We start from the raw sequence: 57,671 nt of genomic DNA on the forward strand, positions 1-57,671 counted from the left end.
CGGATTGGGGCCGATTAGGCCACATTCGGAGTATTCAACACCGTCATTCCGGGGCGTGCGAAGCACGAACCCGGAATCTCGAGATTCCGGGCTCGATGCTGTCGCATCGCCCCGGAATGACGGGGCTAATAAGCTGGATTTTCGGCCATTTAGGCTATAATTGCCCCCCCCAGACCGGGCGCCGCATGGGCGCCGACCAACCCCGCATTCAGGTTCCACGAATCGCCAAGGATGAGGCCGCGTGCAAACGTTGAACGCCAATTTCGATCTCATCATTTTCGATTGCGACGGCGTGCTGGTCGACAGCGAGGTGATCTCGTGCCGCGTTCATGCCGAGGTGCTGACGCGTCACGGCTATCCGATCACCGCCGAGCAGGTGCGTCAGCGATTTCTCGGACGCACATCGCTCGATGCAACCACCGAAGTCGAGCGGGAACTCGGGCGGCCGTTGGCCGAAACGTACGAGCATGAACGGCAAACGACATTGTTTGCAGCGCTCGCGGAGGCGGTTGAACCAATTCCGCATCTTCACGAGACGCTCGACGCCATCGACCTGCGCAAATGCGTCGCCTCCAGTGCCGTGCACGAAAAGATTTTCACGAGCCTGTCACGGGTGAAACTGTACGAGCGCTTTGCCCCGCATATTTTTTCGGGATCGCAGGTGCGCAACGGCAAGCCGGCACCGGATCTGTTTTTGCTCGCGGCGGGGCAGATGAAAGTCCCGCCGGCGCGATGCCTCGTGATCGAGGACAGCGTGGCCGGCGTCACCGGGGGCGGGGCCGCCGGGATGATCGTGCTCGGGTTTCACGGCGGCAGCCATTGCCGTCCGGACACCGCAGATACGCTGCGCGCCGCAGGCGCCGCGGTCACTTTCGACGATATGCGGCAATTGCCCGATCTAATTGCGCGGATTGGGGCCGATTAGGCCACATTCGGAGTATTCAACACCGTCATTCCGGGGCGTGCGAAGCACGAACCCGGAATCTCGAGATTCCGGGCTCGATGCTGTCGCATCGCCCCGGAATGACGGGGCTAATAAGCTGGATTTTCGGCCATTTAGGCTATAATTGACCCCCAGACCGGGCGCCGCATGGGCGCCGACCAACCCAGCATTCAGGTTCCATGAAGCCGCCGCGCAAGCTGCATATCAAGTCATATGGCTGCCAGATGAACGTCTACGATGCGCAGCGCATGGTGGACACGCTGGCGGGCGAAGGCTTTGTCGAGACCGACAGCGCCGAGGATGCGGATCTCGTCATCCTCAACACCTGCCATATCCGCGAGAAGGCTTCCGAAAAGGTCTACTCCGAACTCGGGCGCTTGCGCGTCGCCAAGGATGAAGCCGCGCGCCAGGGACGCGAGATGCGCATCGCGGTCGCCGGCTGCGTCGCGCAGGCCGAGGGCGAGGAGATCATCCGCCGCGCGCCGACCGTGGACGTCGTGGTCGGCCCGCAGAGCTATCATCATCTGCCGCAGCTACTCGCCCGCGCCAAAAGCCATGGCCGCGCGCTGGAGACCGAATTCCCGGTCGAGGACAAGTTCGGCTTTCTGCCGCCGCCGAAGCCCGCGGCGATCCGCGCGCGCGGCATCTCGTCGTTTGTCACCGTGCAGGAAGGCTGCGACAAGTTCTGCACCTTCTGCGTGGTGCCTTACACGCGTGGTGCGGAAGTCTCCCGGCCAGTTGCAAAAATCATCGACGACGTGATGCGGCTCGCCGACAATGGCGTGCGCGAGATCACGCTGATCGGGCAGAACGTCAACGCCTATCACGGCGAAGGTCCGGACGGACGGACCTGGCCGCTTGGCAGGCTGCTCACTCGTCTCGCCGAAATCCCCGGTATCGTGCGCCTGCGTTATTCGACCAGCCATCCCCGCGACGTCGATGATTCGCTTCTGGAAGCGCATCGCGACCTGCCCGAACTGATGCCGTTCGTGCATCTGCCGGTACAATCCGGCTCCGACCGCATTCTGGCTGCCATGAACCGGAAGCATACCGCCGATGATTACCGCCGCGTCATCGACCGATTTCGCGAGAGCCGCCAAGATATTGCATTTTCATCGGATTTTATCGTCGGCTTCCCCGGCGAAACCGAGGGAGAATTTGCCGCCACCCTCGCGCTTGTCACGCAAATCGGATACGCTGGGGCTTATTCGTTCAAATATTCGCCGCGGCCCGGCACGCCGGCGGCGGACATGCAGGAGACGGTGTCAGCGGCAGAAATGGACGAGCGATTGGGGCGGCTTCAGGAATTGATCGACAGCCAGCAATCGGCCTTCAACAAGGCCATGATTGGCAAGACTGTCGATGTGCTGTTCGAACGCGCGGCCCGTAACCCCGGCCAGATCGTCGGCCGCACCGCCTATCTGCAGCCCGCGCATGTGATGGCATCACCGGATATCATCGGAAAAGTGCTGCCGGTCTCCATCGACAGCCTGGAGCGCTACAGCCTGCTCGGCGAACTCGCAGCACCCTCCGCGCGACCCTCTTTATCGACGCTTTCACCCATGACCGATTCTTCTCGAATAACAACGGGAGCCTGAACCCTTGCCCAAAAGCGCATCGGATTCACCTTCGCTTGCTCCCAGCCGCAAATTTGATCGCGACATGCAAATTCCGCCCGAAACCCAAGTCGTCATCGACTTCGACGACAATCGCGCCGCTTCCGCGCTGGTCGGCCCTTACGGGCAGAATCTCGCGCTGATCGAACGCCGGCTCGGCGTCGTCGTGGATTCGCGCGGCAATCACATCACCATCGCCGGATCGCGCGACGGCTGCGACGCGGCGCGGCGCGTCCTCGAGACGCTCTACGCCCAGGCGGTGCAGGGACAGGATCTGGCGCAGGGCGACGTCGAAGGCGCCATCCGTGCCGTGATCGCGCAGGGATCGCTGTTCGAATTCGACCCCAAGGCCGCCAAGACCGCGTTCGAGACCATCAATCTGCGCAAGCGCCCGGTGCGGGCGCGCACCGCCGCGCAGGATTCCTACATCCGCGCACTGAAGCGCAGCGAGATGGTGTTCGGCGTCGGCCCGGCCGGCACCGGCAAGACCTGGCTTGCGGTGGCGCATGCCGCGCAATTGTTCGAGCGCAAGGAAGTCGATCGCATCATCCTGACGCGACCCGCGGTCGAAGCCGGCGAACGGCTCGGCTTCCTGCCCGGCGACCTCCGCGAAAAAGTCGATCCCTATCTGCGGCCGATCTACGACGCGCTGTATGATCTGATGGATGCGCGCGTCGTCGAGCGCGCGCTGCAGGGCGGCGAAATCGAGATCGCGCCGCTCGCCTTCATGCGCGGCCGCACGCTGACCAACGCCGTCATCATCCTGGACGAGGCGCAGAACACCACCTCGATGCAGATGAAGATGTTTTTGACCCGGCTTGGCGAGAACAGCCGCATGATCATCACCGGCGATCCCTCGCAGGTCGACCTGCCGAATGGCCAGACCTCGGGACTTGCCGAGGCCGTCAAGCTGCTCGACGGCGTCGAGGGGATCGCGCAGGTGAAGTTCACCGCCGAAGACGTCATCCGCCATGAACTGGTGGCGCGGATCGTCGCCGCCTATGAGGGCTTGCCGCAAAAACCGGCGACCGGCAGATCCTGATGGCCAGACCTTTGGCTTTGGGCCCGCAGCAGGCGGGCCCGGGCCGCAACCTAAATGCTGGACTGCAAAACCCTGGAACGAAATTGTCTTCCGTCCACCCCGTAACCGAAGTCCTCGTGGTCGCCGATTGCTGGCAGACCGAGCCCGACGCCGAGGCGGTGATCCATCGCGCCATCAACGCCGCCGCCGAAATCGCCGATGCCGATGTCGGCGAAGCGGAACTGGCAGTCATGCTGACCGACGATTCCGGGATTCGAACCCTGAACAGCAATTGGCGCGGCATCGACAAGCCGACCAATGTGCTATCGTTTCCGGCGTTGCAGCCGACCGGTGCGGGAACGCCCGACGATGCACCGCGCATGCTCGGCGATATCGCCATCGCCTATGAGACGACGCGCAAAGAGGCCGACGACGAACAAAAACCGTTCGATCACCATCTCAGCCATCTTGCGGTGCACGGGTTCCTGCATCTGATCGGCTACGATCACGAAAAAGACGACGACGCCGAAGCCATGGAGGGTCTCGAGCAGGAGATCCTCGCGCAGCTCGGCATTCCGGATCCGTATGCGGATCGCGATCCCCATGCGGACCGGGAGCGGATGGACTGACATGCCGGACTCCGACCCTACCCACGACAATCCGCGCAACACGTCCAACCTTCCGGCCGTGGTGCAGGAAGGCGAGGTGCTGCGCCCGACAGCGGAGAACTGGCTGACCCGCGCGATCCGCACGCTGTTCGGCTGGAAGCCGGGATCGGTCCGCGCCGATCTGCAGGTCGTGCTCGATGCCTCGACGCCGGACGAGGTCGGCTTTTCCGCCATCGAGCGCACCATGTTGCGCAATATCCTCGGGCTGCACGAACGGCGCATCGCCGACGTGATGGTGCATCGCGCCGACATCGTCGCGGTCAAGCGCGACATCCCGCTCGGCGAATTGATGAGCCTGTTCGAGAGCGCGGCGCATTCGCGCCTCGTCGTCTACAACGAGACCCTCGACGACCCCGAGGGCATCGTGCACATCCGCGACCTCCTGGCGTTCATGACCGCGAAGGCGCGGGTCGGTGACACCACCAAGGCGAAGCGCAAGAAACCTTTCCCCGCGGGCCTCGATCTGCGCGCGGTCGACCTGGCGCAACCGCTGGCGGACGCCAACATCATCCGCAAGCTGCTCTACGTGCCGCCGTCGATGCGGGCGATCGACCTTCTGGCGCAGATGCAGGCCTCGCGCATCCATCTGGCGCTGGTGGTCGACGAATATGGCGGCACCGACGGGCTGGTGTCGATCGAGGACATCGTCGAGCAGATCGTCGGCGAAATCGACGACGAGCATGACAGCGACGAGCCGCCGGCGATCGTGCGGCAGGCGGATAATTCATTCATCGCCGATGCCCGTGCCAGCCTCGAGGACGCCCGTTCGGTGATCGGCGAGGACTTCATCACCGGCGAGGCCGGCGAAGAGGTCGCAACCCTTGGCGGCTATCTGGTGTCGCAGGTCGGCCGCCTGCCGGTACGCGGCGAGGTCATTTCAGGGCCCGGCACTTACGAGATCGAAGTGCTCGACGCCGATCCGCGACGGGTCAAGCGGCTGCGCATTGCGGTTCGCAAGGAACGGCCCGCCCCCCGCACGCAGCGCGAAAGCCGCCGCCGTGAAGCTGCGCCCGACACCAATGCGCCGCAGGCCAATGACAACGCGCCGCCATCGTCCAGCGATGGAGCCGGCTCGCAGTGATTCCCGCCAGCAAACTGCGCGCCGCCGGTCTTGCGATCATCCTGGCCTGGGGATGGAAGCGCGCCGTTCTTGCGCTGGTGGCCGGCGCATTGTCGGCACTGGCGATGGCGCCGTTCAATGCATGGCCGGTGCTGTTCCTGACCTTTCCGGTCGCGGTCTGGCTGATCGACGGCGCCGGTGCGGGGCGATGGCGCGGCGTGCCGGCGGCGGCGATGTCGGGCTTCTGGTTCGGACTCGGCTATTTCGTCGTTGGACTTTACTGGATCGGGTACGCCTTCCTGGTCGATGCGCCAACGTTCGCCTGGCTGATGCCGTTCGCCGTGCTGGGCCTGCCGGCCTATCTCGCGCTGTTCACCGCGGCAGGCTTTGCGCTGGCGCGCCTGCTCTGGACCCGCGACGCTTCGCGCCTGCTCGCGCTCGCGATCAGCCTGACGATAACAGAGTGGCTGCGCGGCCACCTGCTGTCGGGATTTCCCTGGAATTCGTTCGGCTACGCGCTGTCGGAGCCGCTGGCGCTGGCCCAGACGGCATCGCTGATCGGGCTGTGGGGGATGACGTTCCTCACGGTGGCGATCTTCGCAAGCCCGGCGGTCCTGATCGATGGCACCTCGCGGGGGCGAAAACCCTGGCTCGCGCCGGTGGCGGCGCTCGGCTTGCTCGCGGTCATGGCCGTGTTCGGCGCCGTCAGGCTGTCGATGCAGCCGACCGTGCTGGCAAAGGTCAAGCTGCGCATCATGCAGCCCAATCTGCAGCAGGACGTCAAATTCAATTACGCCGCCAAGGCGGAGGTGATGCAGAAATATCTGACACTGTCCGACCGGGCTTCGGGGCCGCAATCGACCGGCGTGAGCGATGCACAGATTTTGATCTGGCCGGAATCGGCGTTCCCGTTCTTTTTGACCCGCGAAGCCGATGCGATGGCGCAGATCGCCGACCTGCTGCCGAGGGGTACCGTGCTGATCACCGGCTCGGTGCGCGCGCCCGACCTCCCGCCCGGCGTGCGAATCACGCGCGCCTACAACTCGATATATGCGATCGACCACGACGGCAGCGTGCTGTCGGTTTATGACAAGCTGCATCTGGTGCCTTTCGGCGAATATCTGCCGTTTCAGGATTGGATGGAAAAACTCGGCTTCGTGCAGCTAACGAGAGTCCAGGGCGGCTTCATTCCGGGCACCAGCCGCCGCGCCATGGACATCCCGAACGCGCCGCGGGCGCTGCCCCTGATCTGCTACGAGGCAATATTTCCCGGCGATATAACGACACGCGACGATCGCCCGGGCTGGATCATCAACGTCACCAATGACGGCTGGTTCGGAATTTCGACCGGCCCCTATCAGCATCTGCAGCAGATGCGCATGCGCGCCGTCGAGGAAGGCCTGCCCGTTGTTCGTGCAGCAAATACAGGCATTTCAGCCGTGATCGACCCGTCGGGGCGTATTGTCGCACGACTTGGTCTCGGCATCGAAGGCGTCCTGGATGCCAACCTGCCATCGGCTTTGCCGCCGACGATTTATGCCCGTGTTAGAGACATTCCAACGGGCATGATTCTGGCTGTTGCGTTGCTGCTGGTCATCCGGCGCCGCTTTGCACGGCGAAAGTCCTGAGACTTGCATGTTGCTGGTTGTTGCTGTCGCGAAAAAAAGCGGCCCGCTCCAATCCACTAACTAGTTGACAGACCGACCGCGCAATTCGCATTCTGGGTTCCGCAACCAAAAACAAGAACCAGTCAGTTCATTGCTCAAATTGTCCGCAGTTCAACCCGATCCTCCGAGCAGGATTTGACGGTACCGGCGCCTGAGGCATAGTCCGCTTATGCCTCATTCCCCGGCGCGTAATCCCAGGAGTGTTGGAGATGTCCACCAAAGCGCCAGACCCTGTTGACAAATATGTCGGCAGCCGCGTTCGCATGCGACGCATCATGCTGGGCATGAGCCAGGAAAAACTCGGCGAGGCATTGGGCCTCACCTTCCAGCAGGTTCAGAAATACGAAAAGGGCACCAACCGGGTCGGCGCCAGCCGCCTGCAGCGGATCTCGGAAATCTTGCAGGTGCCGGTATCGTTTTTGTTCGACGGCGGGCCGAGCGGTGCCGTCAATGCCGACGGCTTCAGCGAATCCGGTTCGCCCGCCTACGTTTCCGACTTTCTCGCCACCTCCGAAGGCCTGGCGCTGACGCGGGCGTTCACGCGCATTACCGACGCCAAAATGCGCCGCAGTATCGTCGAACTGGTCGAACAGATCGCCGCGCGCGAAGGCCCCGACCAGCGCTGATATCAGCTGCCATAACCGGATGTTCCGATTGACGCGCCCGCCGGCGCGAGCGCATGACATTGGAGCGTTTTTGAGCGAAGTGGGAACAGTTCGCAAAGCAATCAAGTTTACGCAGATTGCGTAGACTTATCTGCGGTAGAAAACGCGTCAAAGCAAGAATCTAGAGTTTCGGTTCTGATCCAATCAGAACCGAAGCTCTAGCCGAATTCCATGAAGGCAAAGCGCTGATGACCGGAACCACCGCCAATCCGTTTGATCCCAGTTCGATCCTCGACGGCATCCGCCGCTGGGTCGAAATCGAGACGCCGACCGAGGTGCCCGCACAGGTCAACAAGCTCGCCGACCTCGTCACTGATGGCTACCGCGACCTGCCCGCGACCGTTGAGCGGATCGCAGGAAAAGACGGATGCGGCGATCATCTGGTCGCGCGTTCGTCATGGGGGCAGGACGCGCCGGGCATCCTGGTGCTGAGCCATCTCGATACCGTGCATCCGCTGGGATTCATCGAGCGGCTGCCGTTCAAGATCGAGGGCGACAGCGCCTTCGGTCCCGGCATTTATGACATGAAGGGCGGCGCCTATCTCGCCTACCATGCCTTTCGCCAGATTTGTGCCGACAGCGCGCGACCGCCGCTCGGCATCACCCAGATGTTCGTCTCCGATGAAGAAATCGGCAGCCCGACGTCGCGCGCACTGATCGAGGCCGAGGGGCGCAAGGCCAAGTATGTGCTGGTGACCGAGCCCGCCCGCGACGGCGGCAAAATCGTCACCGGACGCAAGGGCGTCGCGCGCTTCGAAGTCTTCATCAAGGGCGTGCCGTCGCATGCCGGCACGCGGCCAGAGGACGGCCGCAGCGCGATCCGCGAACTCGGCAACGTCATTCAGACGCTGGAGGCGATGAACGACCTCAAGCGTGGCGTGTCCGTCAATGTCGGCGTCGTCAGGGGCGGCACCAAGCCGAACGTGATCGCGGAGGAGGCCTATGCCGAGGTCGACATGCGCGTGCCCGGCATTGCCGAATCCGACGAGCTGGTGCCGAAGATCCTCGGCCTGAAATCACGCACCGAGGGCGTCAGCATCACCGTCACCGGCGAACTGAATCGCCCGCCTTACGAAAAGAGCAACGCCGGTGCGGCGCTTTATGAGCACGCCAAAACGCTGGCGGCCGAAATCGGTTTCGATCTCGTCGACACCTTCACCGGCGGCGGCAGCGACGGCAATTTCACCGCGCCCCACACGGCGACGCTCGACGGCCTCGGGGTCGACGGCAAGGGCGCGCATACGCATTACGAGCAGATGTACATCTCCTCGATCGAACCGAGGGCGCGGCTGCTGCACCGGCTGTACCAGACGCTGCGATGACGGTCTCACCCCGCGACATCGGCGATCACGACGCGCCGCCGGATGACGGCGCCGCCGCGCATGCGCACGGCTCGTTCTTCGGCCGCCGCAAGGGCCACAAGCTGCGCATCCATCAGGCCGACCTGATCGACAATCTGCTGCCGCATCTGGCGCTCGATATCAGCATGCCCGCGCCTGCGGGTCTCACCGACATCTTCGAGTCGAAGCCTGATGCCGTCAGGCTGGAAATCGGATTTGGCGGCGGCGAACATCTGATCGCCGAAGCGCAGGCCTTTCCCGATATCGGATTCATCGGCTGCGAGCCCTATGTCAACGGCATGGCGAAAATCCTGACGCAGATTGAAGCCCACAACATCGGCAATATCCGGCTCTACGCCGGCGACGCCGCCGAATTGCTGGCATGGGCGCCGCCGCGATCGATGGCGCGGATCGATCTGATCCATCCCGATCCCTGGCCGAAGCGCCGGCACTGGAAGCGGCGCTTCGTGCAGGATGCCACGGTGGCCGCGATGGCCCGCATCCTCAAGCCCGGGGCTGAATTTCGTTTCGTCAGCGACATCGACGATTATTGCGCGTGGACGCTGGCGCATCTGCTGCGTTCGCCGGATTTTTCCTGGATGGCGGAACGCGCCATCGACTGGCGCGAGCCGTGGGCCGGTTACACCATGACGCGCTACGGCCGGAAGGCCGAGCGTGAGGGACGTGTTGCGGCGTATCTGCGGTTTCGGCGGGTGGGATAATTCTTTCAGCCCTCATTCCGGGGCGCGCAAAGCGCGAACCCGGAATCTCGAGGTTCCGGGTTCGATGCTACGCATCGCCCCGGAACGACGGTCGCGACTCAAACCGTCGGGCGGGTTTTCCAGAAGCCGACGACGCGCTCGGCGGTCGTGGGCATCAGGCGCGCGAAATTCATGCGCGCGCTTTCGATATCGGCCGGCGACGGCGTCCGGTTCGGACCCAGCCGGAGCAGGATCAAAGCGCGCACGGTGGCCCATTCGAGGCCTACCGCCTTGCCGGCGATCAGGATCGGATCGTAGCGGTCGCCGGCAATCAGCCGGTCGAGGGTTGCGATCTTCACGCCGGTCATCGCCGCCAGCGCGGCGACGGATTCCTCGTATTTGTTTGCCTTGGCGAAGTTGAGCAGCGCGCTTTCAACCAGCTGACCATCGCGGTGCAGCGCGAGGATCGTGCGCTGTGCCGCCTCGAAGTCGCGGCCGCTGTCTGTTCGTTCGACAGCGCCGGAGATTTCGTTGATCGCCCGCTTGATCGCCACTTGCCGCGCTGGCTTGACGACTGTGAACAGGCGGCGGCGGACCACATCGATCGTTCCGGCCAGAAGGTCTTTCAGTTGTTCGCTGGAGAGATCGTCGCGCTGGCCGATCTTGAGCGTCAGCACGCCGTCCTGGCCGGCGCGCTTGATCAAGGTCGAATAGCCGTCCGACGAGAACGCCGCGCCGGCATTGCCCGCCGTGCGCCTGACGACATCACGGTCGCCGCGGCGCACGATGACATCGGTAAGATCAGGAGAGAGCGTCGGCCGATCCGACATCGCCAGCAGATGGCCCTGCCCCTTCACGCCAGCGATTTCGACCAAGATCTGTTCGTCGATGACAGGCGAGCGGCGCAGCAGCGGGCCCGCGATGGCAATTTCGTCCTCATGGGCGAGCTGCCCGACCAGCCCGCGCGGCGCGTTGACAAGCAGCGACAGCCGCTCGGCGAGCTCGGCTCGCGCGGCAAGGTCGGCATGGGGGACCAGGCTGCTCAATACGCCGTCGAACAGATCGACGTGATCGGCGCCGAAATTGGCAGCCCCCTGCAGGAATAATTCACTGATCCGGCGCGCCGCATCGGCGCGGCGCTTGGGATCGCCGCCCCTGACGATGTCGTCCAGTCCTGGGATCAGCGTTGTCGCTGGCGTCATAAACCTATCCAAACCGGCCGAATTGGCCTGGTTTTCGGCAATCTAGGTACCGTTCGTGAATGAAGGGTTAGGCTTTGGCCCGCTCGGACAGGACTCAAAATCTCCCTTAACGGGGCGTGCAAGGCCTTGCCGGATTGCGGGAAAACCGCTATATCCGCCGCAACTTATGGTTCTCATACGATCGCGTATTGAGAGTGGGCCCTTCGGGACCCGCTCTTTTTTATTACCTGAACGAGCCCAGCCCAGAAGGGCCTCACGGCACGGTTCAGGGAACCGGCCGGATCCGGGTTAGACCCGGCCTAACCTCATGTAAGTAAAGACGCTTTTGACCCTGGACATGACCGAGCCAACTGCTGTTTCAGAGGATCTTGACCTGCTCGCCGAGCCGCGGCTCGTGGTCGAGCCGGGCGTCGCCGCGCGGGTTTCCGCCGTAGCAGGGCCGGTATTGCAGGGCATGGGCTACCGGCTGGTGCGGATCAAGATTTCCGGCGAGGCCGGCTGCACGGTCCAGATCATGGCCGAACGGCCCGACGGCACCATGCAGATCGAGGATTGCGAGGCGATTTCGCGGGCATTGTCGCCGGTGCTCGACGTCGCCGATCCGATCGAGCGCGCCTACCGGCTGGAGATCTCATCGCCCGGCATCGATCGTCCGCTGGTGCGCCGTTCGGACTTCGAACGCTATGTCGGTCATCTCGTGAAGATCGAGATGGCGCTCGCCTATCAGGGCCGCAAGCGCTTTCGTGGTACGCTGCAGAGCGTCGAGGGCGACGCGGTGCGGCTTCATCGCGATGACATCCGCGCGAACGAAGATGCCGACGTGCTGCTGGTCATGGAAGACATCGCCGACGCCCGTCTGGTTCTCACCGACGAGCTGATCGCGGAATCGATGCGGCGCGGCAAGGCCGCCGAGCGCGAGCTGCGGCAGAATCTCGGGCTTGAGCCACCACCGCCGCCGCACGCCAAAAAAAGCGATCCGGCCAAGAGCAACAAGCCGAAGCCCAAGACACTCAACAAGCCGCTGAAGAAGCCGTTACCGAAGAATACCAAGAAACATCGCCTCGCCGCGCAAGGTTTGCCCGGCGGCGAATTCGATCCCACCGAAGGAGACTGAGCCATGGCAGCTGTCAGCGCCAATAAACTCGAACTGCTGCAGATCGCAGATGCGGTTGCCCGCGAAAAGTCGATCGACCGCGGCATCGTGATCGCGGCGATGGAAGACGCCATCGCGAAAGCGGCCCGCGCCCGCTACGGCAGCGAGACCGATGTTCACGCCGAGATCGACGCCAAGAAGGGCGAGCTCCGGCTGTCGCGCCACATGCTGGTCGTCGACGTGGTGGAGAATTCGTCGAACCAGATTTCGCTGGCCGATGCGCAGCGCGCCAATCCGGGCGCCCAGGTCGGCGACACCATCGCCGACACCCTGCCGCCGCTGGAATATGGCCGCATCGCCGCGCAATCCGCCAAGCAGGTGATCGTGCAGAAGGTGCGCGAGGCCGAGCGCGACCGGCAGTATCAGGAATTCAAGGACCGCATCGGCGACATCGTCAACGGTATCGTCAAGCGCGTCGAATATGGCAGCGTGATCGTCGATCTCGGCCGCGGTGAAGCCATCGTGCGCCGTGACGAGATGCTGCCGCGCGAAGTGTTCCGCAACGGCGACCGCGTCCGCGCCTATATCTTCGACGTCCGCCGAGAAACCCGCGGGCCGCAGATCTTCCTGTCCCGCACCCATCCGCAGTTCATGGCAAAACTGTTCGCGCAGGAAGTGCCGGAAATCTATGACGGTATCGTCGAGATCAAGGCGGTCGCCCGCGATCCCGGTTCGCGCGCCAAAATCGGCGTTATTTCGCGGGATTCCTCGGTCGATCCGGTCGGCGCCTGCGTCGGTATGCGCGGTTCGCGCGTGCAGGCGGTGGTGAACGAACTGCAGGGCGAGAAGATCGACATCATTCCGTGGTCGCCCGATATCGCGACCTTCGTCGTCAACGCGCTGGCGCCCGCCGAAGTCGCCAAGGTCGTGATCGACGAAGACCGCGAGCGTATCGAGGTCGTGGTGCCCGACACCAACAACCAGCTGTCGCTGGCGATCGGTCGCCGCGGACAGAATGTGCGGCTCGCTTCGCAGCTCACCGGCTGGGACATCGACATCCTCACCGAGCAGGAAGAATCGGAGCGCCGTCAGGCCGATTTCGAGAACTCGACGCGGGTGTTCATGGAAGCGCTGAATGTCGACGAAGTGGTCGGCCAGTTGCTGGCATCGGAAGGCTTCACCTCGGTCGAGGAACTCGCGCTGGTCGACGTCAAGGAGCTCGCCGGCATCGAGGGCTTCGACGAGGAGACCGCCAACGAACTGCAGAGCCGTGCAAAAGAATATCTGGAGCAGCTCGAGACCGAGCTGGAAAACAAACGCAAGGAACTCGGTGTGGATGACGCTTTGAAGACAGTACCCGGCGTGACCTCGAAGATGCTGGTCAAGTTCGGCGAGAATGACATCAAGTCGGTCGAGGATCTGGCCGGTTGCGCCACCGACGATCTGGTTGGCTGGACCGAGCGCAAGGAAGGCGCCGAGCCGACCAAGTTCCCCGGCATTCTCGACGCCAACGAAATCTCGCGCGACGATGCCGAGCGCATGATCATGCAGGCCCGCGTCATCGCCGGCTGGATCACCGAGGCCGACCTTGCCAAGCAGTCCGAGGCGGCGGAAGCCACCGAAGACCAGACGGCGTAAGGAGATGCCCCGCGCATGCTCGCCATGGCTGACCCCGATCTCGACAACGGACCGCGGACCGACAGGTCCGCGACGATGCGGATGTGCGCGGTCACCCGTGAGGTGCGCCCGATCGACGAACTGATCCGATTCGTGGTCTCGCCCCAGGGCGAGGTCGTTCCGGATCTGAAGCGCAAGCTCCCCGGCCGCGGCCTGTGGGTCTCGGCATCGCGCCGGACCGTTGCGGAAGCGGTGCGGCGTAACCAATTCAGCAGGGGTTTCAAGCGCGACATCCGGGCCGCCGCGACCCTCCCCGCCGACACCGAGGCTTTGCTGGTTCGCAGCGCGACCGAGGCGCTGGCGATGGTCGCCAAGGCCGGCCAGATCGTCTCCGGTTTCAGCAAGGTCGAGGGCGCGCTCCGAGAGGGGGCGGCCCAGGCCCTGATCCACGCTTCCGACGGTGCGGCCGACGGAATCCGCAAATTGGACGCGATCGTGCGGCAAAAGCGCGGAAATGCGGATGAATCGGAGGAGTTTTCGACCAGATTTCCGATCGTCAATGTTCTGACGTCGGGAGAATTGGATTTGGCACTGGGGCGGGCAAATGTGATACATGCTGCCCTGCTCGCGGGCCCGGCGAGCAAGACGTTCCTGTCGCGCTGCCAGATCCTGGTCCGATACCGGATGGCCGATGACGACAAGACCGAAGGAAGCGGCCAGAAATTCTGACTAACAAGATGTGCTTTAACGACTGTGCGAATGCGCACTACGCAACAAGATTAGGACTGCTGAATGGTTGATACCAAAACGCCTGGCGACAAGACTTTGAGTGTCCCGACCAAGACCTTGACGCTCAAGCCGCGCGTCGAGACGGGCACCGTACGCCAGAGCTTCAGCCATGGCCGGACCAAGCAGGTCGTGGTCGAGAAGCGCGGCAAGCGCCGCCTCGGTGGCGACGCGCCCGCCGGCGAAACCCATGCGCCCGAACCTGTGGTCGCCAAGCCGGCGCCGGTCGTCGCCAAAGCGCCAAGCCGCCCCTCAGCGCCAGCCGCGCCCCGCGCCGGCTCCGGCGTGGTGTTGCGCACGCTGACCGAGGATGAACGTTCCGCCCGCGCCAGCGCGCTGGCCGATGCCAAGGTCCGTGACATCGAGGAACGTCGGCTGGCGGAAGAAGAAGCCAAGCGCCGCAGCAGCAAGGAAGGCATCGAGCAGGCCGAACGCGAAGCCGCCGAAGCGCGCCGCAAGGCCGAGGAAGAACGTCACCGCCTGGAAGAAGAAGCCAAGCGCAAGGCCGAACTCGAAGCCAAGAAGCGTTTTGGCGAGGCCGAAGCCAAGGCCGCAACAACCGCAGCACCCGGCACCACCACTACCACCACCACCGCGCGCCCCGCGGCCCGGCCGACGGCCTCGGCAGTGCCGCCCGCGCGCGCGCCGGGCGTTGCCGCCGACGCCTCCGATGAGGATGAAGGTCCGCGCCAGATCCGCCGTGGCCCCGGCGGCGCCATGCGCCCCGCCGTGCCGCCGAAGACGACCCACAAGCCCGGACCGCAAAAGGAACGCGGCCGCCTGACGCTGGTCACCGCCCTGGACGCCGACAATGTGCGCGAGCGTTCGATCGCCTCGTTCCGCCGCCGCACCCAGCGCCTGAAGGGACACGCCTCGAACGAGCCGAAGGAAAAGATCATCCGCGAAGTGGTGATCCCGGAAGCGATCAACATCCAGGAACTCGCCAACCGCATGTCGGAACGCGCGGTCGACGTCATCCGCCTGCTGATGAAGCAGGGCGCGATGCACAAGATCACCGACGTGATCGACGCCGACACCGCGCAGCTGATCGCCGAGGAACTGGGCCATACCGTCAAGCGCGTGGCCGCGTCCGACGTCGAAGAGGGTCTGTTCGACATCGTCGACGATTCCACCGACACCGAACCGCGTTCGCCGGTCGTGACCGTGATGGGCCATGTCGATCACGGCAAGACCTCGCTGCTCGACGCGCTCCGCCATGCCAACGTGGTTTCGGGCGAAGCCGGCGGCATCACCCAGCATATCGGCGCCTATCAGGTGACTTCACCGGAAAGCGGCAAGAAGATCACCTTCATCGATACGCCCGGCCACGCCGCGTTCACCGCGATGCGTGCGCGCGGCGCCAAGGTCACCGATATCGTGATCCTGGTGGTGGCGGCCGATGACGGCGTCATGCCGCAGACCATCGAGGCGATCAACCACGCCAAGGCGGCGAAGGTTCCAATGATCATCGCGATCAACAAGATCGACAAGCCCGACGCCAAGCCGGAGCGCGTGCGCACCGAGCTGTTGCAGCACGAGGTTCAGGTCGAGTCGTTCGGCGGCGACGTCGTCGACGTCGAGGTATCAGCCAAGAACAAGACCAATCTCGACAAGCTGCTGGAAATGATCGCGCTGCAGGCCGAACTACTCGACCTCAAGACCAACGCGGAACGTCCCGCCGAAGGTACCGTGATCGAAGCCAGGCTCGATCGCGGCCGGGGTCCGGTTGCGACCGTGCTGGTGCAGCGCGGAACCCTGCGCATCGGCGACATCATCGTGGCCGGCGCCGAAATGGGCCGCGTCCGCGCCCTTATCAACGATCAGGGCGTGAACATCGACGAGGCCGGACCTTCGGTGCCGGTCGAGGTGCTCGGCTTCAACGGTCCGCCGGAAGCCGGCGACCGCCTCGCGGTGGTCGAGAACGAAGCCCGCGCCCGCCAGGTCACGAGCTATCGCGCCCACCAGAAGCGCGAAAACGCGGCTGCCTCGATTTCCGGCATGCGCGGTTCGCTCGAACAGATGATGTCGCAGCTCAAGACGTCGGGCCGCAAGGAATTCCCGCTGATCATCAAGGCCGACGTGCAAGGTTCGCTCGAAGCCATCTTGGGATCGCTGGAAAAGCTCGGCACCGACGAAGTTGCCGCGCGCATCCTGCATGCGGGCGTCGGCGGCATCTCCGAATCGGACGTGACGCTGGCGGAAGGTTTCAACGCCGCCATCATCGGCTTCTCGGTTCGCGCCAACAAGGAAGCGGCGGCCGCCGCCAAGCGCAACGGCATCGAGATCCGCTATTACAACATCATCTACGATCTGGTCGACGACATCAAAAAGGCGATGTCCGGCCTGCTCGCTCCGACGCTGCGCGAAACCATGCTGGGCAATGCGCAGATCCTGGAAGTGTTCAACATTTCCAAGGTCGGCAAGGTCGCCGGCTGCCGCGTCACCGACGGCACCGTGGAACGCGGCGCCAATGTACGCCTCATTCGCGACAACGTGGTTGTGCATGAAGGCAAGCTCTCGACACTGAAGCGCTTCAAGGACGAAGTGAAGGAAGTGCAGTCCGGCCAGGAATGCGGCATGGCGTTCGAGAATTACGGTGACATGCGCGCCGGCGACGTTATCGAGTGTTACCGCGTGGAGACCATCCAGCGGAGCCTGTAAGTCTGAACCTTACGGCTTCGTCGGAAGACATTGTACTAGTTCGACGTCATGCCCGGACAAAAGCGCGAAGCGCGTCTTCGCATTAGTGTTCCGGGCATCCACGTCCCAGAGAATTCAGCAGCAAGAAAGACGTAGATGGCCGGGATTAGCCCGGCCATGACGGATTTGTTTTTGAGAGACGGCCATGCCCCGCCACCACAGCAAGAGTTCCGCCCCCGGCGGCTCGCAACGCCAATTGCGCGTCGGCGAAACCGTGCGCCATGCGGTCGCCGATATTCTGTCGCAAGGTAGCGTGCATGACCCCGATCTCGAGGGTCACATCATCACGGTTCCGGAGGTGCGCATGTCACCGGACCTGAAGCTTGCAACCGTCTATGTGATGCCGCTCGGCGGACGCGACACCGATGTCGTGATCGCAGCGCTCGCGCGCCACAAGAAATTCCTGCGCGGCGAGATCGCGCACCGCGTTAACCTAAAGTTTGCGCCTGATCTTCGCTTTCGCGTCGACGAACGATTCGATGAAGCGGAACGGATCGAGAAATTACTGAGAACACCTGCGGTGCAAAGAGACCTCGCACCCGATTCGGACGACAAGTGATGGTTGTGAACACTGCAAACAGCGTCATCGATTCGCAAAATGCCGAATCGCATGACGCCGAAAAAAATATTTTTACCGAAACGCGCAACGAAGATTCCCGGCGCGGCGACGATACGCGGCGCGGCAATAACGATCCGCGCCAGAACAAGCATCAAGGCAAACAGCAACGGCAGAATAATCAGCCGCGCCGCGACAAGCGCGACGTCCATGGCTGGGTGATTCTCGACAAGCCGATCGGCATGACCTCGACGCACGCGGTCGCGGTGCTCAAGCGCCTGTTCCAGGCCAAGCGCGCCGGCCATGCCGGTACCCTCGACCCGCTCGCCTCCGGCGGTTTGCCGATCGCGCTGGGCGAAGCCACCAAGACGGTGCCGTTCGTGATGGACGGCCGCAAGCGCTACCGCTTCACCGTGAGCTGGGGCGAGGAACGCGATACCGACGACACCGAGGGCCGGGCGACCAGGACCAGCGATCTCAGGCCTTCTGCCGATTCCATCCGGGCGCTGCTGCCGCAATTCACCGGCCTGATCGAGCAGATCCCGCCGCAATATTCCGCGATCAAGGTCCAGGGCGAACGGGCCTATGATCTGGCCAGAGACGGCGAAACTGTCGAATTGAAGCCGCGACCGGTCGAGATTCACGAATTAACCCTTGTAGAACATACAGATAGCGGCCAATCCGTGTTCGAGGCCGAGTGCGGCAAGGGAACCTATGTCCGGGCGCTGGCCCGCGATATCGGCCGGATTCTGGGCTGTTTCGGCCATATCAGCGCCTTGCGGCGGACCCTGGTCGGTCCATTCCGCGAAACGGACATGATTCCGCTGGAACAGTTGGAGGCTTTGTGTAATAGAGCCGCGTCGGGCGAGGGCAGCCTCGCCGACGCGCTTTTGCCCGTTGAGACCGCGCTGGACGACATCCCGGCACTGGCCGTCACACGGGCTGATGCGGCAAGGCTCCACCGGGGCCAGGCCGTTTTGTTGCGCGGACGGGATGCGCCCAATTGTAGCGGCACAGTCTATGTCACGGTGGCAGGCCGGCTTCTGGCCCTCGCCGAAATTGGCAATGGCGAACTCATCCCCAAGCGTGTGTTCAACCTGACCGGACTGACTGCCAGTTCCGGTCGTAACAACGAGAAAGTTTGACGATGTCGATTACCGCCGAACGCAAAGCGGAAGTCATCAAGACGAATGCCAACAAGGCCGGCGACACCGGCTCGCCCGAGGTTCAGGTTGCGATCCTTTCGGAACGCATCAACAACCTCACCGGGCACTTCAAATCCCACGTGAAGGACAATCATTCGCGCCGGGGTCTTTTGAAGATGGTCGCCACGCGCCGTTCCCTGCTCGATTACATCAAGCGGAAGGACGAGGCGCGCTACAAGGCGCTGCTCGAAAAGCACAACATTCGTCGTTGATCCCAGAGTACGCGCGCGCCTGTTGCGCGCGTTTTCGTATGGTCTTCCGGAAGAAACCCGGACTCCGGATTTTCGGAGACGATCATGCGCAAGGGCATGAAGAAACTCATGCCCAATAGACGTCCAGCAGCAATCCGGCCGCTGGGCAGGGCAAGGTGCCCGGACTACCGAGAGGATGGACGCCATCCGAAATATAAAGACCATGGCAGGATCGCCGGATGCTGATCTCGTGTTGCGATCAGTGTCTCGCAATCTTGCGCATGGTCTTTGTGTTTCAGGCGTCCCTGCTTTCGCTAAACCATGAAAGAAATCGAAATGTTTAATGCTCATTCAGTCGAGATCGACTGGGGTGGACGTCCCCTCAAGCTTGAAACCGGAAAGATCGCCCGTCAGGCCGACGGCGCCGTGCTCGCGACCTATGGCGAGACCATCGTGCTCGCCACGGTCGTCGCCGCCAAGAACCCGCGCGAAGGCGTCGACTTCCTGCCGCTGACCGTCGACTACCAGGAAAAGACCTATGCCGCGGGCCGTATTCCCGGCGGTTATTTCAAGCGCGAGGGCCGGCCGACCGAAAAGGAGACGCTGGTCTCCCGCCTGATCGACCGTCCGATCCGTCCGCTGTTCGTCGACGGCTGGCGCAATGAAACCCAGGTCATCGTCACCGTGCTGTCGCATGACATGGAGAACGATCCCGACATTCTGGCGCTGGTCGCGGCCTCCGCGGCGCTGACGATCTCGGGCGCGCCGTTCAAGGGCCCGATCGGGGCGGCCCGCGTCGGCTTCGCCAACGACGAATATGTGCTCAACCCGACGCTCGACGAAATGCTCGAGACCCAGCTTGATCTGGTCGTCGCCGGCACCGCCGACGCCGTGCTGATGGTGGAATCGGAAGCCAAGGAACTCAACGAAGACATCATGCTCGGCGCGGTGATGTTCGGACACCGGCACTTCCAGCCGGTGATCAAGGCGATCATCGAGCTCGCCGAGAAGGCCGCGAAAGAGCCGCGCGAAGTCAAGGTCGTCGACGAGAGCGCGCTCGAGAAGGAAATGCTCGGCCTGATCGAGCAGGAGCTGCGCTCGGCCTACGCTATCCCGATCAAGCAGGACCGCTACGCGGCGGTCGGCAAGGCCAAGGAAAAGATGATGGCTCACTACTTCCCGGAAGGGCAGGAGCCGCAATACGACAAGCTGCGCATCGCCGGCGTGTTCAAGGAACTCGAATCCAAGATCGTCCGCTGGAACATCCTCGACACCGGCAAGCGCATCGACGGCCGCGATTCCAAGACCGTGCGCAGCATCATCGCCGAAGTCGGCGTGCTGCCGCGCGCCCACGGTTCGGCGCTGTTCACCCGCGGTGAAACCCAGGCGATGGTCGTGACCACGCTCGGCACCGGCGAGGACGAGCAGTACATCGACTCGCTGTCAGGGACCTACAAGGAACAGTTCCTGCTGCACTACAACTTCCCTCCCTACTCGGTCGGTGAAACCGGACGCCTCGGCGGCACCAAGCGCCGCGAAATCGGCCACGGCAAGCTCGCTTGGCGCGCGATCCATCCGGTCCTGCCGCCGCACCACGAATTCCCCTACACGGTGCGCGTGGTTTCCGAGATCACCGAATCCAACGGATCGTCGTCGATGGCGTCGGTCTGCGGCGCCTCGCTGGCGCTGATGGATGCGGGCGTTCCCCTGAAGCGGCCGACCGCGGGTATCGCGATGGGCCTGATCCTGGAAGGTTCGCGCTTTGCGGTCCTGTCCGACATTCTCGGTGACGAGGATCATCTCGGCGACATGGACTTCAAGGTGGCCGGCACCGACCAGGGCATCACCTCGCTGCAGATGGACATCAAGATCGAGGGCATCACCGAAGAGATCATGAAGGTGGCACTCGGCCAGGCCAAGGATGGGCGTATCCACATCCTCGGCGAAATGTCGAAGGCGCTGACCAACGCGCGCGCCGAGCTCGGCGAGTACGCGCCGCGCATCGAGACCTTCAAGATCCCGACCGACAAGATCCGTGAAGTGATCGGCACCGGCGGCAAGGTGATCCGCGAGATCGTCGAAAAGACCGGCGCCAAGGTCAACATCGAGGACGACGGCACTGTGAAGGTCGCCTCCAACGACGGCGAGGCGATGAAGGCCGCGATCAAGTGGATCAAGTCGATCGCCTCCGATCCGGAGATCGGCCAGATCTACGAAGGCACCGTGGTCAAGGTGATGGAGTTCGGCGCGTTCGTGAACTTCTTCGGTGCCAAGGACGGCCTCGTCCACATCAGCCAGCTCGCCGGGGCCCGGGTGCAGAAGACCTCCGACGTCGTCAAGGAAGGCGACAAGGTCAAGGTCAAGCTGCTCGGCTTCGACGATCGCGGCAAGACGCGGCTGTCGATGAAGGTGGTCGATCAGGCGACCGGCGAGGACCTCGAAGCCAAGCAGAAGGCGGCGGAAGCCTCGGCGCCCCGCGAAGCGGCCGGCGAGTAAGCGCCTCGACATCGAAAATCTGAAGGGGGCGGCTGCAAAGCCGCCCTTTTTATTTGCCGCAGATGTGATCGTGCGCTCTTACGCCGCAGCGCCGAACCCATTTAAAATGAAACCGGAATGGGGCTGACTTCGCAGCTGGAAGCTGGACCCGTTACGATCGTCCGAACCGAGCCGCAGGCTCGTCACGCAGGGAGAGACTTATGTCCGCACTTTCGCGCCGTCATTTTTTCAGCGCCGCCGCCGGCCTCGTAGCCGTCGCGGCGGCACCGCGTGTCGTCTTTGCCCAGGCCGCCGCACCGGCACCTGCGGCTGCCCCGGCCGCGGCAGGTCCGTTCACGCTGCCGCCGCTCCCTTACGCCTTCAACGCGCTTGAGCCGCATATCGATGCCAAGACCATGGAAATCCACCATGGCCGGCATCATGCCGCTTACGTCAACAATCTGAACACCCTCGCCAAGACCAATGCGCAGCTCGGCACCAGCAAGGTGACGGACATCCTCGGCAATTTGAACGCCCTGAACGACGACATCAAATTCGGTGTGCGCAACAATCTCGGCGGCCATGCCAACCACACCATGTTCTGGGAAATCATGGCCCCGGGCGGCGGCAAGCCGGAAGGCGAGGTGCTGGCCGCGATCGACAAGGACCTCGGCGGCCTGGAGAAGTTCCAGAACGACTTTAATGCCGCGGGCGGACGTCAGTTCGGCTCCGGCTGGGTGTTCGTGACCGTTGCCAAGGACGGCAAGCTTGCGATTGAAACCCGCCCGAACCAGGACAATCCGATCATGGACGGCAAGCGCGCGCTGCTCGGCAACGACGTCTGGGAGCACGCCTATTATCTCAACTACCAGAACCGCCGCGCCGATTATCTCAAGGCGTGGTGGAACACGGTGAACTGGGCCAAGGTCGCGGAGCGCTATGCGGCGGCGAAGGCCGGTACGCTCGGCGTTTGATCGCGCTGTTCATTCCAAAAGTAAAAGGGCGGCTCAGTGAGCCGCCCTTTTTTGTTAGTGTTGCGTTCATCCAGTGCTCACGTGATCAGAAACGATCGGCGTTCATCACCTTGGTCCAGGCCGCCGCGAAGTCCTTGGCGAACTTCTCTTTGGAGTCCGCGCACGCGTAAACCTCGGCGAAGGCGCGAAGCTGCGAATGCGAACCGAAGATCAGGTCGACGCCGGTAGCGGTCCACTTCACCGCCTTGGTCTTCCGATCGCGGCCCTCGTAGGCATCGCCCGACGGCTGCCACTCCGTGCTCATGCTGAGCAGATTGACGAAGAAGTCGTTCGTCAATATCCCCACCTTGCTGGTGAAGACGCCGTGCTTTGATCCGCCGGCATTCGCGCCGAGGACGCGCAGGCCGCCGACGAGCGCCGTCAGTTCGGGTCCCGTCAACCGCAGCAATTGCGCGCGGTCAATCAGTGCTTCCACCGGCCCCAGGAACTGATGCTTCTTGCCGTTGACATAATTGCGGAAGCCATCGGCACGCGGTTCGAGCGGAGCAAAGGAAGCGACGTCGGTTTGATCCTGCGATGCATCCATGCGCCCCGGCGTGAACGGCACCTTGACGTCGACGCCGGCGTCCTTCGCGGCCTTCTCGACCGCAGCGGAGCCGCCGAGAACGATCAGGTCGGCAAGCGAAACCTTCTTGCCGAAGTCTTTCTGGATCGCCTCCAGCTTCTGCAGCACCGTGTTCAGCTCGGCGGGCTGGTTGACCTCCCAGTCCTTCTGGGGGCTGAGACGAATACGCGCGCCATTGGCGCCGCCGCGCTTGTCGGAGCCGCGGAACGTCGATGCCGACGCCCATGCGGTCGAAACCAGCTGCGACACCGACAGGCCCGAGCCGAGAATCTTGGTCTTCAGCGCGGCGATATCAGCATCGCCGATCAGCGGATGATCCACCGCCGGAATCGGGTCCTGCCAGATCAGCGTTTCCTTCGGCACCAGCGGGCCGAGATAGCGCACGACCGGACCCATGTCGCGGTGCGTGAGCTTGAACCAGGCACGCGCGAACGCATCGGCGAACTGGTCCGGGTTTTCGTGGAAGCGCCGCGAAATCTTCTCGTACGCGGGATCGAAGCGCAGCGACAGGTCGGTGGTCAGCATCATCGGCACGTGCTTCTTCGACTTGTCGAAGGCGTCCGGGATCGTCGCTTCCGCGCCCTTCGCCTTCCACTGCTTGGCACCGGCCGGGCTCTTGGTCAGCTCCCATTCATTCTCGAACAGGTTCTTGAAGAACAGATTGCTCCACTGCGTCGGCTGCTGCGTCCAGGTGACTTCCGGACCGCCGGTGATGGCATCGGCGCCGATGCCGGTGCCGTGCTTGCTCTTCCAGCCCAAACCCTGATCCTCGAGCGCGCCGCTTTCCGGGTCCGAGCCGACCAGCGAAGGATCGCCGGCACCATGGGCCTTGCCGAAGGTGTGGCCGCCGGCAATCAGCGCAACGGTCTCTTCGTCGTTCATGGCCATGCGGAAGAACGTTTCGCGGATGTCTTTCGCCGCTGCGAGCGGGTCCGGGTTGCCGTTGGGGCCTTCCGGATTGACGTAGATGAGACCCATCTGCACGGCGCCGAGCGGCTCGGAGAGTTCGCGTTCGCCGCTGTAACGTTCGTCGCCCAGCCAGGTGCCTTCGGGGCCCCAGAACAGCTCTTCGGGCTCCCAGACATCGACGCGGCCACCGGCGAAGCCGAACGTCTTGAAGCCCATCGATTCGAGCGCGACGTTGCCGGCGAGAACCATCAGGTCGGCCCACGAGATCTTGCGGCCGTATTTCTGCTTGATCGGCCACAGCAGCCGGCGCGCCTTGTCGAGGTTGGCGTTGTCAGGCCAGCTGTTCAGCGGCGCGAAGCGCTGCTGACCAGCCCCGGCGCCGCCGCGGCCGTCGGTGATGCGGTAGGTGCCGGCGCTGTGCCACGCCAAGCGGATCATCAGACCGCCATAGTGACCGAAATCGGCCGGCCACCACTCCTGCGATTCCGTCATCAACGCGGTCAGGTCCTTGACCACGGCATTGAGGTCGAGGGTCTTGAACTCCTTGGCGTAATCGAACGCCTCGCCCATCGGATCGGACAGAGTGGAATTGCGGTGGAGCAGCGAAACGTCCAGCGCGTCCGGCCACCAATCGCGGTTCGCGTGTCCGCGTTTTCCGCCCGAGAACGGGCATTTTGTTTTGTCGTCCATGATTGCCTCCTAAGGGCCGCTTCCTGTCAGATTGGAAGCACTCTAAGAGCCGCTTTCCATCAGGGGAAGTTGATTTTAATGATCGAACCGATAAGATATTCTGATGATTCAGATGACGCTCAGACAGCTTCGTTATTTTGATGCGCTGGCCCGTCACGGCCACTTCGGGCGCGCGGCGGAAGCCTGCTCGATCTCGCAGCCGGCCCTGTCGATGCAAATCAAGGAAATGGAGCAAGCGCTCGGCGGCGCGCTGCTGGAACGAAGCGCGCGACAGATCACGCTGACGAAATTCGGCGAAGAGATCGTCCAGCGTGTCCGCGACATCCTGCGCTCGGTCGATGAACTCGGCGACTTCGCACGCGCGGCACAGGACCGGCTTGCCGGCCGGCTGCGCATCGGCATGATCCCGACCATCGCGCCTTACCTTTTGCCGAAAGTGATCGAGAACCTCGCGCGCATGCATCCGGAACTCGACATCCACGTGCGCGAGACGCTGACGCCGAAGCTGATCAAGGAGGTGGTCGAGGGCCGGCTCGATACGGCGATCGTGGCATTGCCGGTATCGGAGCCATCGCTGACCGAGGTGGCGTGCTTTTCCGAGAATTTCCTGCTGGTGCGGCCAGGCGAGGACGAGGGCACGCCGGTGCCGAGCCACGAGACGCTGCGCGAGATGCGGCTATTGCTGCTCGAAGAGGGACATTGTTTCCGCGACCAGGCGCTGTCGTTCTGCAACATGCAATCGCCGCCGCGCGAGGTGCTGGACGCAAGCTCGCTGTCGACGCTCGTTCAGATGGTCGGCGCCGGCATCGGCGTCACCCTGATTCCGGAAATGGCGGTCACGGTGGAAACCCGCTCGGCGTCGGTCTCGGTCGCGCGGTTCAGCAATCCGCAACCGTCGCGGACCATCGGCATGGTCTGGCGCAAGACAAGCCCGCTGGCCGCACAGCTGCAGCAAATCTCGGAAGTGGTCTGCCTCGCCGCCGATGCCTTGCGCGAACAGCGCAAGGTGAAACCCTCGTTGCGGCGGCAAGCCACCGGCCGCAACCGATAACGCCGATCATCCGTCCGGTCCGCGCAGAACGTGCGGCACGATAGACACGCCGCGGCGAAACAACTTGCGGATGCTCCCGGTGCATTCTAGTTAGACGCAACCCTGCACGCCAATCTCCCGTCCCGAGTTTTCATGATCCGCGCCCTCGCCGCTGCACTCGTACTGTCCGGTTTCATCGCTTCCGCATCGGCGCAAGCCCAGCCAGCGCCGCCAGTAGCCGCGTCCACCGGAACTTCCGCGCCCAAGCCTGTCGCGAAGAAACCTGCGGCGAAGGCCAAGACCAGCGCGAAACCGGCCGCGCCGACAGCAAGCGGGCCTTGCCGAATCGGCGTCATTCCGGTGGTCGGTGACCAGTTCGCGGTTCAGAAAATAGGCCTCACGATATTCAACATCGAGTATGCGGATGTAGCGATCGAAGCCTGGGGCTTGGACGATCTCGTGGTCGCGCGTGTCCGCGCCGCCGCGGGTTCCGGCACAGGCGTGAAGCGAATAGCGTACCCGAAGGAAGCGTTTAGGCCTTACGACCATCCTGCGCCGGCGCTGTTTCGAAATCCCGAGAGCGAGCTAACCACCATCGTGCGGCAAATCACGGCGAACGCCGGTTGCGAGAGTTATATGACCGTTACCAAGTTTCCCGGCAAGTTGGAGGGCACCAACCAAACTCTGCGCGGCATCGGCGTGTACAATCGGAGCATCGGCAGCCTGATCGGGCATACCCGTCTGTTCGCCAACGTCCAGGTGACGATGTTTGACGGACAAACTTACGCGATCCGCAAACAGCCTATTAATATTGATCTCGGAGCGGCGCTTGCGAGCGGGTTCGGGGTTGAGAACCCGTTGACCAAACTCGACAACGCCGCGTTTCCGGAACCGGCGGCGGGCGCGGCGAGCAGCGCGGCGTTGCGGGATGGTACCCGGGCATTGCTTGTCGCGCGTCTCGACAAAATTCTGCCACCTCTGCTCGGGCAATAGCGCAAAGTTATTGCGCAACTGACCGGTCTGCGCACACATACACGGATCAACCATAACGGGATTTCGCCATGATGCAGCTTTATTGGTCGCCCCGCTCGCGTTCGTTTTCCTCGCTGTGGCTGTTCGAAGAGACCGGGCAACCCTATGAACGCGTGCTGACGGACATCTCGACCGGCGCACAGCGCAAGCTCGAATATCTGGCGATCAATCCGATGGGCAAGGTGCCGGCGCTCCGGGATGGCGAGGCCACGCTTGCCGAAGCCGCTGCGATCGCGGCCTATGTCGCCGAGCGCTATCCGGAAGCGAAGCTGGCGCCGCCGCTCGGAGATCCGCTGCGCGCAAAGTATCTCTACTGGCTGTTCTTCAGCCCAGGTTGTATCGAGCCTGCGATCGTGCAGCTCGCGACCAAGATCGAAATGAATCCGGTCGCGGCAGGCTGGGGTGATTCGCAACGCGTGATCGACGTGCTCGATAACGCGCTGGAGAAAGGTCCGTGGATTCTCGGCGACAATTTTTCTGCTGCCGACATTATCATTGGCTCCGGGCTGAATTTCGCCGTGCGGCTGTTCAAGATGGTGCCGTCGCGGCCGTCGTTCGACGCCTATATTGACCGATGCGCGGCGCGGCCGGCGTTCCAGCGCGCAGAGAAGATCGCGGCGGGATAGGCGTTCACGACTGTCGTCACCGGCGAAAGCGGGTGACCCAGTATTCCCGAGATATCAGTAATTGAATCGAGAAGCCGCGGCGTACTGGATGCCCCGCTGGAGCCTGTCATCGGGCGGCCATTCGGCCGACCCGGTGGCGGGGCATGACAAATCACGCATCCATGCGCTTGAACACCAGCGTGGCGTTGGTGCCGCCGAAACCGAACGAGTTCGACAGCACGGTGCCGAGCTTGGCGTTGTCGATGCGCTTGCGCACGATCGGCATGTCGGCGAACACCGGGTCGAGCTCGGTGATGTTGGCGCTCTCGCACACAAAACCGTTGTTCATCATCAGCAGCGAATAGATCGCCTCCTGAACGCCGGTGGCACCGAGCGAATGTCCGGTCAGCGCCTTGGTCGCCGAGATCGGCGGGCATTTTTCGCCGGTGCCGAACACCTTGCGAATCGCCTCGATCTCGGGCGGATCGCCGGCGGGCGTCGAGGTGGCGTGCGGATTGATGTAGTCGATCGGCGTCTTCACGGTCTCCATCGCCATCCGCATGCAGCGCTCGGCGCCTTCGCCCGAGGGCGCCACCATGTCGTAGCCATCAGACGTCGCGCCATAGCCGACCACTTCGGCATAGATGCGCGCGCCGCGCGCCTTGGCGTGTTCGAGTTCTTCCAGCACCACCACGCCGGCGCCACCCGCAATGACGAAGCCGTCGCGGCTGACGTCATAGGGACGCGACGCGGTGGCGGGCGTGGCGTTGTATTTCGAGGACATCGCGCCCATGGCGTCGAACAGCACCGACAGCGACCAGTCGAGTTCCTCGCAGCCGCCGGCGAAGATCACATCCTGCTTGCCGATCTGGATCGTCTCATAGGCATTGCCGATGCAATGGTTGGACGTCGCGCAGGCCGACGAGATCGAATAGTTCACGCCCTTGATCTTGAACCAGGTCGCCAGCGTGGCTGAGGCGGTCGACGACATCGCCTTCGGCACCGCGAACGGCCCCACGCGTTTGGGACCCTTGGTCCTGGTGATATCGGCGGCTTCGACGATGGTGCGCGCGGACGGTCCGCCGGAGCCCATGATGATGCCGGTACGGACGTCGGAAACCTCGGTCGGGCTGAGACCGGAATCCTGGATCGCCTGCTCCATCGCGATGTGATTCCACGCCGCGCCCTCGCCGAGAAAGCGCATCGCGCGCCGGTCGATGACATCGGCGGGATTGAGGGACGGAGCGCCCTGCACCTGCGAGCGGAAGCCGAGTTCGGCGTATTTTTCCGCGCGCGTGATCCCCGATTTCGCCTCATGAAGGCTCGCAAGCACTTCCTGGGTGTTATTTCCGATGGATGAGACGATGCCCATCCCCGTGATGACAACCCGCCTCATGATCGCCTCGTCCTGTCGTTTGCGTTTTGTGTGATGGCCGCCGTCAAACCGAATGCCGCCTATTGGAGAGCGGGTAACTTACGCTCCCGGCAATGCGGCACCCTGCTTTAACAGCCCCACCCTCAGATCCTTCGCGCGATAGATAATCTCGCCGTCGGCCGAAAGCCAGCCGTCGGCGATACCCAGCCAGAGCTTTAGACGCATCACGCGCTTGATATCGACGTTGTACACAATCTTGCGGACATTCGGCATCACTTGACCGGAGAACTTCAGTTCGCCGAGGCCCAACGCCCGTCCGCGGCCCTCGCCGCCGGTCCAGCCGAGATAAAAGCCGACCATCTGCCACAGCGCGTCGAGGCCGAGACAGCCCGGCATCACCGGATCGCCTTTGAAATGGCAGCCGAAGAACCAGAGATCCGGGTTCACGTCGAGTTCGGCGCGAACGATGCCCTTGCCGTATTCCCCGCCGGTTTCGGAAATTTCGGTGATGCGATCGAACATCAGCATCGGCGGCAGCGGCAATTGCGCATTTCCCGGGCCGAATAGCTCGCCACGGCCGCACGCCAGCAAATCCTCGTATTCGTAACCGCCGCGGCGATCCAGCATCGTTTCAGCCTCTCTAAGATGTCCCGCAAAAGTATCCTGGTCGCGCTTTCGAGCGAACCGGACCGGTTTCCCGCGGAAGAATGTCTGTTTCCCGCAAACTGGCGCTACTTGGGGTGCCACCGGCAAATGTCCCTGCCGAATATGCATATGTGGTCCGCGCGCTCTGTAACATAGGCCTTGGCGGGCGGCAAAGCACTGGATAGTGCCTAAAAGCACCCTGCCCCATCGCGGGTTCCGCCTTAACCTTGGGATCGTTCTAGTTGCGAAAAACTTGCATCTAAAGGATTTCCTTTTATATTGGGCAAGAATATTGCCCAAGTTTGTCAGCGTGGTACCGAAGTGGAAATGAACGACCAGGTCTCGACTGTGAACGACGACGCCGCTGACTTAGCCGCGATGAATCCGGCCGCCCATGTCGCCGGACATCAACCGGCGTTGACCGGCTGTCCCTGGCATGACGTCAACGAAATGCTGCAAGCTGCCGGCCTGCGGCCGACCCGCCAGCGCATGGCGCTCGGCTGGCTGCTGTTCGGCAAGGGCGCGCGGCATCTGACCGCTGAAATGCTGTACGAGGAAGCGACGCTGGCCAAGGTGCCGGTCTCGCTCGCCACCGTCTACAACACCCTCAACCAGCTCACCGATGCCGGCCTGCTGCGCCAGGTCAGCGTCGACGGCACCAAGACCTATTTCGACACCAACGTGACGGCGCATCACCACTTCTATCTCGAGAACAACCACGAGCTGGTCGACATTCCCGATCCGCATCTGGTGCTGTCGCGGATGCCCGACGTGCCGGAAGGTTACGAAATCGCCCGCGTCGACATGGTCGTGCGGCTGCGCAAGAAGCGCTGATTGTCGTCCCGGCGAAGGCCGGGACCCATAACCACAAATGTTTGTTGTTGAGGGAAGGCGTCTAGCTGACTGCCTTATCGAGGGCCGCGGCGTATGGGTCCCGGCCTTCGCCGGGACGACGTAAGAATTGTTGCTCGCCGCGAACCTACCTCAATCTACCTTCTCGTCGGCGTAGACGCCCCACAGCCGCTGCTGTTCGATCCAGCCGTCAAATCCGTTGCCGATCACGCGGCACCAGCCGGCCGCGCATTTCTTGACCTGGGCGACGACGCCGGCCTGCAGGCGCGCGGCGACCGCGCTGGACGGATCGGCGCGATCGTAGAGCGGCGCGAGTTCGTCCTTGGTCTTCATGGTGACGACGGCGGTGCGGCGGCCCGACAGCAGGGAATGATAGACCCAGCCCTCGGCGCCTTCGGAATCGCGCACCCGACGCCAGTTCTCGAATTCAGCTGTTATTTCGACCGGCAGGCCGGAACGGGTGTAAACCCAGGCGACGTCATTGTCCTTGGTCGGACCGGCCCTGACATTCACATGATCTGATTTGAGGCTGACATAACGCGGCACCGGGAGGCCGCTGGTGGTGGAGCCTGCTTCCTTGGCTGAAAAACCTGTGCTGACCGACGCACCCAGCATGCACCCTGCCAGCACCGCCATCGAACAGAAACGCCCCAACGCCATCAACTCGTCTCCTGCCGAGAACCTCTCAACTCGAATTCTTCGAGTTGAAACAATCCACTCAACGCCTGAAACCCAAGACCCTTAAACCTGAGTCCCCCTGTGCCCGCCTTGGTCGCAACTCGGATTGTCGTTCCCGAGGGGTTCTTGTCTTGGCCCGGCCTTCTGCTAGAGAGGACGGAACGCTTGAGAACCAGAACGCCCGAATTTCCCAGATTACCTTGACCCTTCCCTTGGCAACCCCGAGGTAAGGATCGGGGAACCCGAGGAAGCGCTAAGGAAACCTAAGGAAACGACCAGGTAGCCGTTCGAACCGCGCAGCGAATGCAGTGTCGAACAACCAGGTTAATGAGGCCTCAACGGCGAAGCTTCTGACTCGTCAAAAGGTTGGGCGAGCCATTGCCTCATGAGAGCAGGACATGTCGGTTAAGAAAAAGCCTCTCGTCGTCGTCACCCGCAAACTCCCGGACTCGATCGAGACCCGGATGCGCGAACTGTTCGATGCGCGGTTAAATCTCGACGATACGCCGATGACGCCGGAACAGATCGCCGAGGCGGTCCGTACCGCCGACGTGCTGGTGCCGACCGTGACCGACCTGGTCAACGAGGAAATTCTCAAGCAGCCCGACTGCAAGTTGCGGATGATCGCCAATTTCGGCAATGGCGTCGACAATATCGACGTCACGGCGGCGCATGCGCGCGGCATCACCGTGACCAACACGCCGAAAGTTTTGACCGAAGACACCGCCGACATGACCATGGCGCTGATTCTCGCGGTGCCGCGGCGGCTGATCGAGGGCGCCTCGATTCTCACCGACGGCAAGCACTGGCCGGGCTGGTCGCCGACCTGGATGCTCGGTCATCGCATCGGCGGCAAACGCCTCGGCATTATCGGCATGGGCCGCATCGGCCAGGCGGTGGCGCGCCGGGCCCGCGCCTTCGGCCTGCAGATCCACTATCACAACCGCCGTCCCGTCGCGCCCGTGATCGCCGACGAATTGGGCGCGACCTACTGGGAAAGCCTCGACCAGATGCTGGCGCGGATGGACATCATCTCGGTGAACTGTCCGCACACCCCGGCGACGTTCCACCTGCTGTCGGCGCGGCGCTTAAAACTGATCCGGAAAGAGGCTTATATCGTCAACACCGCGCGCGGCGAGGTGATCGACGAGGACACGCTGATCAAGCTGATCGAAGGTGGCGAGATCGGCGGCGCCGGGCTCGACGTCTACGAGCATGAGCCCGCCGTCAATCCAAAACTGGTTCGGCTGGCCAAGGCCGGCAAGGTCACGCTGCTGCCGCACATGGGCTCGGCCACGATCGAAGGCCGTGTCGAGATGGGCGAGAAGGTGATCATCAATATCAGGACCTTCCTCGACAACCACAAGCCGCCGGACCGCGTGCTGCCCAGCATGCTGTGAGGCGGCCACCGAGGATGATGTGAGCGAAGCCCACGCATCGCTGCTGAACCGTCTCGCCGCCACCATCGTCGCACTACATCCCACGCGGATTATCCGCGTCGCGATCGATGGCGTCGATGGCGCGGGAAAGACCACGCTGGCGGACGCGTTGGCGCCGCTCGTGGCAGCACAAGGCCGCCCGACGATCCGCGCTTCCGTCGATGATTTCCATCATCCACGCTCGGTACGATACGCGCGTGGCCGGTATTCACCTGATGGCTTTTTTCTCGACTCGTACGACTACGATTCATTTCGGACGCTGTTGCTCGATCCCTTGAGTCCCGGTGGCTCCGGTCGATACGTCGCAAGGCGTTTTGATCTCGACAACGACCGGCCGTTCGAACCGGTCACGCAGCAGGCGCCGCCAACCGCCGCGCTGATCGTTGACGGCATCTTCCTGCACCGCCCCGAGCTTCGGGCCTGTTGGGACCTCTCGATATTTCTGAAGGTCGGCTTCAATGTCTCCGTGCCGCGCGGCGCGCAGCGGAGCCGGGATTGTGGCGCGTCCGATCCTGCTGCGCTGCCGAACCAGCGTTATGTCGGCGGCCAGCAGCGATATCTGCGTGAGTGCGCCCCGGAAGAACATGCCGATATTGTCATCGGCTACAATGATCTGCGAGAGCCAAAAATACTGAAGTGGCGTGCTTCACCCAGTTGAGCCGCCCCGGCCCTTCCGCCTCTCCTGCTTGCGCCATTCCCCGACAAACGAGACGAACGCGCCCAGCGCCGGCGGCGGCTGGCGGCGGCTCGGGTAGTACAGAAACGGTCCGGGAAACGGCGCGCACCAGTCGTCGAGCACGCTGACCAGCGCACCCGATTTGATGCCAAAGCGTACATAACCTTCAAACGTCAACCAGAAGCCGATCCCATCATGGACGGCGCGCAGCGCGAGGCCGAGATAGGTCGCGACCAGTTTTGCCGGCGGCGAAACCACCACGACACGTCCCGCCTTCTCGAATTCCCAATCCAGCATGGCGCCGCTGCCGAACCGGGTGCGGATGCAGGCGTGATCGAGCAGATCCTTCGGCTGCATCGGCTTGCCGTGTCGCGCCACATATTCCTTCGATGCCACCACCGCGTAGCGCTGCGGCGCCCCGAGCGAAACCGCAATCATGTCCTGTGCCAGATGCTCGCCGTAGCGCACGCCGGCGTCGAAGCCGCCAGCGACGATATCGACGAATGCACTCTCGCCGACGATCTCCAGTTCGATCTGCGGATACTTTGCAAGAAACGGCGCGACCATAGGCGCCAGCACCAGATCGATCGCGGGCGGCGGCGCATTGATCCGCAAGCGGCCTGAAGGCACGCCGCGCAGGCCGCGCACCTGATCCAGCGCGTCGCCGACATCCGACATCGCCGGCCCGACCCGGGCCAGCAGCAGCTCGCCGGCTTCGGTTAGCGCAACGCTGCGGGTGGTGCGGTTCATCAGGCGGACGCCAAGCCGCTCCTCCATGTCGCGCAGCCGCTGGCTGAGACTCGAGACGGAGACGCGCTGCTCGATCGCGGCGCGCCGGAAATTCCTGGTGCGCGCCACGGCGACGAAGGCATCGAGATCGCGGAGATCAACATCGTTCATTGTTCGGTATACTGAACAAGCTATTTAGCATTGTCCAGCTTATCGCTCTAATCGCGATCGGCGATACCAGCCTCGTCAACCCGGCGCGGGAATCCCCGCCGCCAATACGAGGAGCACCACCATGGAACACCGCAAACTCGGCAAAACCGGCCCCGACGTCGCCGCCATCGGTCTCGGCTGCATGGGCATGTCGGACTTTTATGGTCCGGCCGACCGCGGCGAGAGCATCGCGACCATCCGCGCCGCGCTCGACGCCGGAATCACCCTGCTCGACACCGGCGATTTCTATGGCATCGGCCATAATGAACTGCTGATCCGCGAGGCGCTCGCCGGCCGCAGCCGCGACAATCTGCAGATCAGCGTCAAATTCGGCGCGCTGCGCGATCCGGCGCGCGGTTTCATCGGGATGGACTGCCGCCCGGCGGCGGTGAAGAATTTCATCGCCTATTCGCTGCAGCGGCTCGGCGTCGATCACATCGACATCTACCGGCCGGCGCGGCTCGATCCGGCGGTGCCGATCGAAGACACGGTCGGCGCCATCGCCGACATGATCAAGGCCGGCTATGTCAGGCATATCGGCCTGTCCGAAGTCGGCTCCGACACCATCCGCCGCGCCCATGCCGTGCATCCGATCGCCGATTTGCAGATCGAATATTCGCTGATCTCGCGCGACATCGAGGCCGACATTCTGTCGACCTGCCGCGAACTCGGCATCGGTATCACGGCTTATGGCGTGCTGTCGCGCGGCCTGATCAGCGGACACTGGTCGAAAGACAAGTCCGGCGGACAGGACTTCCGGCAGATGACCCCGCGTTTCCAGGGCGCCAATCTCGACGCCAATCTGGCGCTGGTCGAGCCGCTGCGCGAGGTCGCCGCCGATCTCGGCGTATCGGTGGCGCAGGTCGCGATTGCCTGGGTGGCGGCGCAGGGCAATGACATCGTGCCGCTGGTCGGCGCCCGCCGCCGCGACCGGCTGACCGAAGCGCTTGGCGCGCTCGATGTGAAGCTCTCGGCGGCGCATCTGGACAAGCTCGCGAAGGCATTCCCGCCGGATGCAGCCGCCGGCACGCGTTATGCGGCGGAGCAAATGGCGCATCTGGACAGCGAGAAGAAGCGGGCCTGAACGCAACCGCACGAGTTCCTCGCGCCCCCACTCGCCGGGGCGCGAGGGTTCCGTGAGCAAAATCACGGTAACTCATCCAATCTGTCCCTAGCCTCCTGTAGCAGCCGAAGCGGATGGCCCCTTCGTCTCGCGACAGGAGAAGACAGATGAAGAAGTCAGACATTAACGCAGTCGAGCCTGCGAAGCCCGCGCTCGAAGCACCGGTCCAGCTCACCCCGGAGCAGCTTGAAATCGTCGCAGCCGGTTTCAGGGCTGCGATCAACCGCGGATCGCTGGGCGATATCATCAAGGATATCACCATCTTCGGCAGATTTCCGACGCCGACGATGCCGGTACCCACAAAGACGGTTCTATTCTGAGTCGATCAAGAGACGAGATGGTGTTCGGCGCGTCGTGCGTCGGACGCCATCCCGGACGCCTTTTCATTTCAGGATAGACGCAGCTCACCCGGCACGCGCAGCGAGATAGAGGGATTCATGTCCAAGGATTTAAAGAAGCAGATCGACTGCCCGAGTTCGCAGGCGACCGACGAGGGCGCCCGAATCTTCGGCGTAATCACCGGTACGCCGGAGCAGCACCGGGTCGGATATCTCACCGAGACCGTGCCAATCTCCGAACAGGTCCTTGCCCTTGCGGGAGATGCCAAGCCCACGGAACTGTTCCGCATCGCGGCACCCTGCGCGGGCGCCAGCGGCGGCTGCAAGCATTTCAAGGGCAACACCTGCAGTCTGGCCAAAAGGATCGTTGAAGGCGTTCCGGCTGTCGTGAACGCGCTTCCCGCCTGCGAGATTCGCCCCACCTGCCGCTGGTTCCGTCAGGAAGGCAAAGAGGCCTGCTTCCGTTGCCCGCAGGTCATGACGGACAAATCAAACGCGTCTGACTACGAGAAGCAGATTGCCGACATCGACTGACGCGGACGTCGGCCAGGCATCATTGATGCGCACTTAGATCAGTGATCGTGGGCGCATCACCATTGAGCGGGTTCGCTGGATCGCGCCGGTAGCGCAGGGTCTCGAACCTCATCGCGCGGGCGTCCACCATCACCAGCCGCCCGACCAGGCTGTCGCCGAAGCCGACGATTTCGCGAATCGCTTCCAGCGCCATCATCGATCCCAGCATGCCCGCGAGAGCGCCCATCACGCCGGCCTCGGCGCAGGCCGGCACCGTGCCCGGCGGCGGCGCCTCTGGAAACAGACAGCGATAGGTCGGATTGAACTCGCCGTCGGCGTCCCGCTCATGGGCGCGGACCGTGGTCAGCGATCCGTCGAACTGACCGAGCGCCGCCGTGATCAGCGGCTTGGCCGCGAGGAAGCAGGCGTCGGAAACCAGATAGCGGGTTTCGAAATTATCTGACCCGTCGAGCACCAGATCATAACCGCCGATCAGCGACATCGCGTTGCCAGCATCGAGGCGAACGGCATGCGCCTCGAAGTTGACGTGCGGGTTGAGCGCGTCGATCTGCTGCGCGGCGCTATCGACCTTGCGCTTGCCGATATCGGGCGTGGTGTGGATGATCTGGCGCTGCAAATTGGACAGCGAGACAATATCGTCGTCGACCACGCCGAGCGTGCCGATGCCGGCGGCGGCGAGATACATCAGGACCGGGGCGCCGAGACCGCCGGCGCCGATCACCAGCACGGACGCCTCCTTCAGGGCGGTCTGGCCGGGGCCGCCGACCTCGCGCAGCACGATGTGGCGGGCATAGCGTTCAAGTTCGTCGGCGGTCAGCATCGTCGGTCTATTCCCATGCGCCGTTCCGTGAACCGGGGCGCTGTTGTTGCTGACCAAGCAGATGTGCTTAATTGACCCGAGGTCAATGATCGCTCCAATATTCCCTCCCGATTCCGAATATTCCCTGGGATTTGTCATGAGATCGGTGTTTTCAGCAACAATGATGGTCTCGGCCGCCATTTTCGCGAGCCTGGGATCGTCAGCTCAGGCCCAGTTGACGCCGCCCTCCACGGCCGGCGCCAAGCCGAAGCCGGTCGCGACGGTGCCGATCCGGCCCGCGCTGCAAAAGCCCGAGGAAACCGCCAACGCGCTGTCGCAGGCCGAACGGCTGGCGCTGCAATCCGACCTCGCCTGGGTTGGCCAGTACAATGGCGCGATCACCGGCGACGTCAGCGAGCGCATGGTCAAGGCGATCAAGGAATTCCAGAAGAGCCGCGGGGCCAAGGAGACTGGCGTGCTCAATCCGCAGGAGCGCGGCATCCTCGCCGACACCGCCAGGAAGCGGCAGGAAAATGTCGGCTGGAAGATCGCCACCGATCCCGGCACCGGCGTACGGCTCGGCATTCCCACCAAGCTGGTGCCGCAGCAGGCCAGCGACGCCAACGGCACCAAATGGACGTCGCCGACCGGAACCATCCAGATCCAACTGGCGCGGCGCAAGGAAGCCAATCCGACCACGGCAAAACTCGCCGAGCTGGAAAAGAAGGAAGCCCAGCGCAAGATCGATTACACGGTGGTGAAGCCGGACTTCTTCGTGCTGTCCGGCCTGCAAGGCCTGAAGAAGTTCTATTTGCGCGGCACCTTCAAGGGCGATGAAGTCCGCATCCTCACCATCCTCTACGATCAGGCCACGGAAAATACCGTGGAGCCGGTGGTGATCGCAATGTCGAGCGCATTCAACGCGTTTCCAACCGGCCCGCAGGTCGCGGGACCCCCGCCGCGCAAGACCGTGGAATATGGTACCGGCGTCGTGGTCAGCGACGACGGCGCGATCCTGACCGACCGCCAGATCACCGACGGCTGCGTCGCGGTCGCGATCGCCGGCTTCGGCAATGCCGACCGTGTGGCCGAGGACAAGGAGCACGATCTCGCTTTGCTGCGCATCTATGGCGCGCGCGGACTGAAGCCACTCAACCTCGCGAGCCCGGCCTCGAAGACGGCGCTCGACCTGACCGGCATTGCCGATCCTCAGAACCAGGGCGGCGGCGGCGCCGTCAGCAGCGTCAGGGCCTCGGTCGCACAGCTTGGCGGCAGCAGTGACGTCGCGTTGTCGCCGCCGCCCGCGCTCGGCTTTTCCGGCGCGGCCGCGCTCGACGGCGACGGCAAATTCGCCGGCATCGCGCTGCTGAAGCCGGTGGTCGTTGCAGGTCCGGCGAACGGCGCCGCACAGGCGGTGCTGGTGACATCGGATGCCGTGCGCGATTTCCTCAAGGCCAATGGCGTCACTGGCGCCAGCGGATCACCGGACGCAAAAGCATCCGTGGTGCGTGTGATCTGCGTGCGGAAATAAGCAGACGACGTCATTGCGGGACCGAAGCCATTCCGTTCCGATTGAATCGGAACGGAGCTCTGGATTCTCGTTCTGACGCGTTTTCCTGACGCGAACCGGTATCCATCCCGCATCAAGTGCGGGACAGGCTTTCACTGGAAAACGCTTTAGCCTCCCCGGTTGCGCGGAGAGGCCGATCGGTTGCGGATCAGGCAGCCTTGATGTTGCTGAGGAAGGTTTCGACATGGCTTCGCATTGTCTCGGACTGCCGAGACAATTCGCTGGAGGCCTGCAGCACCTGGTGCGCGGCAGCACCGGTGTCGCCGGCGGCTTGCTGAACGCCACTCACGTTCGACGAGATTTCGCCGGTGCCGAGCGCCGCCTGCTGCACGTTGCGGGCGATCTCCTGAGTCGCCGAGCCCTGTTCTTCCACGGCACCCGCAATCGCGGAGGCGATCTCGCTCATTTCGTTGATGGTCGCGGATATCCCCTTGATGGCAGCGACGGCTTCGCTCGATGAAGCCTGGATTGACGAGACCTGCGTGCTGATTTGGTCCGTTGCTTTCGCGGTCTGTTCGGCGAGGCTCTTGACCTCGGCCGCCACCACCGCGAAGCCGCGGCCGGCCTCACCGGCGCGCGCCGCCTCGATCGTCGCATTGAGCGCCAGCAGATTGGTCTGGCTGGCGATCTCGCTGATCAGCTTGACGACATCGCCGATGCCGGCGGCGTCCTTGAACAGGCCCTGCACCGTCGCGTTGGTGCGATCGGCTTCGCCTACGGCCTTCTGCGCGATCGAGGCCGACTGCGCGACCTGACGGCTGATCTCGGTAACGGAACTGGCCAGTTCCTCCGACGCAGCCGCGACGGTTTGTACGTTCGTCGAAGCCTCCTCGGTCGCAGCCGCCACCGCGGTCGCCTGGTTGCTGGTCTCCTCCGCCGTCGCCGTCATTGACGACGCGGTCGCCTGCAGTTCGGTCGATGCCGACGCCACCGACCTCAGCACCGTAGATATGTTGGCATCGAAGGTCTGGGTCAGATCATTGACCCGCGCCGCCCGCGCCACGCGCGCGCTGATGGCTTCGGCTTCCTTTTCGGCGAGCTCCTTGGCCTTGATCATGTTCTCCTTGAAGATCAGGACCGCCCGCGCCATCAGGCCGATTTCGTCCTTCTTGTCGGTCGCCGGGATCGCGACCGAATGATCGCCGCCGGCAAGCTGGCCCATGGCGCCGACCATCTTCAGAATCGGCGGCACGATCGAACGGTTGGTCAGATACACGACAGTTGCCGCAACGCCGATGCCGACACCGAGCAGCACCCAGAGCAGCGTCATCAGGAAACTGGTTTCAGCGAGAACCGCCGCGCCGTCGCGTTTCAGATTGTCCTGCTGGCGCGCGACCATCCCGCCGGAACGCGATCCGGTGGCGTCCTTTGTTCCCGCGAAGATATCGAGCAGTTTGTTGGCGCGGGGAGCCGCCTCGTTGGTCAGGAACCACTGCGCCATGTTCCAGCGGTCCGAGGCCCGGATCTCGAACATCTTCTGCGGCATCGGCGCGAACTTGGCGCGGGCATCGACCAGCGCGTCAAACGCCTTCTGCTGCTCGCTTGTCATTTCCGCGCGTCGCTTCGAGAGCGCCTCGAACTTTGTCTGGTTGAGCGCCCAGAGATCCTCAAACTCCTTCTTGAAGGCCATGTCCGCGGTCAGCAGATAGGCGCGGATCGCGCCGATTGCCATCGCCATACTGCCGCGCATATCTGCAAAACCGATCAACAGGCTCTTGCGCGCATCCGTCGAAGCAATGCCGCCCTCCTCGTCGATGATCGACGTCGCCTTTTGCAGCATGAGTTTCGCCAGCGGCGCGGCCTCGGTGGCGAGAATCTTTGCTGCGGGCTGCTCGTCGATGGTGTGGGCAATTGCTTCGGCCTTGTCCTGCGCGCTGCGCAGTTCGTCGAGCAGTGGCTTGGCCTGCTTCCAGTCCGCCTTGTTCTGTTCGGAGGACCAACGCGTTGAGAGGCCATCCATCTCGGCGCCATGGCGCTGAATGTCTTTCCAGAGCAACACGCGCTCGGCCTTGAATGTGTCGTTGCCGGTGATCAGCCAGCCGCGCAGTGAAGCGAGCGAGGCATAAACCCCGGCCACCACATCATTCGCGGCCATCGCGGTCGGCACGCGAAGATTGACGGTCCGCTCGGTGGATTCGTTGACGTTGCCAACTTTGACGATGGTGATGACGACAACGCATGCAAGCAATGCGCAGATCACGCTGAAGCCCAAGATCAGACGCCCACGAATATTCAACTTCAGAATTGCCATGGCGAACCCCCTCCAGGATGCAGGCTGACAACAACCGTCGACGCATCAGGGTGGGCGTTAACCATGAAGAATGGAGAAACAGGCTGCCCGTACTAGTACGCAATTTCCTGCCGCGACGACGGAATCGCACGCGGATATCGCGCCGTTTTTCAACCACAACGAAGCTGCGGCAATCTTCGCTGCCGAGAAATTGCGTCCACCGATTTGCTACGCCAGCCCGAACCTCACACCGGCGCGCGCGAGGCCGCCTGCGATGCCGATCGGTGTGCCGTCGGCGCGCCAGCAGGCTGCGCCCGACATCCGGCCGTCGTCGTGGAATTGAATGGCATTCATGCCACCGGCCACCGTCGGCACCGCCTGCACTCTGTGGCCCATCGAAGTGAGTTTGGCACGAACGCTTTCCGGCACCGCCGATTCCACTTCGAGGGCATTGCCCTCGGTCCAGACCCGCGGCGCCTCGACGGCTTCCTGCAGGCTCATGCCATGGTCGATCAGATTGATCAGCGCCTGCATCGCGCTCGGAAAGATCCGCTTTCCACCGGGCAGGCCGAGCGCATAGACCAGCTTGCCGTCGCGCAGCGCCATCATTGGCGACATCGAGGTGGTGACGCGCTTGCCCGGCGCCAGTGACAACGCGTGACCGGGCCGGGGATCATAGAGGTTCATGTAGTTGTTCGGCACGGTGCCGAGACCGGGGATCATGATCTTGGCGCCGAACAGATTATTGATGGTCTGCGTGGTCGCGACCACATTCCCGAACGCATCCGCCGCCGTCATATGCGTGGTGTGCGCGCCTTCGAGCTGCGCGACGCCGGCGCCCCATTGCTGCGCGCGGCCGGGATCGATCGCGCGGCGGCGTTCCCCGGCATAGGCCTTCGACGTCAGCCGCTCCACCGGCACATTGATGAAATCAGGATCGCCGCTGGCGGCCGCGCGATCGGCAAAAGCGATCTTCAGCACTTCGGCGAGGTAGTGGATCGTTTCCGCTGAGCTGAATCCAAGGCGTGCGATATCGTAGCCTTCCAGAATGTTGAGCGTCTGCGCGATGTGCACGCCGGAGGCCGCGGGCGGTGGCGGTCCCTGAATTTCCCAGCCGCGATAATCGGCGCGGATCGGCTGGCGCTCGACGGTCCTGTAGGTGGTGAGGTCTTCACGGCTGATGAAGCCGCCATGCGCTTTCATGTAGTCGACCAGGATATCGCCGAGCGGTCCCTGGTACAGCGCTGCTGCGCCGTGCTGCGAAATGTGAGTCAGCGTCTCCGCATATTCCGACTGCACCACGCGCTCGCCGGCCTTCAGCGGAGTTCCCTTCGGCAGATAGACCGCCGAGATCGCCTTGTCCTTCAACATCTCCGCCGCGCTGTCACTGATGCACTCGTGCAGATAGGGCGTCGCGGCATAGCCGCGCGAGGCGTGCTTGATCGCAGGCTGCATCACGTCGGCAAGGCTCATGGTGCCGAACCTTTGCAGCGTCTCGCACCAGGCTTTCAGCGAGCCCGGTGTCGCCACCGCTTTCGGGCCGTGGAGGTTTTCGGCGCCGACCGTATCGAACACGTCATGCGCCGAACCCGGTTTCGATCTGAAGGTGTCGGGACGGACCGACAGCGGCACGGTGCTCTGGCCGTCGATGAAGCGATGGCTGCCGTCGGCGAGGCGAATATGTGCCATGCCGCCGCCGATGATGCCGACCATCATCGGCTCGACCACCGTCAGCGTGAACAGCGTCGCGATCGCCGCATCGATGGCGTTGCCGCCGGCCGCCAGCATCTCGGCGCCCGCGCTCGAGGCCAGCGGATGATTGCTCACCACCATGCCGCGGCTGGAAGTCGCCGGCTGCTTCTGACATTGAAAATTGATGGCCGCGCGATCCCGCCAGTTGCTGGTCATGTTGTTTCCCGTTTCTTTGTTGTTCTGCGGCTGGGGCGTTGCGCGTTTTACTTCTGGCATTTCGGGCACCAGAAGGTCGAGCGGCCGTTCTGGACGAAGCGCCGCACGACGCCGCCACAGCGCGCGGTCTGGCATTTCTCGCCCTCGCAGTCATAGACCTGGAACGAGTGCTGGAAATAGCCGAGTTCGCCCGAGGTCTGGCGATGGTCGCTGATCGAGGAGCCGCCGGCCTTGATCGCCTGGTTCAAGACATCGTGGATCGAGCCGACCAGGCGCTTGGCGTGGTCGGTCGGCTCGGCTTTCTTCGTCGCCAGCGTCGCAGCCAGCCGGCGCGGCGACAGATGGGCGCGATAAAGCGCTTCGCAGACATAGATGTTGCCAAGTCCCGCCACCACGCGCTGGTCGAGCAAGGCGGCCTTCAGGCTGGTCTTCTTGTTGTGACAGGATTGCGCCAGCATTGACGCGTCAAATTCATTGCCGAGCGGCTCGGGACCGAGCCCTTTCAGCAGCGGCTCCTCCTCCAGCGCGTTGCGGGCGATAATCTTCATGTAACCGAAGCGGCGCGGATCGTTGAACACGACAGAGGCGCCCGACGACATGTGGAACACGACGTGATCATGGGCACGGTCTTCGCTGCGCGGGAGATGGAATTGGCCAGGTGTGTTCTTGCTCGTGCTGTTGGCGCCGTTTTCCAGCACGCGAAACGAGCCCGACATGCCCAGATGCATCAGCAGCACGTCGCCCGAGGTCAGGTCCGCCATCAGATATTTGGCGCGGCGGCCAAGGCCGGTCACGGTCTGGCCCTCCAGCCGCGCGATAAAGTCTTTTTGAAAGGGAAACCGCAGATCTTTCCGCCGGGCTTCCGCCTTGACGATTTTTGAGCCCTCCATGGCGGGTTGCAGGCCGCGGCGGACGGTCTCAACTTCGGGTAATTCAGGCATGCAGCTATTCACCTTATGAAGGTGACGTGATAGCGCCATTGCGGCGGGCGCGCTATGGTCAGGCCATGGAGATAAGTTGATGGATCGGCCGGACCAAACGACGCATTTTGGCTTCAGGGACGTCCCCCTTGGGGACAAGCAGACGCTGGTGAACGACGTGTTTCACAGCGTGGCGTCGCGCTATGATTTGATGAACGATCTGATGTCGGCGGGCCTGCACCGGGTCTGGAAAGACATCATGATCAATAAGCTCAATCCGCCGAAGGGCGATGCGCCATTCGCGCTGCTGGATGTTGCCGGCGGCACCGGCGATATCGCGTTTCGCGCCGCCAAGGCGGCAGGCACCGGCTTCCGCGCCACGGTCTGCGACATCAATACCGACATGCTCGACGTCGGCCGCAACCGCGCGATTGCGCGGCATCTCGACCAGCAGGTTTCGTTCGTCGAGGGCAACGCCGAGGCGCTGGAATTTCCGGATCGCGCGTTTGACGCCTATACGATCGCGTTCGGCATCCGCAACGTGCCGCGGATCGATGCCGCGCTGAAGCAAGCCTACCGCGTGCTGAGACCCGGCAGCAGATTCCTGTGCCTGGAATTCTCCGCCGTCGATGTGCCCGGGCTCGACCGACTCTATGACTTCTTCTCGTTCAAGGTGATCCCGCCGCTCGGCCGCGCCGTGACCGGCGACGCCGACTCCTACCAATACCTCGTTGAATCAATCCGGAAATTTCCGAGGCCCAACGCCTTTGCCGAGATGATCAGCACCGCCGGCTTCTCGCGGGTGAAATGGGAAAGCCTCTCCGGCGGTATCGTGGCGCTGCATTCGGGCTGGCGTTTGTGATTTCTGCGACGACCCACATCGCGCGGCTTGTCCGCGCCGGCTTTGTGTTCGCACGCGAGGGCGTGTTCGGCGTTGTCGATCCGAGCTTGGTGCCGCCACCCGGCCAACTTGCGCTCAAGCTGGCGCGGATCATCGAGCGGCCCGGCGCCAAATCCGGCCCACGGCTGTCGCGGGCGCTGACCCGGCTCGGCCCCGCCTATCTCAAGCTCGGACAATTCCTGGCGACACGGCCCGACGTGGTCGGCGTTGCGATGGCGCGGGATCTGGAAGCGTTGCAGGATCGGCTGCCGCCGTTTTCGCAAAGCGAGGCCGAGGCCGTCATTGCCACATCGCTGGAACGCCCTGTAGCACAGGCGTTTGCGAGCTTCGGGCCGTCGGTTGCCGCAGCTTCGATCGCGCAGGTTCATCGCGGCGAGACCGAGCGCGATGGCGTGCGCAAGGCCGTCGCCGTCAAGGTGCTGCGACCGAACGTCGCCGCACGTTTCCGCCGCGACCTCGCCGATTTCTTTTTCGTCGCGAATAATGCGGAAGCGCATTCGGCTGAAGCGCGCCGGCTGCGGCTGATCGAGGTCATCAACACGATGTCGCGCTCGGTCGCGATGGAGATGGACTTGCGGCTGGAAGCGGCCGCGATGTCCGAGATGGCGGAGAACACGCGCGACGATCCGGATTTCCGCGTGCCGGCGGTGGATTGGGACCGCACCACCCACAACGTACTGACGATGGAGTGGATCGACGGCATCGCGCTCAACGACCACGCGCGCCTCGCACAATCGCAGATCGACCTGCCCGATCTCGGGCGCAAGGTGATCCAGAGTTTCCTGCGCCACGCGCTGCGCGATGGCTTCTTTCATGCCGACATGCATCCCGGCAATCTGTTCCTCGATGAGGCCGGTCGCCTGGTCGCCGTCGATTTCGGCATCATGGGCCGGCTTGGCCTGAAGGAGCGTCGCTTCCTCGCCGAAATTCTTCTGGGTTTCATTACCCGCGACTACCGCCGCGTCGCCGAGGTGCATTTCGAGGCCGGCTATGTGCCCGGCCATCACTCGGTCGAGAATTTCGCGCAGGCGATCCGCGCCATCGGCGAGCCGATCCACAACCGCATCGCCGAAGACATCTCGATGGCGAAGCTGTTGACCTTGCTGCTCGAGGTCACCGGGCTGTTCGACATGCAGACCCGCCCCGAACTGATCCTGCTGCAAAAGACCATGGTGGTGGTCGAGGGCGTGGCGCGCGGTTTCGATCCCAAGCTCGATATCTGGAAGGTCGCCGATCCCGTGGTGCGCGAATGGATCGAGCGCAATCTCGGCCCGATCGGACGTATCCAGGGCGCGGTGTCCGGCGCGGGCGATCTTGGCCGCGTGCTGGCAGGCCTGCCGGCAATTGCCACGCGCTCGGTGGCGGTGCTGGAGCAGCTGGAGAAGATGACCCGGGAGGGCGTCACACTGTCGGCGGAGACGATTGCGGCGCTGGGCAGGGCCGAGGGGCGCAAGAGCCGCTGGCGCACCGTGGCGCTCTGGATCATCGCGGTGACGTTTATCGGGATTCTGGTGGCCGTCCGGCAAATGTGATTGCAATGCATGCATTGTATGCTAGCATTGACATCATGTCTGCCTGGAGCCAACCATGGCCAGCCTCACCATCCGAAAGCTCGACGACGCCGTAAAGGCCTATTTGCGGCTGCGATCCGCCGGCAACGGCCGTTCGGTGGAAGAAGAAGTCCGGGTCATCCTGGGCGACCTCATCCAGGGCCGCCCCGAATTTCCTGCCTCCCCGTCTGCCGGCATGACGCCGCCTGAGCAAGCCTCCGCCCGCGCGCCGGCGATCGCCGATGCGGCCAATCAGGCCAGTGTCACGCTGATCATCGGCGGCGGCATCGCCGCCTTCAAATCGCTCGAACTGATCCGGCGGCTGAAGGAGCGGCGCATCGAGGTCCGCTGCGTGCTGACCAAGGCGGCGCAGCAATTCGTCACGCCGCTGTCCGCGAGCGCGCTGTCGCATGAGCGCGTCTATACGGACCTGTTCGACCCCGGCAGCGAATTCGACGCCGGCCACATCCGCCTGGCCCGTGAATGCGATCTGATCGTGGTCGCACCGGCGACGGCCGACCTGATGGCGAAGATGGCGCATGGCCACGCCGACGATCTCGCCAGCGCTATCCTGCTGGCTGCCAACAAGCCGATCCTGCTGGCACCGGCGATGAACCCCCTGATGTGGAACAACGCCGCCACCCGCCGTAACGTGCTGCAGCTTCGCCGCGACGGGGTCACCATGATCGGCCCCAATGCCGGCGAGATGGCCGAGACCAACGAGGCCGGCGTCGGACGGATGTCTGAGGCCGTGGAAATTGCCGCTGCCGCAGTCGACATCCTGCGTCCGGCGCGCCCGCGTCCGCTCTTGGGAAAACGCGTGCTGATCACCGCGGGCCCGACCCATGAGCCGATCGATCCGGTGCGCTATATCGCCAACCGCTCGTCGGGCAAGCAGGGTTTTGCGATCGCCGCCGCGGCGCAGGCCGCGGGCGCCGACGTGACGCTGGTGACCGGCCCGGTGGACTTGCGCGATCCCGCAGGGGTGACGGTGATCCGGGTGGAATCGGCGCGCGACATGCTGCATCGGGTCGAGGCCGCGTTGCCGGCGGATATCGCGATCTTCGCCGCTGCCGTTGCCGACTGGCGCGTTGCCAATGAAGGCGAACAGAAATTGAAGAAGACATCGGCCGGCATGCCGCCGCTGCAGCTGGTCGAAAATCCCGACATCCTGGCCACGATTTCAAAAATGAAGGACAAGCGCCCGCCGCTGGTGATCGGCTTCGCCGCCGAGACCGAACATCTGATCGAAAATGCCAAAGCCAAGATCGCGCGCAAGGGCTGCGACTGGATCGTCGCCAATGACGTGTCGCCGGCAACCGGCGTGATGGGCGGCGACCGCAACACCGTGCACCTGCTGACGCGGGACGGCAAAGAAGCCGGCGTCGATAACATTGCAGTGGACAATATTGAAGTGGACTCTTGGCCGGTCATGACGAAAGAACAGGTCGCGACCGAGCTGGTGGCGCGGATCGCAAAATCACTGGAGAAGAATTCGTGAGCGCAACGGTCAAGGTCGACATCATGCAATTGCCGCACGCCGAGGGCCTGGCGCTGCCGGCCTATCAGAGCGCGGACGCCGCAGGGCTGGATCTGCTGGCCGCAGTGCCGGCGGAAACACCGTTGATCCTGCCGCCGGGCAAATATGCGATGGTGCCCACCGGCCTTGCCATCGCATTGCCCCGGGGATTTGAGGCGCAGGTGCGGCCGCGCTCGGGGCTGGCGGCAAAGCACGGCGTCACCGTCCTCAACACGCCCGGCACGGTGGACGCGGATTATCGCGGCGAGATCAACGTGATCCTGATCAACCATGGCGAGGCGCCATTCCCGATCCGGCGCGGCGAGCGCATCGCGCAGATGGTGATCGCGCCGGTCACGCAGGCGCAACTGGTCCAGGTCGACACGCTATCGACCACCGACCGTGGCAGCGGCGGATTTGGTTCGACCGGGCGGTAAGCCACTTCAACTCCAGCTGAATTGGTACGTTGCGCGGCAGCTTGCCGTGCCGTGAGGGCGCTTGGCGCAAACGCCGCCTTCCCTCATACTGCGCTCAAACAATTCGCAATGCCGGGGGCACCATGGGGAAATTAATCGTCTGCGCGGTGTTCGCCGTCTTGGCAAGCACGCTACATTCCCATGCTCAACAGAACGTCATCCTGTTCGTCGCTGATGGTCTTCGGGCCGCTGCCGTCACGCCCGAGCGAGCCCCGACATTCGCCCGGATACGGGACACAGGCGTCAACTTCTCGAACAGTCATTCGGTCTATCCGACCATTACGACCTCGAACGCCTCAGTGATCGCGACCGGTCACCTGATCGGCGACACCGGAGATTTCGGCAACGTGTTCTACACCGGCTTTCCGGTTGCCAGTGCAGCCGGAACCGTAACTCCTTTCATCCAGAACAATGCGGTGTTGAGTGAGCTGAACCAGCATCACGGCGGAAATTTCATTGTCGAGCGCTCGATCATGGCTGCAGCGCGTGACAAGGGCTACTTCACGGCCGCCCTCGGCAAGGTCGGGCCGGTGGCGATCCACGACCTCACCCAGCTCGACGGCAAGACCACGATTTTCTTCGACGACGATACCGGCAAGAAGGATGGCATCGTGTTGCGGCCGGATCTCGTCGAGATGCTCAAGAAGGCCGGATTGGCGCTGGAAACGCCGGGGCGCGCGCAACGCGAAAATCCCGGCAAGGCTACCAATATCGTGCAGCAGAAATATTATCGCGACATCGTCACCAAGGTGCTGCTGCCGCATTTCAAGGAGAACAAGAAGCCGTTCATGCTGCTGTATTGGTCATCCGATCCGGACGGCACCCAGCACTCCCAGCGCGACAGCGTCAATGAACTTGTTCCCGGCATCAACGGTCCGACCTCGCTTGCCGCAATCAAGGTGGCCGACGACGATCTTGCAGCGATCGTGGCTGCGCTCAAAGAACTTGGGCTCGAGGCCGACACCAACATCTTCATCACCGCCGACCATGGCTTCAGCACGGTGTCGAAGCAAAGCAAGACCAGTCCGGCAGCAAAAATGAAATACGACAACGTGCCCGAAGGGCAGTTGCCGCCCGGCTTTCTTGCCATCGACCTTGCGCACGCTTCGAGCCTGCCGCTGCACGAGCCCTCCGCTCAAGGAGCTGGCATCGACTACAAGGCCGGGAAATACCCGCGCCGCGCCAGCGCTTCGATCGGCAACGATCCGGCCAAACCCGATATCGTGGTTGGCGCCAACGGAGGCAACGATCTCATCTATCTACCGCAAGATAACGCCAAGACCCTGGTGAGGCAGGTGGTCAAGGCGCTCCTGGCGCAAGACTACACGAGCGGCGTCTTCGTTCGTGATGACCTTGGACCGATTCCGGGAACCCTGCCGCTGAGCAGAGTGGGCCTCAAAGGGGGAGCGCGAACGCCAACGCCGGCCGTCGTCGTCAATTTCCGCTCCGAAACGACGGGGTGTGATCAGCCGCTGTTTTGCAGCGTGACCGTATCCGATACCACCCTCTTGCAGGGGCAAGGCCATCACGGCAGCTTTAGCCGCGCCGATACCGGAAACTTCATGGCGGCCATCGGGCCCGCGTTCAAGACCGGCTTCAACGATACGGCCCCGGTCAGCAACGCCGATATCGCTCCGACGCTCGAGAAGATCCTGGGTGTCACCCTCCCGCCGGTCGGCAAGCTGCGCGGCCGCGCGCTTACCGAAGCACTTCCCGGCGGAAAGCCCGCCCGGCCGTGGCGACAGGATCTTGTCTCGAAGCGAGGCGACAACGGCCTGCGCACCATAGTGAACATGCAGTTTGTCGGCCTGACGCGCTATTTTGACGCCGCTGGCTTTCCGGGACGCACCGTCGGATTGAAGGTGCCGGCGAGTGCGAGGTGAAAAGGTGCTGTAGCAAGCGATGAGACGGGACCGTCCGTTCGTTCCCCTCAAGACGGAACGGCGTCACGTCGAAAACGACTGGATTTTTTGATCCGGTGGCGTTTGCGCCAACCATCGCAGTTCCACGGAGCGTTATCCGCCCATTTTTGCACAGCCAGATTCACGTTCACGGTCTGGACTCTTACCCACGGAGTCGCGTTGGGGATACTCTCACTCGATTCGTGCACGGCTGATTGTAAGCGCCGGGCCTGAAGTCGTGCGTTCTGGGGCAAATCATGTCGGGCGTAGTCGCGGCGATGCGTCGAAACCTGCTGTCGTGCACCTCACTGGCACGTCACGGCATGATTGCGCTCGCCTCTGCTTTATCCGTCGTATCGGAACCGGCCTTGGCCAGCGATTTGCCGCTCTCCGAGGCGATTTCGGCCTGGCTCGACCTCAATCACCAGGAATTCGCGGTGCTGACGACGGCGTTGTCGCTGCTCGGCTTTACCGTCGTGGCGGCGATCCTGTTGATGCGCACCCGCATCAAGGCGACCCGCACCGAGCTCCGCCTGCGCCAGGACATCGCCGATCTGCAGGTTCAGGCCGACCGGCTGCGGGCTCTGCTGTTCGCCGAGCCGCAAATTCTGATTTCCTGGGCCGCAGGCGACAGCCGACCCCAGATCAGCGGTGACACCGCGCTGTTGATCTCGCAGGAAGCGTTGCAAAACTCACCGCAGCGGATCCTCGCCTTTGGAACCTGGCTGCCGCCGGAACCGGCTCTGCAGATGGACCATGCCGTCGATGCGTTGCGCGAGGCCGGCGAGGGCTTTCTGCTCAACCTCTCGACCTCGAACGGCCGCGCGATCGAGGCGATGGGCCGCGCCATCGGCGGCCAAGCCGTTGTTCGGATTCGCGAACTCGGCGGGCTGCGCCGCGAACTCGCCGAATCCAACCTGCGCTACAAGACGCTGCAGGAAGAGACCGAGCTGCTGCGTGACTTCGCCGCCGCGGCGCCCTGGCCGATATGGGCCAAGAGCCCCGAGGGCAATCTGCGCTACGCCAATACGGCCTATGTGCGGGCGACCGAAGGAACCAGCGTCGCCGATGTCGTCCGTCGCAACCTTGAACTTTTGGAAACCGACCAGCGCACCGACATGAGCCGGACGTTGAACGACAGTTCCAGCTTCAGCGCGCGGCTGCCGATCGTGGTCGGCGGCGAACGGCGGATCTATGACGTGCAAGCCTTGAAGCTTGGCGGCGGCAGCGCCGGCATCGCGATCGACGCCAGCGAGGCGACCCAGCTGCGCGCCGCGCTGCAGCGGATGGTGGAGGCGCATCGCCGCACCCTCGACCAATTGTCGTCGGGGGTTGCGGTATTCGACGCCCAGCGCCGGCTCGCCTTCTACAACGAATCCTACCGCCGGCTGTGGGGCCTCGATCAGGCCTTCCTCGACGGCCAACCCGACGATTCCAGCGTGCTCGACCGGCTGCGCGCCACGCGCAAACTCCCCGAGCAGCCGGACTTCCGGGCCTGGAAAGCCAAGCTGCATGAGGCCTATCGCGCGGTCGAGCCGGAGACCTACACCTGGTTCCTGCCCGACGGCCGCGCGGTCAGCGTCGTCACCACGCCTAACCTCGAAGGCGGCGTCACCTATTTGTTCGACAATGTCACCGAAAGCCTCGATCTGGCGCGGCGGTTCGACGGGCTGACGAGGGTACAGCACGAGACGCTCAACAATCTCGCCGAAGCGGTCGCGGTGTTCGGCAGCAACGGCCGCGTGGAACTGTTCAATCCCGCCTTTGCGAAGATGTGGAAACTGTCGGAAGAGCAGCTGCGCGAACAGCCCCACATCGAGACCGTGGAATCCTGGTGCAAGCCGCTGTTCGACGACGATCTGACCTGGCGCACGCTGCGCGAGGCGATCACCGCGATCGGCAACCGGGCGCAGGTGGCGCTGAAGCTTGAGCGCAAGGACGGCAGCGTGCTGACCTGCATGACCATGCCGCTGCCCGACGGCGCCACGATGCTCACCTTCCAGGACATCACCGACACCGAAAACGTCGAACGCGCGCTGCGCGAACGCAACGAGGCGCTCGAGACCGCCGACCAGATGAAGGTCGATTTCGTCCACCACGTGTCCTACGAACTGCGCGCTCCGCTCACCACCATCATCGGCTTCGCGCACTTCCTGAGCGATCCCTCGACCGGTCCGCTGACGCCAAAGCAGGCCGAGTATCTCGACTACGTCACCAAATCCACCAACGCGCTGCTGGCGCTGACCAACAACATCCTCGACCTCGCCACCATCGACGCCGGCGCCATGAAGCTCGAACTCGGCCCGGTCAACATCGCGAAAGCCATCGAGCAGGCCAAGGAAGGCATTCAGGACCGGCTCGCCACCGACCGCATCGAACTCAAGGTCGACATCGATCCCAGCATCGGCGACTTCACCGGCGACGAGCGCCGCGTGGTGCAGGTGCTCTATAACCTGCTTGCCAATGCCGTCGGCTTCTCGCCGCATGATGCAATCGTCAGCATCAGCGCGCGGCGCAACGAGCATCGCGTCATCTTCACCGTCACCGATTCCGGACCGGGCATCCCGCCCGACGTCAAGGACAAGGTGTTCGACTGGTTCGAGAGCCATTCCAACGGCTCGCGGCACCGCGGCGCGGGGCTTGGTCTGTCGCTGGTGCGCTCCTTTGTCGAACTGCACGGCGGCAAGGTGCGGGTCGATTCGGAACTCGGCAAGGGCACGACGGTCACGTGCGACTTTCCGATCGACCAGAACGCCCATCGCAACGCCGCCGAATGACCGTATCAGCGACATTCTCGGTGGCGCTCGCGAACGAGACCGCGACCGCGCAACTGATGGCCGACTTGGCGCTGCTGGTTGGCCCCGGCGATGTGATCACGCTGTCGGGCGATCTCGGCGCCGGCAAGACGTCAGCGGCGCGCGCGATGATCCGCTACCTCGCCAACGACGAGGCACTGGAAGTGCCGAGCCCGACATTCACGCTGGCGCAAAGCTATGACCAGCCGTTTCCGATCGTTCATGCCGATCTCTATCGCATCAACGATTCGAGCGAGCTGGAGGAAATCGGGCTGTCGCCGCTGCCCGAGGGCGCGCTGGCGCTGATCGAATGGCCGGAGCGCGCTGCGGACGCGCTGCCGGACGACCGCATCGACATCGCCCTCAGCCATCGTCCCGCGTTCGGATCCAGTGCGCGCGCCGCCGAGTTTACCGGTCATGGCAGGGCGGCGGCCCAGGTCGAGAGACTTAAAGTCCTGCGCCAGTTTCTCGAAACATCAGGCTTTTTGGAAGCGCAGCGCGAGCGCATGCCCGGCGATGCCTCGACGCGTTCCTATGCGCGGCTGCATCTGGGCGGCACAGCCATCCTGATGAATTCGCCGAAGCGGCCGGACGGCCCGGCGATCTATGACGGCAAATCCTACAGCGCCGCCGTGCATCTGGCCGAAGACGTCAAGCCGTTCGTCGCCATCGCCAACGGCCTGCGCGAGCGCGGCTTCTCGGCGCCGGCGATCCGCCACCAGGACCTCGATGCCGGTTTCCTGATCACCGAGGATTTCGGCCACGCCGGTATTGTCGAAGGCGATCCGCCGCAACCGATCGTGGAGCGCTACGAGGCCGCGACCGACATGCTGGCGGCGCTGCATCGCGAGCCGCTGCCGGACATCCTGCTGCTGACATTGCAATCGACCCACGCCATTCCCGTATTCGACACCGAAGCGTGGCTGGTCGAGATGGGGCTGATGCTTGAGTGGTACATGCCCGATCGCGGCGTCGAGCCAAGCCAGGAGCTGCGCGACGAATTCGTTGCGATGTGGCGGGAGTTATTGAAGAAGCCGGCGGCCGCGCCGCGCACCTGGGTGATCCGGGATTTCCATTCCCCCAACATCATCTGGCTCGATGATCGTTCCGGAATCCTACGGGTCGGCATCATCGATTTCCAGGACGCGGTGCTCGGACCTGCCGCCTACGACCTGGTGTCGCTGCTGCAGGACGCGCGGATCGACCTGCCCGAGGCGCTCGAACTGACGCTGTTGACCCGCTACATCAAGGCGCGGCGCGCCGCCGACAGCAATTTCGATCCGGCCCGTTTCGCCGAGCTCTATGCCATCATGTCGGCGCAGCGGAATACCCGCCTGCTCGGCACTTTCGCGCGGCTCAACCGGCGCGATGGCAAGCCGCAATATCTGCGTCATCAGCCGCGAATCTGGACCTATCTGAACCGTTCATTGGCCCACCCGGCTCTGGCCGATTTTCGCGAATGGTACACCGCCAACGTGCCGCCGCCGGTCGCCTGATTTACCACTTGTTAGCCACCCCGGCTTTAATCTGCGGAAGGCTATGCTCCGCGTGTGCGAGCGGCTGTTTCGAATCCGGGAATACGGCGATGGCGACATCAGAGCGGCGCAAGGGAGACCGCGTCACATTCGAGCGCGGCTATCCGGCGCATATGATGGGCATCGACGGCACCTGGCGGCGTGAATGCGTGATGGAAGACGTCTCCGAGACCGGCGCCAAGCTGACGGTGGAAGGTTCCGTCGAGGGCCTGCATCTGAAGGAATTCTTTCTGCTGCTGTCGTCCACGGGACTGGCCTACCGCCGCTGCGAACTGGCCTGGGTCAATGGCGACCAGATCGGCGTCAATTTCCTGAAGCAGGGCGACAAGAAGAAAAAGGCGGCCGGCAAGCGCGGCGCGGAGACCGCCGAAGCATGAGCCCCGCCGCGCCCAAATCCTCTTACAGCCGTCGTCTTACAGCCGTCATCTGCAATGACTATGGCCTCACAGTCGCTGGATCAGCCGAATCACCGTGATATGATCCGAAGCGCTGATCCGTTTCGAGAAATCCAGGAAATGTCCGTCACGCCCAAGAAAGCCATGGTCCTCGCCGCCGGTCTCGGCCTGCGGATGCGCCCGTTGACCGACCACATGCCAAAGCCCCTGGTGCGCGTGATGGGCCAGCCGCTGCTCGATCACGTGCTGGACAAGCTGGCCGCCGCCGGCGTCGGCGAAGCCGTGGTCAATGTGCATTATCTGCCCGACCAGATCATCGAACATACCGCCTCCCGAACCCGCCCCCGCATTACCATCTCCGACGAACGCGATCAGGTGCTCGGCACCGGCGGCGCCGTCGTGAAGGCCCTGCCTTTGCTCGGCACAGAGCCGTTCTTCCATCTCAACGCCGACACCATGTGGATCGACGGCGTGCGGCCCAATCTGACGCGGCTGGCCGAGACCTTCGATCCCGCGCGCATGGATATCCTGCTGTTGATGGCGCCGACCACCAGCAGCATCGGCTATGCCGGCCGCGGCGATTACTCGATGCTGCCCGACGGCGCGCTGCGCAAGCGGCGCGAACATCAGGTGGTGCCGTTCGTCTATGCCGGCGCCGCGATCATGTCGCCGTCGCTGTTTACAGGTGCGCCCGCGGGCGAGTTCTCGCTGACGAAATTGTTCGACCAGGCCAATGAGCAGGAGCGGTTATTCGGCCTGCGGCTCGACGGCGTCTGGATGCATGTCGGAACCCCCGACGCGGTGCAGGCCGCGGAAGAGGCGTATCTGGAGAGCGTGGCGTAAGGCGCCTCCACCCGTCGTCCCGGCGAACGCCGGGACCCATACGCCGCGGCGGTCATTAGAACAGAAGGCATCTAACGCCAGCGTGCTCACCGTTAGGCCTCGGCGTATGGGCCCCGGCGCAAGGCCGGGGCGACGGCGGAGAATGGGTAACCAGCGCACCCCACCCATGACCATTGAGCCATCACTCCCTATATTGCCCTGACCTCGAATCAGGCAGCCCATGCGCGTTTTCAGCGTTCCCGTATCCGTGCCGCTCTTGCGAACCGTTATCGCCGCACTGGTGGATGGCCGGCTCGTCGATGGATTCGAGGCGCGCCACAATCCCCTGAACCTGGCGCAGGCGACGCTCTATCTGCCGACCCGGCGCGCCGGCCGGATGGCGCGGGAGATCTTCCTCGACGAGATGAAGACCGATGCTGCGATCCTGCCGCGCATCGTGGCGCTCGGCGATATCGATGAGGACGAACTGGCGTTCGCGGAAGGCTCCGAACAATTCGGCGGCGTGGCCCCGCTCGACATTCCGCCGCGGCTCGGCGAACTCGAGCGGCGGCTGACGCTGGCCCATCTCGTCGCGGCGTGGGCCAAAACGCCGGTCTCCGCGCCGCTGGTGGTCGGCGGCCCGGCCTCGACGCTGGCGCTGGCCGGCGATCTGGCGCGATTGATGGACGACATGGTCACCCGCGGCGTCGACTGGGATGCGCTCGACAAACTGGTGCCGGACCAGCTCGATCGATACTGGCAGCACTCGCTGGAGTTCCTGCGCATCGCGCGCAAGGCCTGGCCGCAGCATTTGCACGAAATCGGACGGATCGAACCGGCGGCGCGGCGCGACCTTCTGATCGACGCCGAGGCCGCGCGCCTGACTGCGCACCACAAGGGCCCGGTGATCGCGGCGGGTTCGACCGGCTCGATGCCCGCGACCGCCAAATTCCTGCACGTCGTCGCCAAGCTCAAACAAGGCGCGGTGGTGCTGCCGGGGCTAGATACCGATCTCGATGCCGCGGCCTGGCAGACCATCGGCGGCATCAGAGACGCGCAAGGCAAATTCACCACTCCGCCGGCCTCGAACCATCCGCAATTCGCGATGCATGCCCTATTGGACCGGTTCGGCATCAAGCGCAGCGACGTCGAGATTTTGGGCACGCCTGCGCCTGATGGACGCGACGTGCTGGTCTCCGAAACGATGCGGCCGTCGACCGCGACCGAACAATGGCACGACCGGCTGGAACAGCCTGACATTGCCGCGAAGATTTCGGGCGGCATGAAAAATCTCGCGGTCGTCGCGGCGCCCAATCCGGAGATGGAAGCGCTGGCGATCGCGGTCGCCATGCGCGAGGCGCGGCATCTCGACAAATCGGCCGCGCTGGTGACGCCGGACCGTGCGCTGGCGCGGCGGGTGATGGCAGCACTCGGCCGCTGGAACCTCGAATTCGACGATTCCGGCGGTGACGCGCTGATGGATACTTCCGCCGGAATCTTTGCGCGGCTGGTGGCGCAAGCCGCGGCGAAGGGGCTGGAGCCCCCGACCTTGCTGGCGCTGATGAAGCACCCGCTGTTCCGGCTGGGTGGCGCGCATGGTGCGCTGAAACACACCATCGAGGTGTTGGAACTGGCCCTGCTGCGCGGCACGCGGCCGCAAGCCGGCAGCAATGGCCTCGCGCGCGACTTCGATCGTTTTCGCGCTGAACTCAGGAAATTGAGAGACGGCGAGACCTCCTCGCTCCACGCGTCCGAGCAACGCGCCAAGTTGCGGGATGACGAACTCGATCAGGCGCGAGGGTTGATCTCTGCACTGCAGCAGGCGCTGTTGCCGCTGGAAAGCATGACGTCGTCGAAGCCCTATGACTTCGCTGAACTGGCGCATTGCCACCGCGAGGTGTTGATAGCCCTGTCATCTGACCAAACCGAAATCGCCGTCGTGTTCGAGGGCGCCCAGGGATCAGCGCTGGCCTCGGCGTTTGCCGATCTGTTGGGCGAACAGAAACCCAGCGGGCTGATGGTCCAGCTCGGCGACTATCCGGAATTGTTCCAGACCGCCTTCGCCGACCGCATGGTACGGCGGCCGGAATCGGCGAGCGCGCATCTGCACATTTATGGCCAGCTCGAAGCACGCTTGACCGAATCCGATCGCGTGATTCTGGGCGGGCTGGTCGAAGGCGTGTGGCCACCGTCACCGCGGATCGATCCGTGGTTGAGCCGGCCGATGCGGCATGAACTCGGCCTCGATCTGCCGGAGCGGCGCATCGGGCTGTCAGCGCATGACTTCGCGCAACTGCTCGGCCACACCGACGTCATCCTGACCCATTCGGCGAAGGTCGGCGGCGCGCCGGCGGTGGCCTCGCGCTTCCTGCACCGGCTC

Annotated in this window: 48 protein-coding genes (1 of these 48 running past the window's edge); 38 read left to right on the forward strand and 10 right to left on the reverse strand. The window is 63.5% G+C overall.

Annotated elements, in window-relative coordinates; translation table 11 throughout:
- Positions 1 to 241: 241 nt before the first annotated feature.
- The 9 genes from JQ629_RS15355 to JQ629_RS15395 all read left to right on the forward strand — a co-directional run bounded on the left by JQ629_RS15355 (position 242) and on the right by JQ629_RS15395 (position 9,702).
- The gene (locus JQ629_RS15355; RefSeq protein WP_349631273.1) at positions 242 to 925 is read left to right on the forward strand and encodes an HAD-IA family hydrolase; all 684 of its coding nucleotides are present in this window, start codon (positions 242 to 244) and stop codon (positions 923 to 925) included.
- Positions 926 to 1,122: 197 nt separating this feature from the next.
- Positions 1,123 to 2,541 (forward strand): tRNA (N6-isopentenyl adenosine(37)-C2)-methylthiotransferase MiaB, encoded by a 1,419-nt coding sequence (gene miaB / locus JQ629_RS15360; protein WP_212413409.1) that lies wholly within the window; start codon positions 1,123 to 1,125, stop codon positions 2,539 to 2,541.
- A gap of 4 nt (positions 2,542 to 2,545) precedes the next feature.
- Positions 2,546 to 3,601, forward strand: a complete 1,056-nt coding sequence (locus tag JQ629_RS15365) for a PhoH family protein (protein ID WP_212264026.1) — start codon at positions 2,546 to 2,548, stop codon at positions 3,599 to 3,601.
- Positions 3,602 to 3,684: 83 nt separating this feature from the next.
- Complete coding sequence (gene ybeY / locus JQ629_RS15370) at positions 3,685 to 4,209, forward strand: rRNA maturation RNase YbeY (protein WP_249133323.1); 525 nt, start codon at positions 3,685 to 3,687, stop codon at positions 4,207 to 4,209.
- A 1-nt stretch (position 4,210) separates the two neighbouring features.
- A complete protein-coding gene (locus JQ629_RS15375; RefSeq protein ID WP_249133319.1) occupies positions 4,211 to 5,329 on the forward strand; it encodes a hemolysin family protein in 1,119 nt (372 codons plus the stop codon).
- Positions 5,326 to 6,936 (forward strand): apolipoprotein N-acyltransferase, encoded by a 1,611-nt coding sequence (lnt, locus tag JQ629_RS15380; protein ID WP_212413411.1) that lies wholly within the window; start codon positions 5,326 to 5,328, stop codon positions 6,934 to 6,936. The genes JQ629_RS15375 and lnt overlap by 4 nt, the downstream gene beginning before the upstream one ends.
- Before the next feature lie 248 nt (positions 6,937 to 7,184).
- Positions 7,185 to 7,601 carry a helix-turn-helix domain-containing protein gene (locus JQ629_RS15385; protein ID WP_212264030.1) on the forward strand — a complete coding sequence of 139 codons (417 nt, stop codon included), beginning with the start codon at positions 7,185 to 7,187 and terminating at the stop codon, positions 7,599 to 7,601.
- A 227-nt stretch (positions 7,602 to 7,828) separates the two neighbouring features.
- Positions 7,829 to 8,962, forward strand: a complete 1,134-nt coding sequence (locus JQ629_RS15390) for a M20 family metallopeptidase (protein ID WP_212413412.1) — start codon at positions 7,829 to 7,831, stop codon at positions 8,960 to 8,962.
- A complete protein-coding gene (locus tag JQ629_RS15395) occupies positions 8,959 to 9,702 on the forward strand; it encodes a tRNA (guanine(46)-N(7))-methyltransferase TrmB (RefSeq protein ID WP_212413413.1) in 744 nt (247 codons plus the stop codon). Before JQ629_RS15390 ends, JQ629_RS15395 begins: the two co-directional genes overlap by 4 nt.
- 98 nt (positions 9,703 to 9,800) lie before the next feature.
- Here JQ629_RS15395 and JQ629_RS15400 read toward each other — a convergent pair whose 3' ends face one another.
- A complete protein-coding gene (locus JQ629_RS15400; RefSeq protein ID WP_212413414.1) occupies positions 9,801 to 10,883 on the reverse strand; it encodes a DUF2336 domain-containing protein in 1,083 nt (360 codons plus the stop codon).
- Between the two features lie 337 nt (positions 10,884 to 11,220).
- On the opposite strand from JQ629_RS15400, the gene rimP reads away from it, so the two are divergent.
- The 9 genes from rimP (at position 11,221) to JQ629_RS15445 (ending at position 22,480) form a co-directional block, all read left to right on the forward strand.
- Positions 11,221 to 11,997, forward strand: coding sequence for a ribosome maturation factor RimP (rimP, locus tag JQ629_RS15405; protein ID WP_212413415.1), 777 nt, complete (start codon positions 11,221 to 11,223; stop codon positions 11,995 to 11,997).
- A gap of 3 nt (positions 11,998 to 12,000) precedes the next feature.
- Complete coding sequence (nusA, locus tag JQ629_RS15410; protein ID WP_192736271.1) at positions 12,001 to 13,614, forward strand: transcription termination factor NusA; 1,614 nt, start codon at positions 12,001 to 12,003, stop codon at positions 13,612 to 13,614.
- Positions 13,615 to 13,629: 15 nt separating this feature from the next.
- Positions 13,630 to 14,322 carry an RNA-binding protein gene (locus JQ629_RS15415; RefSeq protein ID WP_212413416.1) on the forward strand — a complete coding sequence of 231 codons (693 nt, stop codon included), beginning with the start codon at positions 13,630 to 13,632 and terminating at the stop codon, positions 14,320 to 14,322.
- Positions 14,323 to 14,385: 63 nt separating this feature from the next.
- Entirely contained in the window at positions 14,386 to 17,040 is a 2,655-nt protein-coding gene (gene infB / locus JQ629_RS15420) for a translation initiation factor IF-2 (protein ID WP_212413417.1), read from the forward strand.
- 184 nt (positions 17,041 to 17,224) lie between these two features.
- The gene (gene rbfA / locus JQ629_RS15425) at positions 17,225 to 17,638 is read left to right on the forward strand and encodes a 30S ribosome-binding factor RbfA (protein ID WP_212386321.1); all 414 of its coding nucleotides are present in this window, start codon (positions 17,225 to 17,227) and stop codon (positions 17,636 to 17,638) included.
- Positions 17,638 to 18,780 carry a tRNA pseudouridine(55) synthase TruB gene (gene truB / locus JQ629_RS15430; protein WP_212413504.1) on the forward strand — a complete coding sequence of 381 codons (1,143 nt, stop codon included), beginning with the start codon at positions 17,638 to 17,640 and terminating at the stop codon, positions 18,778 to 18,780. The genes rbfA and truB overlap by 1 nt, the downstream gene beginning before the upstream one ends.
- A 2-nt stretch (positions 18,781 to 18,782) precedes the next feature.
- Positions 18,783 to 19,052, forward strand: coding sequence for a 30S ribosomal protein S15 (gene rpsO, locus JQ629_RS15435; protein ID WP_074272228.1), 270 nt, complete (start codon positions 18,783 to 18,785; stop codon positions 19,050 to 19,052).
- Between the two features lie 315 nt (positions 19,053 to 19,367).
- Positions 19,368 to 21,527, forward strand: a complete 2,160-nt coding sequence (gene pnp / locus JQ629_RS15440; RefSeq protein WP_212413418.1) for a polyribonucleotide nucleotidyltransferase — start codon at positions 19,368 to 19,370, stop codon at positions 21,525 to 21,527.
- Positions 21,528 to 21,727: 200 nt separating this feature from the next.
- On the forward strand, positions 21,728 to 22,480 hold the full coding sequence (locus JQ629_RS15445) for a superoxide dismutase (protein ID WP_212413419.1): 753 nt from the start codon (positions 21,728 to 21,730) through the stop codon (positions 22,478 to 22,480).
- Positions 22,481 to 22,565: 85 nt separating this feature from the next.
- Here JQ629_RS15445 and katG read toward each other — a convergent pair whose 3' ends face one another.
- Positions 22,566 to 24,704 carry a catalase/peroxidase HPI gene (gene katG, locus JQ629_RS15450; protein WP_212413420.1) on the reverse strand — a complete coding sequence of 713 codons (2,139 nt, stop codon included), beginning with the start codon at positions 24,702 to 24,704 and terminating at the stop codon, positions 22,566 to 22,568.
- A gap of 103 nt (positions 24,705 to 24,807) precedes the next feature.
- Between katG and JQ629_RS15455 the strand changes: the two genes are divergently transcribed.
- The 3 genes from JQ629_RS15455 to JQ629_RS15465 all read left to right on the forward strand — a co-directional run bounded on the left by JQ629_RS15455 (position 24,808) and on the right by JQ629_RS15465 (position 27,392).
- The gene (locus tag JQ629_RS15455; RefSeq protein WP_212413421.1) at positions 24,808 to 25,755 is read left to right on the forward strand and encodes a LysR substrate-binding domain-containing protein; all 948 of its coding nucleotides are present in this window, start codon (positions 24,808 to 24,810) and stop codon (positions 25,753 to 25,755) included.
- Between the two features lie 132 nt (positions 25,756 to 25,887).
- Positions 25,888 to 26,727 (forward strand): hypothetical protein, encoded by an 840-nt coding sequence (locus JQ629_RS15460; RefSeq protein ID WP_212413422.1) that lies wholly within the window; start codon positions 25,888 to 25,890, stop codon positions 26,725 to 26,727.
- A 68-nt stretch (positions 26,728 to 26,795) separates the two neighbouring features.
- The gene (locus tag JQ629_RS15465; protein ID WP_212210005.1) at positions 26,796 to 27,392 is read left to right on the forward strand and encodes a glutathione S-transferase family protein; all 597 of its coding nucleotides are present in this window, start codon (positions 26,796 to 26,798) and stop codon (positions 27,390 to 27,392) included.
- Between the two features lie 151 nt (positions 27,393 to 27,543).
- On the opposite strand, the gene fabB is transcribed toward JQ629_RS15465, so the two are convergent.
- Together fabB and fabA are read right to left on the reverse strand one after the other, a co-directional pair.
- Complete coding sequence (gene fabB, locus JQ629_RS15470) at positions 27,544 to 28,767, reverse strand: beta-ketoacyl-ACP synthase I (protein WP_212264046.1); 1,224 nt, start codon at positions 28,765 to 28,767, stop codon at positions 27,544 to 27,546.
- Between the two features lie 78 nt (positions 28,768 to 28,845).
- Positions 28,846 to 29,373 carry a 3-hydroxyacyl-[acyl-carrier-protein] dehydratase FabA gene (gene fabA / locus JQ629_RS15475; protein ID WP_192736260.1) on the reverse strand — a complete coding sequence of 176 codons (528 nt, stop codon included), beginning with the start codon at positions 29,371 to 29,373 and terminating at the stop codon, positions 28,846 to 28,848.
- Positions 29,374 to 29,769: 396 nt separating this feature from the next.
- Between fabA and irrA the strand changes: the two genes are divergently transcribed.
- Complete coding sequence (gene irrA / locus JQ629_RS15480; protein ID WP_502753054.1) at positions 29,770 to 30,225, forward strand: iron response transcriptional regulator IrrA; 456 nt, start codon at positions 29,770 to 29,772, stop codon at positions 30,223 to 30,225.
- A 150-nt stretch (positions 30,226 to 30,375) separates the two neighbouring features.
- Here irrA and JQ629_RS15485 read toward each other — a convergent pair whose 3' ends face one another.
- A complete protein-coding gene (locus JQ629_RS15485) occupies positions 30,376 to 30,903 on the reverse strand; it encodes an SH3 domain-containing protein (RefSeq protein WP_192736259.1) in 528 nt (175 codons plus the stop codon).
- Positions 30,904 to 31,319: 416 nt separating this feature from the next.
- Here JQ629_RS15485 and JQ629_RS15490 point away from each other — a divergent pair, with 416 nt between their 5' ends.
- Together JQ629_RS15490 and JQ629_RS15495 are read left to right on the forward strand one after the other, a co-directional pair.
- Positions 31,320 to 32,321, forward strand: coding sequence for a 2-hydroxyacid dehydrogenase (locus JQ629_RS15490; protein ID WP_212264048.1), 1,002 nt, complete (start codon positions 31,320 to 31,322; stop codon positions 32,319 to 32,321).
- A 19-nt stretch (positions 32,322 to 32,340) separates the two neighbouring features.
- Entirely contained in the window at positions 32,341 to 33,018 is a 678-nt protein-coding gene (locus JQ629_RS15495; protein WP_212413423.1) for a nucleoside/nucleotide kinase family protein, read from the forward strand.
- Here the strand turns inward: JQ629_RS15495 and JQ629_RS15500 are convergent.
- Complete coding sequence (locus tag JQ629_RS15500) at positions 33,007 to 33,936, reverse strand: LysR family transcriptional regulator (RefSeq protein ID WP_212413424.1); 930 nt, start codon at positions 33,934 to 33,936, stop codon at positions 33,007 to 33,009. The genes JQ629_RS15495 and JQ629_RS15500 overlap by 12 nt on opposite strands.
- A gap of 121 nt (positions 33,937 to 34,057) precedes the next feature.
- Here JQ629_RS15500 and JQ629_RS15505 point away from each other — a divergent pair, with 121 nt between their 5' ends.
- The 3 genes from JQ629_RS15505 (at position 34,058) to JQ629_RS15515 (ending at position 35,970) form a co-directional block, all read left to right on the forward strand.
- Entirely contained in the window at positions 34,058 to 35,059 is a 1,002-nt protein-coding gene (locus JQ629_RS15505) for an aldo/keto reductase (RefSeq protein ID WP_212413425.1), read from the forward strand.
- A gap of 146 nt (positions 35,060 to 35,205) precedes the next feature.
- Positions 35,206 to 35,418 carry a hypothetical protein gene (locus tag JQ629_RS15510; protein WP_192736254.1) on the forward strand — a complete coding sequence of 71 codons (213 nt, stop codon included), beginning with the start codon at positions 35,206 to 35,208 and terminating at the stop codon, positions 35,416 to 35,418.
- Between the two features lie 117 nt (positions 35,419 to 35,535).
- Positions 35,536 to 35,970, forward strand: a complete 435-nt coding sequence (locus JQ629_RS15515; RefSeq protein WP_192736253.1) for a hypothetical protein — start codon at positions 35,536 to 35,538, stop codon at positions 35,968 to 35,970.
- A 19-nt stretch (positions 35,971 to 35,989) separates the two neighbouring features.
- Here the strand turns inward: JQ629_RS15515 and JQ629_RS15520 are convergent, their stop codons facing one another.
- Entirely contained in the window at positions 35,990 to 36,790 is an 801-nt protein-coding gene (locus tag JQ629_RS15520; protein ID WP_212413426.1) for a HesA/MoeB/ThiF family protein, read from the reverse strand.
- A gap of 136 nt (positions 36,791 to 36,926) precedes the next feature.
- Here JQ629_RS15520 and JQ629_RS15525 point away from each other — a divergent pair, with 136 nt between their 5' ends.
- Positions 36,927 to 38,300 carry a serine protease gene (locus JQ629_RS15525; protein ID WP_212413427.1) on the forward strand — a complete coding sequence of 458 codons (1,374 nt, stop codon included), beginning with the start codon at positions 36,927 to 36,929 and terminating at the stop codon, positions 38,298 to 38,300.
- Positions 38,301 to 38,487: 187 nt separating this feature from the next.
- Here JQ629_RS15525 and JQ629_RS15530 read toward each other — a convergent pair whose 3' ends face one another.
- The 3 genes from JQ629_RS15530 to mutM form a co-directional block, all read right to left on the reverse strand.
- Positions 38,488 to 40,590, reverse strand: a complete 2,103-nt coding sequence (locus tag JQ629_RS15530; RefSeq protein WP_212413428.1) for a HAMP domain-containing methyl-accepting chemotaxis protein — start codon at positions 40,588 to 40,590, stop codon at positions 38,488 to 38,490.
- Positions 40,591 to 40,797: 207 nt separating this feature from the next.
- The gene (gene ggt, locus JQ629_RS15535) at positions 40,798 to 42,477 is read right to left on the reverse strand and encodes a gamma-glutamyltransferase (protein ID WP_212413429.1); all 1,680 of its coding nucleotides are present in this window, start codon (positions 42,475 to 42,477) and stop codon (positions 40,798 to 40,800) included.
- Between the two features lie 47 nt (positions 42,478 to 42,524).
- On the reverse strand, positions 42,525 to 43,418 hold the full coding sequence (gene mutM / locus JQ629_RS15540) for a bifunctional DNA-formamidopyrimidine glycosylase/DNA-(apurinic or apyrimidinic site) lyase (protein ID WP_212413430.1): 894 nt from the start codon (positions 43,416 to 43,418) through the stop codon (positions 42,525 to 42,527).
- A gap of 79 nt (positions 43,419 to 43,497) precedes the next feature.
- Here mutM and ubiE point away from each other — a divergent pair, with 79 nt between their 5' ends.
- The 10 genes from ubiE to addB form a co-directional block, all read left to right on the forward strand.
- The gene (gene ubiE / locus JQ629_RS15545) at positions 43,498 to 44,259 is read left to right on the forward strand and encodes a bifunctional demethylmenaquinone methyltransferase/2-methoxy-6-polyprenyl-1,4-benzoquinol methylase UbiE (RefSeq protein ID WP_212413431.1); all 762 of its coding nucleotides are present in this window, start codon (positions 43,498 to 43,500) and stop codon (positions 44,257 to 44,259) included.
- Positions 44,256 to 45,830 carry a 2-polyprenylphenol 6-hydroxylase gene (gene ubiB, locus JQ629_RS15550; protein WP_212413432.1) on the forward strand — a complete coding sequence of 525 codons (1,575 nt, stop codon included), beginning with the start codon at positions 44,256 to 44,258 and terminating at the stop codon, positions 45,828 to 45,830. Before ubiE ends, ubiB begins: the two co-directional genes overlap by 4 nt.
- 55 nt (positions 45,831 to 45,885) lie before the next feature.
- The gene (coaBC, locus tag JQ629_RS15555; protein ID WP_212413433.1) at positions 45,886 to 47,349 is read left to right on the forward strand and encodes a bifunctional phosphopantothenoylcysteine decarboxylase/phosphopantothenate--cysteine ligase CoaBC; all 1,464 of its coding nucleotides are present in this window, start codon (positions 45,886 to 45,888) and stop codon (positions 47,347 to 47,349) included.
- The gene (gene dut / locus JQ629_RS15560; protein ID WP_212413434.1) at positions 47,346 to 47,804 is read left to right on the forward strand and encodes a dUTP diphosphatase; all 459 of its coding nucleotides are present in this window, start codon (positions 47,346 to 47,348) and stop codon (positions 47,802 to 47,804) included. The genes coaBC and dut overlap by 4 nt, the downstream gene beginning before the upstream one ends.
- Positions 47,805 to 47,926: 122 nt before the next feature.
- Positions 47,927 to 49,726 carry an alkaline phosphatase family protein gene (locus JQ629_RS15565; RefSeq protein ID WP_212413435.1) on the forward strand — a complete coding sequence of 600 codons (1,800 nt, stop codon included), beginning with the start codon at positions 47,927 to 47,929 and terminating at the stop codon, positions 49,724 to 49,726.
- A 275-nt stretch (positions 49,727 to 50,001) separates the two neighbouring features.
- Positions 50,002 to 52,521 carry a PAS domain-containing sensor histidine kinase gene (locus tag JQ629_RS15570; RefSeq protein ID WP_212413436.1) on the forward strand — a complete coding sequence of 840 codons (2,520 nt, stop codon included), beginning with the start codon at positions 50,002 to 50,004 and terminating at the stop codon, positions 52,519 to 52,521.
- Positions 52,518 to 54,035 carry a tRNA (adenosine(37)-N6)-threonylcarbamoyltransferase complex ATPase subunit type 1 TsaE gene (gene tsaE, locus JQ629_RS15575; protein ID WP_212413437.1) on the forward strand — a complete coding sequence of 506 codons (1,518 nt, stop codon included), beginning with the start codon at positions 52,518 to 52,520 and terminating at the stop codon, positions 54,033 to 54,035. Before JQ629_RS15570 ends, tsaE begins: the two co-directional genes overlap by 4 nt.
- 89 nt (positions 54,036 to 54,124) lie before the next feature.
- Positions 54,125 to 54,451 carry a PilZ domain-containing protein gene (locus JQ629_RS15580; protein ID WP_212032028.1) on the forward strand — a complete coding sequence of 109 codons (327 nt, stop codon included), beginning with the start codon at positions 54,125 to 54,127 and terminating at the stop codon, positions 54,449 to 54,451.
- A gap of 138 nt (positions 54,452 to 54,589) precedes the next feature.
- On the forward strand, positions 54,590 to 55,312 hold the full coding sequence (locus JQ629_RS15585) for a nucleotidyltransferase family protein (RefSeq protein WP_212386302.1): 723 nt from the start codon (positions 54,590 to 54,592) through the stop codon (positions 55,310 to 55,312).
- 220 nt (positions 55,313 to 55,532) lie between these two features.
- Positions 55,533 to 57,671 carry the 5' portion of a double-strand break repair protein AddB gene (gene addB, locus JQ629_RS15590; RefSeq protein ID WP_212413438.1) on the forward strand. Its footprint extends 1,008 nt past the window's final position, so the window shows 2,139 of its 3,147 coding nt (coding positions 1-2,139); the start codon lies at positions 55,533 to 55,535; its stop codon lies beyond the right edge, outside the window.

The sequence above is a fragment of the Bradyrhizobium sp. AUGA SZCCT0222 genome, assembly GCF_018130205.1.
In the GTDB taxonomy this organism is placed as follows: Bacteria; Pseudomonadota; Alphaproteobacteria; order Rhizobiales; family Xanthobacteraceae; genus Bradyrhizobium.

What these genes read in the sequence shown, in the direction of transcription:
- miaB (WP_212413409.1), top strand. Translation starts at nt 1,123, where the DNA reads ATGAAGCCGCCGCGCAAGCTGCATATCAAGTCATATGGCTGCCAGATG.
- JQ629_RS15375 (WP_249133319.1), top strand. Translation starts at nt 4,211, where the DNA reads ATGCCGGACTCCGACCCTACCCACGACAATCCGCGCAACACGTCCAAC.
- JQ629_RS15385 (WP_212264030.1), top strand. Translation starts at nt 7,185, where the DNA reads ATGTCCACCAAAGCGCCAGACCCTGTTGACAAATATGTCGGCAGCCGC.
- JQ629_RS15390 (WP_212413412.1), top strand. Translation starts at nt 7,829, where the DNA reads ATGACCGGAACCACCGCCAATCCGTTTGATCCCAGTTCGATCCTCGAC.
- JQ629_RS15395 (WP_212413413.1), top strand. Translation starts at nt 8,959, where the DNA reads ATGACGGTCTCACCCCGCGACATCGGCGATCACGACGCGCCGCCGGAT.
- JQ629_RS15400 (WP_212413414.1), bottom strand. Translation starts at nt 10,883, where the DNA reads ATGACGCCAGCGACAACGCTGATCCCAGGACTGGACGACATCGTCAGG.
- rimP (WP_212413415.1), top strand. Translation starts at nt 11,221, where the DNA reads ATGACCGAGCCAACTGCTGTTTCAGAGGATCTTGACCTGCTCGCCGAG.
- nusA (WP_192736271.1), top strand. Translation starts at nt 12,001, where the DNA reads ATGGCAGCTGTCAGCGCCAATAAACTCGAACTGCTGCAGATCGCAGAT.
- JQ629_RS15415 (WP_212413416.1), top strand. Translation starts at nt 13,630, where the DNA reads ATGCTCGCCATGGCTGACCCCGATCTCGACAACGGACCGCGGACCGAC.
- infB (WP_212413417.1), top strand. Translation starts at nt 14,386, where the DNA reads ATGGTTGATACCAAAACGCCTGGCGACAAGACTTTGAGTGTCCCGACC.
- rbfA (WP_212386321.1), top strand. Translation starts at nt 17,225, where the DNA reads ATGCCCCGCCACCACAGCAAGAGTTCCGCCCCCGGCGGCTCGCAACGC.
- truB (WP_212413504.1), top strand. Translation starts at nt 17,638, where the DNA reads ATGGTTGTGAACACTGCAAACAGCGTCATCGATTCGCAAAATGCCGAA.
- rpsO (WP_074272228.1), top strand. Translation starts at nt 18,783, where the DNA reads ATGTCGATTACCGCCGAACGCAAAGCGGAAGTCATCAAGACGAATGCC.
- pnp (WP_212413418.1), top strand. Translation starts at nt 19,368, where the DNA reads ATGTTTAATGCTCATTCAGTCGAGATCGACTGGGGTGGACGTCCCCTC.
- JQ629_RS15445 (WP_212413419.1), top strand. Translation starts at nt 21,728, where the DNA reads ATGTCCGCACTTTCGCGCCGTCATTTTTTCAGCGCCGCCGCCGGCCTC.
- katG (WP_212413420.1), bottom strand. Translation starts at nt 24,704, where the DNA reads ATGGACGACAAAACAAAATGCCCGTTCTCGGGCGGAAAACGCGGACAC.
- JQ629_RS15455 (WP_212413421.1), top strand. Translation starts at nt 24,808, where the DNA reads ATGATTCAGATGACGCTCAGACAGCTTCGTTATTTTGATGCGCTGGCC.
- JQ629_RS15460 (WP_212413422.1), top strand. Translation starts at nt 25,888, where the DNA reads ATGATCCGCGCCCTCGCCGCTGCACTCGTACTGTCCGGTTTCATCGCT.
- JQ629_RS15465 (WP_212210005.1), top strand. Translation starts at nt 26,796, where the DNA reads ATGATGCAGCTTTATTGGTCGCCCCGCTCGCGTTCGTTTTCCTCGCTG.
- fabB (WP_212264046.1), bottom strand. Translation starts at nt 28,767, where the DNA reads ATGAGGCGGGTTGTCATCACGGGGATGGGCATCGTCTCATCCATCGGA.
- fabA (WP_192736260.1), bottom strand. Translation starts at nt 29,373, where the DNA reads ATGCTGGATCGCCGCGGCGGTTACGAATACGAGGATTTGCTGGCGTGC.
- irrA (WP_502753054.1), top strand. Translation starts at nt 29,770, where the DNA reads ATGAATCCGGCCGCCCATGTCGCCGGACATCAACCGGCGTTGACCGGC.
- JQ629_RS15485 (WP_192736259.1), bottom strand. Translation starts at nt 30,903, where the DNA reads ATGGCGTTGGGGCGTTTCTGTTCGATGGCGGTGCTGGCAGGGTGCATG.
- JQ629_RS15490 (WP_212264048.1), top strand. Translation starts at nt 31,320, where the DNA reads ATGTCGGTTAAGAAAAAGCCTCTCGTCGTCGTCACCCGCAAACTCCCG.
- JQ629_RS15500 (WP_212413424.1), bottom strand. Translation starts at nt 33,936, where the DNA reads ATGAACGATGTTGATCTCCGCGATCTCGATGCCTTCGTCGCCGTGGCG.
- JQ629_RS15505 (WP_212413425.1), top strand. Translation starts at nt 34,058, where the DNA reads ATGGAACACCGCAAACTCGGCAAAACCGGCCCCGACGTCGCCGCCATC.
- JQ629_RS15510 (WP_192736254.1), top strand. Translation starts at nt 35,206, where the DNA reads ATGAAGAAGTCAGACATTAACGCAGTCGAGCCTGCGAAGCCCGCGCTC.
- JQ629_RS15515 (WP_192736253.1), top strand. Translation starts at nt 35,536, where the DNA reads ATGTCCAAGGATTTAAAGAAGCAGATCGACTGCCCGAGTTCGCAGGCG.
- JQ629_RS15520 (WP_212413426.1), bottom strand. Translation starts at nt 36,790, where the DNA reads ATGCTGACCGCCGACGAACTTGAACGCTATGCCCGCCACATCGTGCTG.
- JQ629_RS15525 (WP_212413427.1), top strand. Translation starts at nt 36,927, where the DNA reads ATGAGATCGGTGTTTTCAGCAACAATGATGGTCTCGGCCGCCATTTTC.
- JQ629_RS15530 (WP_212413428.1), bottom strand. Translation starts at nt 40,590, where the DNA reads ATGGCAATTCTGAAGTTGAATATTCGTGGGCGTCTGATCTTGGGCTTC.
- ggt (WP_212413429.1), bottom strand. Translation starts at nt 42,477, where the DNA reads ATGACCAGCAACTGGCGGGATCGCGCGGCCATCAATTTTCAATGTCAG.
- mutM (WP_212413430.1), bottom strand. Translation starts at nt 43,418, where the DNA reads ATGCCTGAATTACCCGAAGTTGAGACCGTCCGCCGCGGCCTGCAACCC.
- ubiE (WP_212413431.1), top strand. Translation starts at nt 43,498, where the DNA reads ATGGATCGGCCGGACCAAACGACGCATTTTGGCTTCAGGGACGTCCCC.
- coaBC (WP_212413433.1), top strand. Translation starts at nt 45,886, where the DNA reads ATGGCCAGCCTCACCATCCGAAAGCTCGACGACGCCGTAAAGGCCTAT.
- JQ629_RS15565 (WP_212413435.1), top strand. Translation starts at nt 47,927, where the DNA reads ATGGGGAAATTAATCGTCTGCGCGGTGTTCGCCGTCTTGGCAAGCACG.
- JQ629_RS15570 (WP_212413436.1), top strand. Translation starts at nt 50,002, where the DNA reads ATGTCGGGCGTAGTCGCGGCGATGCGTCGAAACCTGCTGTCGTGCACC.
- tsaE (WP_212413437.1), top strand. Translation starts at nt 52,518, where the DNA reads ATGACCGTATCAGCGACATTCTCGGTGGCGCTCGCGAACGAGACCGCG.
- JQ629_RS15580 (WP_212032028.1), top strand. Translation starts at nt 54,125, where the DNA reads ATGGCGACATCAGAGCGGCGCAAGGGAGACCGCGTCACATTCGAGCGC.
- JQ629_RS15585 (WP_212386302.1), top strand. Translation starts at nt 54,590, where the DNA reads ATGTCCGTCACGCCCAAGAAAGCCATGGTCCTCGCCGCCGGTCTCGGC.